Annotated in this window: 53 protein-coding genes (2 of these 53 only partly in view); 20 read left to right on the top strand and 33 right to left on the bottom strand. The window is 61.1% G+C overall.

Annotated elements, in window-relative coordinates; all coding sequences use genetic code 11:
* The 9 genes from FFM53_RS24975 to FFM53_RS25015 all read right to left on the bottom strand — a co-directional run.
* A protein-coding gene (locus FFM53_RS24975; RefSeq protein WP_138390388.1) for a dihydrodipicolinate synthase family protein crosses the window boundary here: on the bottom strand, positions 1-879 show its 5' portion. 57 nt of this gene lie to the left of the window's left edge; 879 of the gene's 936 nt are visible here — the first part of the coding sequence; it begins with the start codon at positions 877-879; the stop codon falls past the left edge of the window.
* Between the two features lie 25 nt (positions 880-904).
* Positions 905-1,858 carry an ABC transporter ATP-binding protein gene (locus tag FFM53_RS24980; protein ID WP_138390386.1) on the bottom strand — a complete coding sequence of 318 codons (954 nt, stop codon included), beginning with the start codon at positions 1,856-1,858 and terminating at the stop codon, positions 905-907.
* Positions 1,859-2,875: an ABC transporter ATP-binding protein gene (locus FFM53_RS24985; RefSeq protein ID WP_138390384.1), complete on the bottom strand. Its 1,017-nt coding sequence runs from the start codon at positions 2,873-2,875 to the stop codon at positions 1,859-1,861.
* Between the two features lie 8 nt (positions 2,876-2,883).
* On the bottom strand, positions 2,884-3,801 hold the full coding sequence (locus FFM53_RS24990; protein ID WP_138390382.1) for a dihydrodipicolinate synthase family protein: 918 nt from the start codon (positions 3,799-3,801) through the stop codon (positions 2,884-2,886).
* A gap of 18 nt (positions 3,802-3,819) precedes the next feature.
* Complete coding sequence (locus FFM53_RS24995; RefSeq protein ID WP_003550548.1) at positions 3,820-4,698, bottom strand: ABC transporter permease; 879 nt, start codon at positions 4,696-4,698, stop codon at positions 3,820-3,822.
* 2 nt (positions 4,699-4,700) lie between these two features.
* A complete protein-coding gene (locus FFM53_RS25000) occupies positions 4,701-5,660 on the bottom strand; it encodes an ABC transporter permease (protein ID WP_138390380.1) in 960 nt (319 codons plus the stop codon).
* Positions 5,661-5,731: 71 nt separating this feature from the next.
* Positions 5,732-7,330: an ABC transporter substrate-binding protein gene (locus FFM53_RS25005; protein ID WP_138390378.1), complete on the bottom strand. Its 1,599-nt coding sequence runs from the start codon at positions 7,328-7,330 to the stop codon at positions 5,732-5,734.
* Positions 7,314-8,057, bottom strand: coding sequence for a FadR/GntR family transcriptional regulator (locus FFM53_RS25010; RefSeq protein ID WP_003550551.1), 744 nt, complete (start codon positions 8,055-8,057; stop codon positions 7,314-7,316). Before FFM53_RS25010 ends, FFM53_RS25005 begins: the two co-directional genes overlap by 17 nt.
* Before the next feature lie 174 nt (positions 8,058-8,231).
* Entirely contained in the window at positions 8,232-9,518 is a 1,287-nt protein-coding gene (locus tag FFM53_RS25015) for a GGDEF domain-containing protein (protein WP_138390376.1), read from the bottom strand.
* Positions 9,519-9,932: 414 nt separating this feature from the next.
* On the opposite strand from FFM53_RS25015, the gene FFM53_RS25020 reads away from it, so the two are divergent.
* Both FFM53_RS25020 and fhuF read left to right on the top strand, forming a co-directional pair.
* Entirely contained in the window at positions 9,933-12,104 is a 2,172-nt protein-coding gene (locus FFM53_RS25020) for a TonB-dependent siderophore receptor (RefSeq protein WP_138390374.1), read from the top strand.
* Between the two features lie 9 nt (positions 12,105-12,113).
* A complete protein-coding gene (gene fhuF / locus FFM53_RS25025; protein ID WP_138390372.1) occupies positions 12,114-12,896 on the top strand; it encodes a siderophore-iron reductase FhuF in 783 nt (260 codons plus the stop codon).
* Positions 12,897-12,979: 83 nt separating this feature from the next.
* Here fhuF and FFM53_RS25030 read toward each other — a convergent pair whose 3' ends face one another.
* Positions 12,980-13,471 (bottom strand): GNAT family N-acetyltransferase, encoded by a 492-nt coding sequence (locus tag FFM53_RS25030; RefSeq protein ID WP_138390370.1) that lies wholly within the window; start codon positions 13,469-13,471, stop codon positions 12,980-12,982.
* Positions 13,472-13,634: 163 nt separating this feature from the next.
* Between FFM53_RS25030 and FFM53_RS25035 the strand changes: the two genes are divergently transcribed.
* Positions 13,635-14,294 carry a sigma-70 family RNA polymerase sigma factor gene (locus tag FFM53_RS25035; RefSeq protein ID WP_138390368.1) on the top strand — a complete coding sequence of 220 codons (660 nt, stop codon included), beginning with the start codon at positions 13,635-13,637 and terminating at the stop codon, positions 14,292-14,294.
* On the opposite strand, the gene FFM53_RS25040 is transcribed toward FFM53_RS25035, so the two are convergent.
* Genes FFM53_RS25040 through FFM53_RS25050 form a run of 3 tightly spaced genes read right to left on the bottom strand, consistent with a single transcriptional unit; the run spans position 14,185 to position 17,790 of the window.
* The gene (locus FFM53_RS25040) at positions 14,185-15,372 is read right to left on the bottom strand and encodes a PLP-dependent transferase (RefSeq protein WP_138390366.1); all 1,188 of its coding nucleotides are present in this window, start codon (positions 15,370-15,372) and stop codon (positions 14,185-14,187) included. The genes FFM53_RS25035 and FFM53_RS25040 overlap by 110 nt on opposite strands.
* 10 nt (positions 15,373-15,382) lie before the next feature.
* Positions 15,383-16,804 (bottom strand): MATE family efflux transporter, encoded by a 1,422-nt coding sequence (locus FFM53_RS25045; protein WP_138390363.1) that lies wholly within the window; start codon positions 16,802-16,804, stop codon positions 15,383-15,385.
* Positions 16,801-17,790 (bottom strand): GNAT family N-acetyltransferase, encoded by a 990-nt coding sequence (locus FFM53_RS25050; protein WP_138390361.1) that lies wholly within the window; start codon positions 17,788-17,790, stop codon positions 16,801-16,803. Before FFM53_RS25050 ends, FFM53_RS25045 begins: the two co-directional genes overlap by 4 nt.
* 216 nt (positions 17,791-18,006) lie before the next feature.
* On the opposite strand from FFM53_RS25050, the gene FFM53_RS25055 reads away from it, so the two are divergent.
* Genes FFM53_RS25055 through FFM53_RS25065 form a run of 3 tightly spaced genes read left to right on the top strand, consistent with a single transcriptional unit; the run spans position 18,007 to position 23,586 of the window.
* The gene (locus FFM53_RS25055; protein ID WP_138390359.1) at positions 18,007-18,225 is read left to right on the top strand and encodes an MbtH family protein; all 219 of its coding nucleotides are present in this window, start codon (positions 18,007-18,009) and stop codon (positions 18,223-18,225) included.
* Positions 18,226-18,244: 19 nt separating this feature from the next.
* A complete protein-coding gene (locus FFM53_RS25060; protein ID WP_138390357.1) occupies positions 18,245-22,237 on the top strand; it encodes a non-ribosomal peptide synthetase in 3,993 nt (1,330 codons plus the stop codon).
* Positions 22,234-23,586 carry a lysine N(6)-hydroxylase/L-ornithine N(5)-oxygenase family protein gene (locus tag FFM53_RS25065; protein WP_138390355.1) on the top strand — a complete coding sequence of 451 codons (1,353 nt, stop codon included), beginning with the start codon at positions 22,234-22,236 and terminating at the stop codon, positions 23,584-23,586. The genes FFM53_RS25060 and FFM53_RS25065 overlap by 4 nt, the downstream gene beginning before the upstream one ends.
* Here FFM53_RS25065 and FFM53_RS25070 read toward each other — a convergent pair.
* Complete coding sequence (locus FFM53_RS25070; RefSeq protein WP_138390353.1) at positions 23,559-24,275, bottom strand: 4'-phosphopantetheinyl transferase family protein; 717 nt, start codon at positions 24,273-24,275, stop codon at positions 23,559-23,561. The two genes, FFM53_RS25065 and FFM53_RS25070, sit on opposite strands and share 28 nt — an antisense overlap.
* A 77-nt stretch (positions 24,276-24,352) precedes the next feature.
* Here FFM53_RS25070 and FFM53_RS25075 point away from each other — a divergent pair, with 77 nt between their 5' ends.
* Positions 24,353-24,574, top strand: coding sequence for a hypothetical protein (locus FFM53_RS25075; protein ID WP_138390351.1), 222 nt, complete (start codon positions 24,353-24,355; stop codon positions 24,572-24,574).
* Between the two features lie 163 nt (positions 24,575-24,737).
* Positions 24,738-26,615 (top strand): HAMP domain-containing methyl-accepting chemotaxis protein, encoded by a 1,878-nt coding sequence (locus tag FFM53_RS25080; RefSeq protein ID WP_138330736.1) that lies wholly within the window; start codon positions 24,738-24,740, stop codon positions 26,613-26,615.
* 89 nt (positions 26,616-26,704) lie between these two features.
* On the opposite strand, the gene FFM53_RS25085 is transcribed toward FFM53_RS25080, so the two are convergent.
* From FFM53_RS25085 to FFM53_RS25100, 4 genes are all read right to left on the bottom strand, one after another.
* Complete coding sequence (locus FFM53_RS25085; protein WP_138390349.1) at positions 26,705-27,253, bottom strand: nuclear transport factor 2 family protein; 549 nt, start codon at positions 27,251-27,253, stop codon at positions 26,705-26,707.
* Between the two features lie 81 nt (positions 27,254-27,334).
* Complete coding sequence (locus FFM53_RS25090) at positions 27,335-28,138, bottom strand: SDR family oxidoreductase (RefSeq protein WP_138390347.1); 804 nt, start codon at positions 28,136-28,138, stop codon at positions 27,335-27,337.
* A 55-nt stretch (positions 28,139-28,193) separates the two neighbouring features.
* A complete protein-coding gene (locus FFM53_RS25095; RefSeq protein WP_138390346.1) occupies positions 28,194-28,592 on the bottom strand; it encodes a GlcG/HbpS family heme-binding protein in 399 nt (132 codons plus the stop codon).
* 145 nt (positions 28,593-28,737) lie between these two features.
* Positions 28,738-29,625, bottom strand: a complete 888-nt coding sequence (locus FFM53_RS25100; protein WP_138390514.1) for an AraC family transcriptional regulator — start codon at positions 29,623-29,625, stop codon at positions 28,738-28,740.
* Positions 29,626-29,963: 338 nt separating this feature from the next.
* On the opposite strand from FFM53_RS25100, the gene FFM53_RS25105 reads away from it, so the two are divergent.
* Positions 29,964-30,353: a RidA family protein gene (locus tag FFM53_RS25105; protein WP_129417380.1), complete on the top strand. Its 390-nt coding sequence runs from the start codon at positions 29,964-29,966 to the stop codon at positions 30,351-30,353.
* Here the strand turns inward: FFM53_RS25105 and FFM53_RS25110 are convergent.
* The 6 genes from FFM53_RS25110 to FFM53_RS25135 form a co-directional block, all read right to left on the bottom strand.
* A complete protein-coding gene (locus tag FFM53_RS25110) occupies positions 30,350-30,931 on the bottom strand; it encodes an NAD(P)H-dependent oxidoreductase (protein WP_138390344.1) in 582 nt (193 codons plus the stop codon). The genes FFM53_RS25105 and FFM53_RS25110 overlap by 4 nt on opposite strands.
* A complete protein-coding gene (locus tag FFM53_RS25115; RefSeq protein ID WP_138390342.1) occupies positions 30,928-32,337 on the bottom strand; it encodes an FAD-binding oxidoreductase in 1,410 nt (469 codons plus the stop codon). The genes FFM53_RS25110 and FFM53_RS25115 overlap by 4 nt, the downstream gene beginning before the upstream one ends.
* A 1-nt stretch (position 32,338) precedes the next feature.
* Positions 32,339-33,652, bottom strand: a complete 1,314-nt coding sequence (locus FFM53_RS25120) for a cytosine deaminase (RefSeq protein WP_138390340.1) — start codon at positions 33,650-33,652, stop codon at positions 32,339-32,341.
* On the bottom strand, positions 33,652-34,506 hold the full coding sequence (locus FFM53_RS25125) for an ABC transporter permease (protein ID WP_129417384.1): 855 nt from the start codon (positions 34,504-34,506) through the stop codon (positions 33,652-33,654). Before FFM53_RS25125 ends, FFM53_RS25120 begins: the two co-directional genes overlap by 1 nt.
* Positions 34,506-35,330, bottom strand: coding sequence for an ABC transporter ATP-binding protein (locus FFM53_RS25130; RefSeq protein ID WP_138330729.1), 825 nt, complete (start codon positions 35,328-35,330; stop codon positions 34,506-34,508). Before FFM53_RS25130 ends, FFM53_RS25125 begins: the two co-directional genes overlap by 1 nt.
* A 68-nt stretch (positions 35,331-35,398) precedes the next feature.
* Complete coding sequence (locus tag FFM53_RS25135) at positions 35,399-36,415, bottom strand: ABC transporter substrate-binding protein (RefSeq protein ID WP_138390338.1); 1,017 nt, start codon at positions 36,413-36,415, stop codon at positions 35,399-35,401.
* Positions 36,416-36,598: 183 nt separating this feature from the next.
* Here FFM53_RS25135 and FFM53_RS25140 point away from each other — a divergent pair, with 183 nt between their 5' ends.
* Positions 36,599-37,588, top strand: coding sequence for a LysR family transcriptional regulator (locus tag FFM53_RS25140; RefSeq protein WP_138390336.1), 990 nt, complete (start codon positions 36,599-36,601; stop codon positions 37,586-37,588).
* Here FFM53_RS25140 and FFM53_RS25145 read toward each other — a convergent pair.
* The gene (locus FFM53_RS25145; RefSeq protein WP_171597873.1) at positions 37,551-38,417 is read right to left on the bottom strand and encodes a creatininase family protein; all 867 of its coding nucleotides are present in this window, start codon (positions 38,415-38,417) and stop codon (positions 37,551-37,553) included. The genes FFM53_RS25140 and FFM53_RS25145 overlap by 38 nt on opposite strands.
* Before the next feature lie 234 nt (positions 38,418-38,651).
* Between FFM53_RS25145 and paoA the strand changes: the two genes are divergently transcribed.
* The 5 genes from paoA to FFM53_RS25170 are packed head-to-tail and all read left to right on the top strand — an operon-like array spanning position 38,652 to position 44,029.
* Complete coding sequence (paoA, locus tag FFM53_RS25150; protein ID WP_173883652.1) at positions 38,652-39,299, top strand: aldehyde dehydrogenase iron-sulfur subunit PaoA; 648 nt, start codon at positions 38,652-38,654, stop codon at positions 39,297-39,299.
* Entirely contained in the window at positions 39,296-40,246 is a 951-nt protein-coding gene (locus FFM53_RS25155) for an FAD binding domain-containing protein (protein WP_138390330.1), read from the top strand. The genes paoA and FFM53_RS25155 overlap by 4 nt, the downstream gene beginning before the upstream one ends.
* Before the next feature lie 3 nt (positions 40,247-40,249).
* Positions 40,250-42,448, top strand: a complete 2,199-nt coding sequence (paoC, locus tag FFM53_RS25160; protein ID WP_173883653.1) for an aldehyde oxidoreductase molybdenum-binding subunit PaoC — start codon at positions 40,250-40,252, stop codon at positions 42,446-42,448.
* A gap of 56 nt (positions 42,449-42,504) precedes the next feature.
* Positions 42,505-43,425, top strand: a complete 921-nt coding sequence (locus tag FFM53_RS25165) for an XdhC family protein (RefSeq protein ID WP_138390326.1) — start codon at positions 42,505-42,507, stop codon at positions 43,423-43,425.
* Positions 43,418-44,029: a nucleotidyltransferase family protein gene (locus FFM53_RS25170; RefSeq protein ID WP_138390324.1), complete on the top strand. Its 612-nt coding sequence runs from the start codon at positions 43,418-43,420 to the stop codon at positions 44,027-44,029. The genes FFM53_RS25165 and FFM53_RS25170 overlap by 8 nt, the downstream gene beginning before the upstream one ends.
* A 123-nt stretch (positions 44,030-44,152) precedes the next feature.
* Here FFM53_RS25170 and FFM53_RS25175 read toward each other — a convergent pair whose 3' ends face one another.
* Positions 44,153-45,490 carry an epoxide hydrolase family protein gene (locus FFM53_RS25175; protein ID WP_138390323.1) on the bottom strand — a complete coding sequence of 446 codons (1,338 nt, stop codon included), beginning with the start codon at positions 45,488-45,490 and terminating at the stop codon, positions 44,153-44,155.
* A gap of 194 nt (positions 45,491-45,684) precedes the next feature.
* On the bottom strand, positions 45,685-46,275 hold the full coding sequence (locus FFM53_RS25180; RefSeq protein ID WP_138330720.1) for a TetR/AcrR family transcriptional regulator: 591 nt from the start codon (positions 46,273-46,275) through the stop codon (positions 45,685-45,687).
* 118 nt (positions 46,276-46,393) lie between these two features.
* Here FFM53_RS25180 and FFM53_RS25185 point away from each other — a divergent pair, with 118 nt between their 5' ends.
* Positions 46,394-47,620: an MFS transporter gene (locus tag FFM53_RS25185; protein WP_138390321.1), complete on the top strand. Its 1,227-nt coding sequence runs from the start codon at positions 46,394-46,396 to the stop codon at positions 47,618-47,620.
* Positions 47,621-47,700: 80 nt separating this feature from the next.
* Here FFM53_RS25185 and FFM53_RS25190 read toward each other — a convergent pair whose 3' ends face one another.
* Entirely contained in the window at positions 47,701-48,603 is a 903-nt protein-coding gene (locus FFM53_RS25190; protein ID WP_171597882.1) for a LysR family transcriptional regulator, read from the bottom strand.
* 96 nt (positions 48,604-48,699) lie between these two features.
* Here FFM53_RS25190 and FFM53_RS25195 point away from each other — a divergent pair, with 96 nt between their 5' ends.
* The gene (locus FFM53_RS25195) at positions 48,700-49,020 is read left to right on the top strand and encodes a nuclear transport factor 2 family protein (protein ID WP_011649067.1); all 321 of its coding nucleotides are present in this window, start codon (positions 48,700-48,702) and stop codon (positions 49,018-49,020) included.
* Positions 49,020-49,799 carry an SDR family oxidoreductase gene (locus FFM53_RS25200; protein ID WP_131643476.1) on the top strand — a complete coding sequence of 260 codons (780 nt, stop codon included), beginning with the start codon at positions 49,020-49,022 and terminating at the stop codon, positions 49,797-49,799. The genes FFM53_RS25195 and FFM53_RS25200 overlap by 1 nt, the downstream gene beginning before the upstream one ends.
* Positions 49,800-49,819: 20 nt before the next feature.
* Here FFM53_RS25200 and FFM53_RS25205 read toward each other — a convergent pair whose 3' ends face one another.
* On the bottom strand, positions 49,820-50,287 hold the full coding sequence (locus FFM53_RS25205) for a MarR family winged helix-turn-helix transcriptional regulator (RefSeq protein ID WP_011649065.1): 468 nt from the start codon (positions 50,285-50,287) through the stop codon (positions 49,820-49,822).
* A gap of 141 nt (positions 50,288-50,428) precedes the next feature.
* Here FFM53_RS25205 and FFM53_RS25210 point away from each other — a divergent pair, with 141 nt between their 5' ends.
* Positions 50,429-51,226 (top strand): alpha/beta fold hydrolase, encoded by a 798-nt coding sequence (locus tag FFM53_RS25210; protein WP_138390319.1) that lies wholly within the window; start codon positions 50,429-50,431, stop codon positions 51,224-51,226.
* A 194-nt stretch (positions 51,227-51,420) separates the two neighbouring features.
* Positions 51,421-53,052: a GMC family oxidoreductase gene (locus FFM53_RS25215; RefSeq protein WP_138390317.1), complete on the top strand. Its 1,632-nt coding sequence runs from the start codon at positions 51,421-51,423 to the stop codon at positions 53,050-53,052.
* A gap of 91 nt (positions 53,053-53,143) precedes the next feature.
* On the opposite strand, the gene FFM53_RS25220 is transcribed toward FFM53_RS25215, so the two are convergent.
* The 4 genes in view from FFM53_RS25220 to FFM53_RS25235 are tightly spaced (at most 14 nt apart) and all read right to left on the bottom strand, a layout consistent with a single transcriptional unit that may run on beyond the window.
* Positions 53,144-54,058, bottom strand: a complete 915-nt coding sequence (locus FFM53_RS25220; RefSeq protein WP_138330714.1) for an SMP-30/gluconolactonase/LRE family protein — start codon at positions 54,056-54,058, stop codon at positions 53,144-53,146.
* Positions 54,059-54,072: 14 nt separating this feature from the next.
* Positions 54,073-55,023 (bottom strand): ABC transporter permease, encoded by a 951-nt coding sequence (locus tag FFM53_RS25225; RefSeq protein ID WP_138330713.1) that lies wholly within the window; start codon positions 55,021-55,023, stop codon positions 54,073-54,075.
* Positions 55,020-55,967: an ABC transporter permease gene (locus tag FFM53_RS25230; protein WP_138330712.1), complete on the bottom strand. Its 948-nt coding sequence runs from the start codon at positions 55,965-55,967 to the stop codon at positions 55,020-55,022. Before FFM53_RS25230 ends, FFM53_RS25225 begins: the two co-directional genes overlap by 4 nt.
* Positions 55,964-56,442: the end of a sugar ABC transporter ATP-binding protein gene (locus FFM53_RS25235; RefSeq protein WP_138390315.1), read on the bottom strand. 973 nt of this gene lie beyond the right edge of the window; only the last 479 of its 1,452 coding nucleotides appear in the window; the start codon falls outside the window, past its right edge; the stop codon is at positions 55,964-55,966. Before FFM53_RS25235 ends, FFM53_RS25230 begins: the two co-directional genes overlap by 4 nt.

Raw genomic sequence — 56,442 nt, forward strand, 5'->3', positions numbered from 1 at the left:
TGCCATGTCTATCGAGCGGTAGGGAAACCGCAAACGGGTGCCCGCGGGTCCCCAATTGCCGATCGCACTCAAAAGCTTGTCGAGAGCGGCGTTCGAATAGCCGAATTCCTGGCGAAACGGGACGATATGCGCGTCCATAAACGTGCAGATGCGTCGCTCCAGATCGAGTGCGGCGTCGATATCGTTTCGCATCGAGACCGTCCAGGTCTGAGCACCGCGGGGACTGAGGCAGGCCACGTTGGAAAAGGAGCCTGCTGCCACACCTTCCTTGGTGCCGGTTGCGAGATGATGGCCTGGGACGAAGAGCGAAAGCCCGGACAGATGCCGGCGTGCCTCGGCATACCAGGAGGCGTCGCCATCGGCGAGCTTGATGCCGATCACCTCAGGCACTGCCGCGCAGACCATGCCGAGTTCCCTTGGTGCCAGCGCGCGTTTTGCATGCGGCGGATTGTAGAGGATGAGCGGAATTCCGTCGGCAACCTCGGCCACTCGTTTCAGGTAGTCGACCGCTTCGGCATCGTTGAGCGGCCACCAGTCCGGCAATATGACCTGAATCGCGCGGGGATCGAGCGCGGCGGCGCGGCGGACGCGATTGAGCATGATCAGCGGGTCGGGCTGGCAGGCGCCGATCACGAATGGCGTTGAAGATGCCTTGCAGCGTTCGGCCAGCATTGCCTGGATCCTGGCGAACTCCGCCTCCGTCTGATTGTGGAATTCGCCGGCAGTGCCGTTCGAATAGATACCATCGACGCCGGCATCGATGAGGATGTCGATCTCTTCGCCGAGCTTGTCGAATTCGATGCTGTCATCGGCCGCGATCGGTAGAAGCAGGCTCGCCCAATTTCCGCTGATGGCGGGATGCGGCGTCTTCGCAGTCATCTGTTTTTCTCCGATGGATGACGGATCAGTTGAGGTCGTCGCGAATGCAGGCCTTGAAGTGGCCGGGCGCGGTTTCCCGCAGTTGCGGAACGGCGCCAGCGCAGGCCTCGAGCGCGCTCGGACAGCGCGTGCGAAAGACGCATCCGCTCGGCGGATTGGCCGGACTTGGAATATCGCCTTTCAGGATCTGCCTGTTGCGGCGGGCATCCGGATCGGGCGATGGAATCGCCGACAGCAGCGCGCGCGTATAGGGATGCTGCGGTCTCGCATAGAGATCGGCACTCGGCGCGATTTCCATGATGCGGCCGAGATAGAGCACGATCACCCGATCGCAGATATATTCGACGACGGCCAGGTCATGCGAGATGAACAGCATGGTCAGGCCAAGCCGCTGCTGCAGTTCGCGCAGCAGGTTGATCACCTGCGCCTGGATCGACACGTCGAGCGCCGAGACCGGCTCATCGGCGACGATGAATTCGGGCGACAAGGTCAACGCACGGGCAATCCCGATGCGTTGGCGCTGGCCACCGGAAAATTCATGCGCGTACCGATTGATCGCATCGGCGGGCAAGTCGACCTGGGCCAACGCCGACTGCGCCCGTTCGAGCCTGTCGCGGGCGGTTCCGATCCCTTGGATCTTCAGACCTTCCGTCAGGATCTCGCCGATCGTCATGCGCGGCGACAGGCTGGCGAAGGGGTCCTGGAAAATATACTGCATGCGCGGCCGTTGCCGTCTGAGCGCGGAGGCGGAAAGTGCCGTGAGTTCCGTCCCGTCGAAACGGACGCTGCCTGACGACGGCTCGACGAGGCGAAGGACAGAACGCCCGATCGTGGTCTTTCCGCTGCCGGATTCGCCGACAAGCCCGACGACTTCACCCTTGCCGATATCGAAGGAGATGCCCTCAAGAATGTTCAGCCGCGTGCCACGGGAGGTATAATGTTTCGAAAGGTCGCGGACGGACAGCAGCGGTGCGCTCATCTAGATCTCCTGCCATCGGATGCAGCGGCTGCGGTGCTGCGGATTGACCTGTTCGAGCGCGGGAACGGCAGCGCGACAGGCTTCGATCGCGAATTTGCAGCGCGGGGAAAAGGCGCAGCCGCTAGGCATGTTCATCAGGCTCGGGACCATGCCGGGAATGGCCGCGAGCTTTTCGCCGGCCAGCTTCATCCGCGCCGCATCGCCAAGGCGCGGCATGGAGGCGAGGAGGCCCATCGTGTAGGGATGCTTCGGATTGCGAAACACTTCGCCGACCGGCCCTTCTTCGACGATCCGGCCGGCATACATCACAGCCACGCGATGGGCGATTTCGGCGACGACGCCGAGATTGTGGGTGACGAAGAGCATGGCCATGCCGCGCTCGCGCTGCAGCTTGAGCAGCAGGTCGAGAATCTGCGCCTGGATCGTCACGTCGAGCGCGGTTGTCGGCTCGTCGGCGATTAGCAGCGCCGGATCACAGGCGAGCGCCATGGCGATCGTCGCGCGCTGGCGCATGCCGCCCGACAGTTCGTGCGGATATTGGCCGGCGCGGCGTCGGGCGTCCGGTATGCCGACGCTTTCAAGCAACGCGACGGCTGCGTTCATCGCCGCCTTGCGGTCGGCACCGCGATGGATGCGGATTGGCTCGGCGATCTGATCGCCGATGGTGAAGACGGGATTGAGGCTCGACATCGGCTCCTGGAATATCATGCCGATGTCGTCGCCCCTGATCCTGCGCATGCTCTCTTCGTCGAGGGAGACGAGATCTCTGACCACGCCGTCGCTGGTCGCGAGGCGGATGCTGCCTGCGGCGATCACGCCGATGTTGCGGGTCAGCAGCCGCATGACCGACAGGCTGGTGACCGACTTGCCGGAGCCGGATTCGCCGACGAGCGCAAGCGTCTCGCCGGCGGCAACAGTCATGTCGATACTGTTGACCGCCGTGATCTCGCCGCCGCGGATGCGGAAGATCGTTCGCAATCCCCTGATGTCGAGTACGGGTTCGGCGGTCTGTCCCATCGGTCGGCTCAGTTCAGCAGGCCGGTAACACGCAGGATCTCGTCGATCCGCGCCGTTTCGGCATCGTTGAGGGATGCACGCGGCCGCGGCATGACAGCGGAATCAATGATGCCGAGGCTGCGCATGGCGGTCTTGAAGGCGCCGATGCCGGCTGCGCCGCCGCTGACCCGGCCCTGCGCGACCCAGACGATTTCGAACAGGCGGCAGAGGCGCTCCTGCTCCTTCCTCGCGGCGACCCAGTCGCCGCGCTGGGCAGCATCCCAAAGGCGGATATAGCCATGCGGATCGACATTGGCGATACCAGGGACAACACCATGGGCGCCCATCAGCAAGGCAGTGTCGACGACGATCTCGGAGCCCGTCATCAGGAAGACGTCTTTTTGTTCGGCAAGATCGAGGAGCGCATAGCGGAAGTTGCCGTCGTCGCCGCTGGAATCCTTGAGGCCGATAATGGCGCCTTCCCTGGCAAGCGTGACCACGGTCTGGCGCTGCAGCTTGACGTGAACGCAGACGGGAATGTCATAGGCGATCAGCGGAATGTCCACCGCGTCTCTGACATAACGGAAGTGGTCGAGGATCTCCGACTGGCTGGTGACCGTATAGAATGGCGCCGTCACCACGACCGCATCGGCGCCGGCGGCCTTTGCGACCTTCGCATGGGCGATGACGCGATCGGTGGTCGGATCGATGACGCCGACGATCAGCGGCACCCGACCATTCACCACCTTGGCGGAATGTTCGATGATTTCCCGCCGAGTCCTTTCGTCATGGAAGATCACCTCGCTGGTCGAGCCGAGCACGAATACGCCATGGCAGCCGGCATCGATCAGATGCTCGAGCACGCGTGTATAGGATGGATAGTCGACGGTGAGATCCGGATTGAGCGGTGTTACGACGGGGGGGACGACACCCTTGAATTTGGTCATTTTCGCTTCTTTCGATTGTCAGTTCAGTTCGGCACGCGGGTCGAAGGCATCTCTGAGGCCATCGCCAATGAAATTGATTGCCAGGACGGCAAGGATGAGCGCGGCGCCGGGGAAGAGCCATTGCCACGGATATTGTTCGAGCACCGCGGTCGAGCGGGCCGCGTTCAGCATGTTGCCCCAGCTTGCCGCCGGCGGGGCGATGCCGAGACCGAGAAAGGATAGCCCCGCCTCGAGCAGGATGGCATTGGCGATCTGAAGCGTTGCATAGACCACGAGGATATCGATCGAGTTCGGCAGGCCGTGGCGAAAGAGCAGATGTCCGATGCCGGCGCCCATGCCGCGGGCGGCCATGACGAAGTCGCGTTCGCGCAATTCCAGCAGCCGCGAGCGGATCATGCGCGCAAGCAGCGGCCAGGAGAGCAGCGAGATGACCAGCACCGTCGGCCAGATGCCGGTGCCGGCAATCGAAGCGAGCACAAGCAGGAAGATGACGGGCGGCAGGGTCATCACCAGATCGACGAAGCGCATCGAGACGGCGTCCGTCCAGCGTCCTGCAAGCGCCGAGATTGCCCCGAAGAGAAAACCGATGACTGCCGAAAGCGCGGTCGATGCGACAGCGACCAGCAGCGAAATCCGGCCGCCCTCGAGCACGCGCGCGAAGACGTCGCGGCCGACGCCGTCGGCTCCGAACCAGTGCGTTGCCGTCGGGCCGCTATTCATGGCCAGAAGATCGATGTCGTTCGGCCGGAAAGCCCACCATAGCGGATAGGAAAGGATCAGCAGCAGCATCGGAATGGCAATGCAGACGCCGGCAACGGCTGCGCGATTGAGCAGAAACCGACTGAAGGCGCGGGCAAGTGGTCCGGGGCTGCGGCGTTCGGAAGAGCGTGCCAGCATGATCAGCCCACCTTGATGCGCGGGTCGACGACCGCATAGGTGATATCGGTCAGAAGATTGACGACGATAACGCAGGCGCCGATGACGAGCGTCGCGCCCATGATGACGGGGTAGTCGCGGGTCTGCACGGCATCGACGAGCAACAGACCCATGCCCGGCCAGTTGAAGACGCTCTCGATGAAGATGGCGCCGCCGATTGCAAGCCCGATGGTGGAGCCGATCAGCGTCACGATCGGAAGAAGCGCATTGCGCAAGGCATGCTTGGTGATGACCCAGAACTCGCGAACGCCCTTGGCGCGGGCCGTGCGCACGTAATCCTGGTTCAGGACTTCGAGCAGCGAAGCGCGCATGTAACGCATGATCAATGCGGCTTGCGCGACAGACAGAAGTGCCGCTGGCAGGATCAGATGGTGGAGGAGGTCGCCGAGCGAGAATTCCTCGCCCGGCGTCAGCATGCCGCCTGATGGCATCCAGTGCAGACGAACGGAGAAAATATAAAGGCCGATCAGCGCGCTGAGGAAGGCCGGGCTGGAAATGCCGGCAAGCGCAATCACCGACAAGGAGAGATCGGCCAGCGAATTGCGGCGGACGGCGCCGATCACCCCGAAGGTGATGCCTGCGACGATGGCAAAGGCAAGTGCGGTGCCCATCAAGAGCACTGTCGGGCCGATCCGTGACAGCACTAAACCCAGAACCGGCTGATCGAGACGCTTGATCGAATAGCCGAGATTGCCCGTCAACGCCTGTTGCAACCAGCCCAGATACTGCGCGGGCAAGGGCTGATCGAGCCCGAGGCTTCTGCGCAGATCGGCAAGGTCTGACGGCGACATCGGCAGGTTCGGATCGATATAGGCATCGATCGGATCGCCGGGTGTCAGGCGCAGCAGCAGGAAGATCAGCATGCTCAGGGCGACGAGCATGCCCATTCCTATGATCAGGCGTCTGAGACTGTATTGGAGCATCGGCAATCCGTCTTATCGAGCCGTCTTGTCAGGGTGGCCGAAGCCACCCTCAAAGCTTTCGCGGAAAACGCCTATTCGGCGATCGACCATTTCTGTGGGTTGGCCTGGTAGGGGCCGCCGCCAGGCGCCGGCGTCCAGACGAAATCCTTCACCTTGGTCGAGACGATGCCGTAGCGGTTTGCCACCCAGAGGGTCGCCCAGGGCAGGTTGGTGTTCATCACCTTGCAGACGTCCTGGTAGGCGGCATCCCGCTTGGTGCTGTCAGGCTCGGCCAGCGCGGTATCGAGCGCCTTGGTGAGGTCAGGCATGCGAACCCTGGCGACATTCGGTCCGGCCGGAGGGATCTGCTTCTCGTTAAGGCCGACATTGATGCTTCCGGCATCCGGCCCGTTCTGCAGCCCGGCATAAACCAACTGGAACTGGGCAATGTCCGGCGTCGCATTGAGCACGATACTGTTATAGGTCGGGGCATCGACGGCGCGCGGGACGATGTTGATGCCGACCTGGGCAAGCATCGCCTGGACTGCGGCAAGCACGTTGGTGGCCAGCGGCGTGGTGTAATAGGTCAGAAGGGTGATCGGCTTGCCGCCATTGATCTGGTCCCAGCCGGCTTCCGTCAGCAGTTGCTTGGCCTCCTCGGGATCATAGGCATAGCTGTCTATGCCCTGGGGTATCAGCTGGTCGGCGACATAGGCGCAATTGGCTGGCTTGGCCGCACCGCCATAGAGGCTCTGGATGATGGCATCGCGATTGATCGCGTACATCACCGCCTGGCGGACGCGCACATCCTTCCAGAGCGGGGATTCGTGGTTGAAGCCGAGATAGTTGACGACGAAAGAGTTGCCTTCGATGACCTGGAAGTCCTTGTTGTCCTTGAAGGTCGGCACGTCGTTGGAATCGACATAGGTGAACTGGATTTCGCCGGATCTCAGCGCAGCGATTGCTGCGGCCGGGTTGGCGAAATAACGATTGATGACACGTTCCAGTGCAGGTTTGCCACCGCGATAATCGGTGTTTGCGGCAAGTTCGACATATTGATCCGAGACGTATTTGGTGAATTTGAACGGACCGGTGCCGATCGGAGCGGTGGACCACCAGGTATTCTTCGCTAATTGGTCGGCCGGAATCGAGGAGAGCGCATGCTCGGGCAGCATCATCACCTTGGTCATCGTGTCGGGAAAACTGCTGCTCGGCGCGCTGAGCTTGATGACAACAGTGTGCTCATCCGGCGTCTCGACCGACGATATGCCCTTCAGCCGGGCAGCGAGCACCGAGCCGGTTTTCGCATCCATAGCAAGGCCCATGGTGAACTTCGCGTCCTTGGCGGTGAACGGTTTGCCGTCATGCCATTTGGCGTCCGTCAGCTTGAACGTGTAGGTCATCTGGTCGGAGCTGACCTCGTAGGAGCTTGCCAGCGCGCCGATAACCTTCTGCAGCTTCTCGTCATAGGCGATCAGCGGTTCGTAGTAGACGCTGAGCCAGGTGAAGCCGGCGGTCGCGGCGAGCGGATTGAAGTTGCCCTGGAAGCCTCCGGGGCCGACATCGAAGCCACCCGACAGCGTGGCTGCCTGAGCCTCAGCTGCTGCGCCCGAAACGACAAGAGCCGGAACGGCAGCCGTCGACAGCAGAGCGCCAAGCGCAATAACGGATAATCTAGACAGTCTTTTCATGTGTTCCTCCCACGTTTGAACTTGTCTTGTTGTTGGCAATCACCCGGGCGATGCCCTCGTAGTGACGATCCAGGCGCCTGCGCGCCTCCTCCAGATCTTTTGCCTCAATCGCATCGACGATCGCGGCATGGTCGCGCCACGTCGCCATCGGATCGGCATTTTCAAGATTGACGAAATCCGATGCCTTGTAGAAGGCGAGCCAGAAGACATCGATCAGCCGCACGAGCGTTTCATTGTCCTGGCAGCGAAACAGCAGTCGGTGGAACAGCTGGTCGTCTTCCGCAAAGGTTTCGCCCCGCTCGGCATGGGCGCGCATCCGATTGACCGTGGCGCGCAGCTCGGCGATGTCCTCCTCGCCGATCACGTCGATCGTTTTGCCGATCAATCCCACTTCCAGCGTACGCCGGATTTCGAGGACCTCCTCGATCTGCCGCAGGGCGCCGCCGAGGCCGTAAGCGAGGTTGTCGAGAAGCGGCTCGAAGGAAAAGGCCTTCACGAAGATGCCGACGCCGCGCCGCGTCTCCAGCACGCCGAGCGATTCCAACGCCTTGATGCCTTCCCTCAGCGAATTGCGGCTGACACCGAGCTGGGTGGCAAGCTCTCCTTCCGCCGGAAGCAGGGTTCCCGGCGCAAGGCCATTGTCGTCGATATAGGCGCGCAGACTTTCCTGCACGGAGACATGCAACAGCGGGGCGCGCGTCAGCGGCTTCATCGATTTCAATGTCATGCCCCGGTCACTTTCCCGCATCGTCGATAAGATGGATGTTACATATCGACTTGTAGGATATCTGTCAAATGGGCAAGCTCGGACGGTCGACACCAAACCGGCTCGAAGCCGTTTAAGGTGTCGTTTTTGGGCACCAGAAGGACAACAGGAACAGCGTACTTTTGCTGGAATTATTCATTGGAGGCTTTGATCGACCTCTGGAGAATGGACCACGACCCGGTTGCGGCCGGTCTTTTTGGCAAGGTAGAGGGCCGCATCCGCTTGGCGCTGCATGTGCTCTGCTGACACGAGTTCACCGTTTTGCATCAATATCGCTATGCCGATGCTGACAGTGACCCAGGGACCGACGCGGGAGGTAGGATTTGGAAGAGACGCGGCTTCCACTCGGCTGCGAATTCTCTCAGCGACCAACCCGGCCTCTTGTTCATCGGAGCTTGGGAGAAAGACGAGAAATTCTTCGCCTCCGTACCGGGCGACCTGGTCCCGCTCGTCTCTCATGCTGCTCTGAATGATGCCGGCAACTTTCACCAGGCAACGGTCGCCTTCGGCATGTCCGAGATTATCGTTGAGATGTTTGAAGTCGTCGACATCGCACATCAGCATCGCCGCGCCGCTCGTTCGTTTAAGGTCCTCGTTCCAGAAATGATTTAGCGTTTCCATCATCGAACGCCGGTTGGCGACACCCGTCAGCGGGTCGGTCCGCGCCAGCAATTCCAGCTGCGAGTTGGCGTCGGTAAGCGCCGCGAGCCGGCTTCGATCTCGTAACTCGAGCAAGAAAGTCTTCTGAGCGAAGATGGTGGCGGTGCGTCGGGCAACGATGGTTGCCGCCACCCCGCTGGCGAAAAACAGCGTCCCGGCCAGAGCACTTCCCACTTCGATGCCCGGATTGCGCAGCTGAAACACAAGGTAGATACCAAGGGCGGCAGCACCGATCGCCATCGCCCAACCGAGTGGAACGGGAAATATGATAATGGCAGTGACGGCCACAAAAAGCATGATGGTCAAATGCCGCTCATAAAACTCGCCACCGGTATTGACGCCCACCAAGGCGACCGACAGGAGAATGAGAAAAACAGCAGAGAGGAGGAAAACTCCCTGCACCCACAAAGCGTGCGGCCGCAGGAAGGCTATCGCGGCGACAAGAGCCGCGGGGGGAAGGATAGACGCTGGCCAAAGCATCGACATGACCGTTTCAGCCGGAAGCAAGATCGCGTTGAGGCCCAACGTCAGGACGTCGAGCACGATAACCCAAACCATCCACGCGCGGATGATCTTGGCAGTCCGCGGCCAGGAGCGTTCGCCAAAAAGCTGAGTCAGCTCGCCATTGAGGCGGATATCACGCGTGCGTCCACCAAGCAGGCGCTCGACTTGCTCTACAATGGCCGGGCTCAACCTCTGAAGAGGTTTCCGCGAAGACGCCCTTACCGATTTGATAGGAGCTGTGGTTCGCTCGGTATCCATGTGTCGGATCTAGGGAGCAGACGGTCGGAGACAAGACGAGCCGCGAATTCCGCCCCGAAAGACGATATGCTTGCCCTAATGATTTTGGACCACTTCACGACAGTATGTTGTTAAGTGTGTCACATCGGTTCAAAGTCTCACCTGTGCCGGGCCAAATTTACGGTTCGCCCCATCAAAACCTGCAGATTAACAGTCGTCTCGGTCCGCACGTGATCTCTCGCACGACAGAATCGCCTGCGTTGGCAATTTACCCGCACAGAACGTTACGGGCCTCGATGCTGAGTGCAACCCCTTCGGGAGTGTTGGGGGCGCAGATTTTATCGATTAAAAGGTGACTAAAATAATCATCTTATGTTGACAAGGCCAATTTCGCTCCATAGGTTCCGCCCGCATCCGTGGCGTAGGGACCAAGCAATGGCGCGTGTTTTTTTGAATGTTTCTAATAATGTATCGCGAATTTATAGAGATAGCCTGTTTCTCACGACAGCGATCGTCCTGATCGGAAGTGCAGCATCGCCGGCTTCAGCCCAGAGCGTATCCGGAGATGCTGGCGCCACAACGCTGGAACCGATCGTCATTCAAGGCGCATCCTCTGATAGCAAGACCGACCGGACGTCCGTTGCCGCCAAGAACAGTTCGGCTGCGACCAAGATCAACACGCCGCTCGTCGAGACGCCGCGTTCGGTCTCGGTGACCACCGAGAAGGAAATCGAGCAGCGTGGCGCCCAGAGCATCATCGAGGCCGTGCGCTATTCGGCCGGCGTGACGACCGGGCCGAACGGCTTCGATCCGCGCTTCGACCAGATCTACATTCGCGGCTACAACGCCACGACGGTCGGTGACTATCGTGACGGCTTGCGCCAGCCCTACATCAACTACGGCACGTTCCGCACCGATCCCTATCAACTGCAGCGCATCGAGGTGATCAAGGGGCCGGTATCCGTTCTCTACGGCTCGGGATCGCCGGGCGGCCTCGTCAACAAGATATCGAAGCTTCCGACCGAAGAGCCGATCCGTGAAGTGGGTGTTTCCTACAGCACCAAGGATCGGGCTCAAGCGATGTTCGATTTCGGTGGGCCGATCAGCGAAGATAACGACGATTTCCTCTATCGCATCGTCGGCCTTGCCCGCCGCGGCGACACCAATTTCGATATTGCCGACGACCGCTACTTCCTGGCGCCGTCCTTCACCTGGAAACCGGACGAGGGCACCTCCTTCACGGTGTACGGCCTAGCGCAGGCCGACGAGACCGACTCGAATGTCGGCGCGATCACGACCTCGGACGGGAGGATCCTCGACATCAGGGCGAGCGATCCCGACTATGACTACCAGAAGGTCAAGCAGCAGCAGGTCGGCTATCAGTTCGAGCATGAATTCGACAATGGCCTGACATTCCGGCAGAACCTGCGTTATTCGCAGCTCGATCTCAAGGCTCGCTACCTCGGCGTCTTGAGCTGGACGGACACTGTTGCGCATCGGTACCCGAATTCGATCCGCGACGAGATGAACGTCTTCCAGGTCGACAACCAGCTCGAGGCGAAGTTCGATACCGGCCCGCTTGCCCACACGATGCTGTTTGGGCTCGACTACACCAATCTCCAGTCGAGTTTTGGCTATGGCCTCGGAGCCGCCGATCCGGCATTCGACTTCGATATCGCCAATCCGACCTATGGAGTCTCGGGCGCTACCCCGGACTATAATTTCTTGGCTTCCGATGCCGATATGCGGCAGGTCGGCATCTACGCCATGGACCAGATCGAGGTCGGAAACTGGCGTTTCAACCTCGGCGGCCGGCAGACCTGGGTGAACCAGACGCGAGATGCGACTTTGCCCTCGGTCAGCTCGGAGGAGGTCGACAAGAATGCCTTCTCCGTACAGGCAGGCGCGCTTTATCTCTTCGACAACGGCATCGCGCCGTTCGTTTCCTACGCCACCTCCTTTGATCCGGTCACCAACCGGTCGAGAACCAACACAATTCTTCCGCCGACGAAGGGTGAGCAATACGAGCTCGGCGTGAAATACCAGCCTCCCGGCTCCGACATCCTGCTGTCGGCCGTCGCCTATCACATCGTCGAGCAGAACAAGCCGAGGCTCGCCGATCCGCTGACCTTTGCCTACGACTCCCAGGGCGAGGTGACCGGAAAGGGCATCGAGCTTGAAGCCCGCGCGGCAATCGCCGACGGTCTCGATATCATTGCGGCCTACACCTACAACGACTCCGAAGTGACCGGGGGCAACAACGTCGGAAATACTCCGGCCATCACCCCGACCCATATTGCCAGCCTTTGGGCAAACTACACTTTCCAGGAAATCAATCCCTTCAACGGTCTGTCGGTTGGCGCGGGCGTGCGCTACATCGGTGAGACTTGGACGGATGTGGCCAATACCTCGAAGAACCCTGCGACTTTCTATGTCGATGCATCCGCCTCCTATGATTTCGGCGCAGTCGACAAGAAATACGAGGGCCTGACGGCAGCCTTTGCCATCCGCAACATCGCCGATGAGCGCGAAACAGTTTGCGAAGAGGGCTTTTGCTATCTCGGCCAGGGCCGCAACATGACCGGCACCCTGAAATACCGGTGGTAAGGCACGGCAATGGAGACAACCGGGGCGTTTCAGCGCCCGACCTTGATCGCTGACCATCCTGTCGCCCATCAGGCCGTCGACCTCGACGGTCTGGTGGGCGACAGCCCGTTCGCCTATTGCCGCGGCAAGCTGCTCAGGGCTCTCCCGCAGACGGGCATCGTTGTTTCCTGCAGGGATCTTTGCGACCGAGCGATCTTCGACGAGATCATTGGCCGATATGCGCAAAAATTTCCGGGCAGCGACCGTCGTGCGATCGTCTCGATGTGGACGCTCTATTATTTCAGCATGCTGACGATTGCTCCGAGCGTCCATATGTTCGTGAACAGGATCGGGCTGTCGTTGGAGATCGACCGGCTTTTGCTCGTCTGCAACGAGCATACGGGCGAGCCGGAAGCATTCGTGATGTCCGGCAGGCCGGACGTGACGACTGACCCGGCCGGCGAGCTTCACCGGCTGATGCTCGGTCACGCCGAGCCCATCATCGCGGCGATCGCCGCCAACGCCGGCGTCGCACCGAAGCTTCTCTGGAACAATGTCGCGGCCTATCTCTCCTGGATTCTGAAGGAGATCGCTCATCGCCATGAGCCCGTCCTCGTTGAAGGCGGCTTGGCGCTGCTGGAAGAAGCTCAATGGCCGGGCGGCGGGCGCAACCCGATGTTCGGCATGATCCGCATTGCGCGCCAGCAATGCGGGCTCGAATTCGTGCGCAGGAAAGTCTGCTGCCTGCGCTATAACCTGCCGGGCGTCGGCGGCTGCGGCGAAGCCTGCCCGCTGCCGGAGGGGCGCCACTAGCTCCTATCGTCCACCGCGCGTAGAGACGGGTGCCCTGCGCGCCAGTTATTGCCAATGCGCGCCAAGCAGAAAGTCCCGTCGTCTCAAAGCGCAGTCTCACCTGCCTGGACGCCGGCGAGTGGCTTGACCATGAACAGGCATGGATGGTCCTCGTGCCAGAGCTTTGCAAAGACCTCCGCCCGCACAAAGCCGTTCCGGTCATAGAAGCGCCGCGTCGCCTCGAACTGCGGTTCGTCGAGGCCGCGCGGGGCGAGCGTCTTGACCGTCAGCAGCCGCGCACCCGATTCATGGCCGAAACGCTCGGCCGCATCGATGAGATGGCGTCCGGCGCCGCGACCGTGATGTTCGGGTCGTGTCGCGATCAGCGCGATCTCGACGGCGCCGGGCGGGTGCGGCTTCAAAGCCATCAACGCGGTCACGACATCCGCTTCGACATAACCGAACACCGGCAGGTCTTCGATCGCCTGGGCACCCGCTTCGATAACCTCGGGTTCTGAAAACCAGTCGGGCAAAGCCCCCATGATCGATCGGCAGAGCTCTGCCTTGCCGGTCAGGATCTCAATTGTTTTTCCCATTTTTCTCGCCTCCGATCGGTCGATTTAAACTTGACTCCTGTTATCACCTTAAAATAGACACTGCAATCAAATCGTGTACTTTCCTCCAAAAAAGGAAGGCTAAGACCGAACCAGCCAGCAACGACAGAGCCTGATTTTCCATTTGTAAAAAGGGTACAGGACAATGCACACATTGCATCGTGATGTGAACGGAAATGCCGTGGTCAATGCCATGATCGAAAACAAGGATAAGCTCCTTAAAACGATTGAAAGCGTTGTCAAATCAAAGTCATATTCCGAGGATATCTTTCAAGATGGAGTCATTAAAGCCTATGGTGTCAAGACCGACGACATTCGTTGCCCGATCGGCTACGCCTTCCGGATGGTCTACAATCTGGCACTCGATGAGAGCCGCCGGCGACGCCAGAAGATGAACAACCATAGGTCGATAGACCAGATTCAGGAGATTACGGCTCCCATCCCCACCGTGCTCGACCAGCTCGTCGCTGCCGAGACCCTGCGCAATGTGCTTGCCTCGCTCGAGGCGCTGCCGAAGCGAACCAACGATGCCTTCATTCGCCATCGCCTCAACGGCGTGCCGCAGAAGGATATTGCAGCCGAACTCGGCGTCTCAAGGACCCTCGTCAACTTCATGATCAAGGCGGCAGAGGAACATTGCCATCTGGCGATCGCCGAACCTGCTTCCCGCCCCGATCATGCGCACCGGCAGGAGCCTACCGTTTCGCTGCGTGCAGCGCCTGCTGCAAATCGCTCCACAGCAGTTCCGGCTCTTCCAGGCCAACGGCGAAACGAACCGTCTGCTCGCTCACGCCGAACCGGATGAAGGAAGTCATCCGGTCGGGGATCTGCAACGCGACCTTGGCGGGGACCACCAGCGTTTCTGGTCCCCCCCAGCTGACACCGAGGCGGATGTCGCGAAGGCTATTCACAAAACGTGCGACATCGATATCGGGATTGAGGTCGAAGGCAAACAGCCCGGCATAACCCGTCAGCGTCGCCCTTCCGGGATGTTCCTGGAATGCCGGGTGACGAACGCGTCCGATCGCAGAATGCTCCTTCAGCCGCCCGGCCAGCAAAAGCCCGCTGCGCTCATGCTCCTTGAGACGGACACGCAGCGTGCGCATGCCGCGCAGCAGCAGCCAGGCCTCGAACGGTGACAGTTTGGCACCGACATAGGGGTAAGACGTTGAATTGATCCTGGCGATGGCCTCTTTCGAGCCGACGACGACGCCGGCGACCGTATCGCTGTGACCGCCGAGATATTTCGAGGCGGCGTGAATGACGATATCGACGCCATGCTGGATCGGTTTCTGAAAGAGCGGCGTTGCCCAGGAATTGTCGATGATGGTGGTGACGCCGGCCTCCTTTGCCATGGCCGACAGCGCCGCAATGTCTTGAAGCTCGAAGACAAAGGATGTGGGGTTTTCAAGGTAGAGCAGCTTGGCACCCGACAGCGCCTTGCGGACCTCGTCGTGGTCGGCGGGATCGACGAAATCCACCGCGACACCGAGCCTGGCAAGCAGCTTCACCAGAAGGCGGTAGACATCGTTATAGAGATGGCGCACCGCAACGACCCGGTCGCCTGCCTCAACAAGGCTGAGAATTGTCGATGTAATGGCGGCCGTTCCGCTGGAGAAAGCCCGTCCATCCTCTGCGCCCTCGAGGCGGGCGACCAGCAGTTCGAATTCGCGAACCGTCGGATTGTCGCCGCGCGAATAGATGTAGTTACGCGTGCGTCCGGCAAAGACATCCTCCATCGCCTCGTAACTGTCGTAGGTGAAGAGCGACGTTTGGAAGATCGGCGGAGACACGGCGTTGAATGCCGCCGGATCGACAGGCGTAAAGAGATCGTCAGCGACCGCATGGGCGCCAAGGTCGTGCGGGTTGATCGACTGGTTCATGGTCATCCTCTCATGGACAAAAGCTGGGATATGGACGGATGGAGGTCAGATGATCGGCAGAGCGCTGCCGGAGCGCGCTGAGCGTCCTCGCCAGGCAGACGGCCGACAGCAGGCCGGACAGGGCAGAGGCCAGGAATATTGCCGCCAGCAAGCCTGAAAAGCCGAAGAACGGCGGCAGAAGAGCAAGCAGCGGAAAGAGAAGATAGCCATTCTGCGCCAGGCCGATGGCAACCGCCGCTTTCGGTCTGCCCTGAGCCTGGAAGAGGATCAACACCGTTTGCCGCAGGCCGAAAAACAGAAGGGGAAGATGGGTCGCGATGATCGCCTGCCCTGCGATCCCGATCACCACCGCATCGTCGGTGAAGAACGAGGCAAGCTCCTCGGAGAAAACGAGCGCCCCCAACCCGTATGCGCCGCTCACCGCACTTGTGACCACTGTCAGGATGCGGACTGTCGACAGCACTCGGGCCGTATCGCCTCGACCCCAGGCAAAGCTCAGGATCGACTGGGCCCCGAGTGAAATGCCGATGACGGGGAGGGTTCCGACCGCCAGCAGCCGCAAGGCAATCCCGACGCCGGCGATGCCGGCTTCTCGGTGATAGGTGCCGGCAAGCGACACCATTGCCGCAATCGCGCCAGCGGTTGCGAGACTGGTCAGCGTCGTCGGCGCGCCCACAGCAAGGACAGGCCTGAGATAACCGATATCTCGCCACCGCCAGCCAAACGTCAGCCGGACCGTCCCAAGTCGCCTGGCGTGGTAGGCAGCATAGATGCAAAGCGCGACGAGCTGCGACAGGATGGTTGCGATTGCAACGCCCTGCAGGCCGAAGCCGAAGCCAAAGATCATGATCGGATCGAGGATCATGTTCAGCGCAAAGCAGGCGACCAGCGTCCACATGCTGAAGCGGGCATTGCCCTCTGCGATCGCCAGGAAATCGAGAATGATCTGCGCCATCGTCAGCGGCACCGAGACCGCAATGATCATCAGATAATGTTGCGCGAGCGGCTGAAGGGCAGGGGTGGCGCCGAACAGCAGCAAATCTGGAAATACGACTATTGCGATGGCACTTGCCGCGCCGAAAACGACGCCGGCAGCAAGACTGATCGAGGCAATGGCGCCGGCCCGGGATCGGTTGCCGGCTCCGAGCGTGCGCCCGACCTCGGTTGCGACACCGACGCCGATCCCCTCGCCGAAGGCGGCGATGAGCATCAGGATCGGCAGGACGATCATGATCGCCGCGATCTGGTCTTCACCGATCATCCCGACGAAGATCATGTTGATCGTGTGATGGGCGGCGTTGATCGACAGGCCGAACATGGCCGGCAGGCCAAGCCGAAGCAGCAGCCTGAAAAGCTCAGGACTGGCAAGGTCTTCCGGTGCGAGACGCTGCCGTTTCCGGAAGCTGCCGCTGACGTCGCTCATATCGTTCATGATGCCGGCACCCACAGACGATCGCCGAAGAAACGCTCGCGGCCGAGCATCACCAGGAGTGCCCGCTTATGCGGAAAATCGAAATGCTTGACCTTGGCAAAACCCGAACGGTCGAGGTTGCGGATCTGCTGTTCGTGACTGGCGCGGGGCTCGCCGACGATGCGCTTCGTGCGCGGATCGTCGAGGAAGATGAAATGCATCAGCGAGGGAAGCCATGCGCTGATCCATTTCTTGCCACGATAGCCGGGCTCGCCGATCGCGACGTGCCATCCTCGATCATAGTCGTCGGCGTCGTAGAAGGGACCGAGCCGGTTCTCTTTCGCCCAATAGACTTCGAAATAGCCGAAGGGAATGTCTGCGAAACTGCCGATCAGCGGCAGGACATGCGGATCTGCGATCCTTTCTTCCAGGATCTCCCGGTGCTTGTCGATCGAACCCGCATCCTCCCAGATCGTGTTGACCTGCTCATCGTTCATCCAGCGATGAAATGCTGCAAGATCGGTCTCCGGATCGGCCACCGTGAAGGTGATTTCCCGTTCCAGCCAGGGGATGAAACGCCTGTAGATCGTGCCCTTCGGCTTTGCGGGTCGACGCGGATGATACCGGCCCGCGGTCATCTCCTGCACGGGCGGCAGCGGATAGGACAGCTGCGGCAGCCAGAGCGAGGGCCACTGCCACAGGATCGCCGAATCAAGCCTTCCGCCTGCATCCGCAATATGCGGTGGAAGGCTTGCCTGATGCCCTTCGAAGACGACTGACGTGATCGAGCGATCTTCTGCCGTCACGGCTTCGGCGGCCGCCATAAGAAGCTCTGCCGATTGCACCGGATCGCCATGGTAGAAGGTCACCGACGCGATGCCGGCCTCGACCTCGAATGCGGCTTCGTGGTGGCCGTAAGCGGTCTTGAGGTGGATGAGATTGGGAGCGAGGCTGACGTAGCTGCGCGACTGCAGAGCGCGCCTTTGTTTGACGGCGTCGAAATCCATGTTGTTCTCCTTGGCCGGTCGGGGGCCGGTCGGGGGCCGGTCGGGCTTTCGGCGCTGCGAGCATGAAGCGTGCTCGTGTGCCGATTTAGTAGAATGACGATCCATCTCTCGCTGGGTTTAGGGGTAAGCGAAGAAAAAAATTCTCATCAATTTTCTAAACTGTAGCCTGCCGGATCCGTCACTTGCGCATGACCATCATCACCGCAGGAGCTGCGAATGGATAATCTTGAACCTCACGACGATCTCTGGATCGCCGTCATCGACACCGAGCATCGCTACTCGGTCTGGCCGCAGGACAAGCGGATTCCCCTGGGCTGGGAGCCGGCGGGTTTTGCCGGTTCGCGCCAGCAATGCCTAGCGTATATCCGTGACGTCTGGGCGGATCCGCGCCCTCTCTCCTTGCGCTCGGCAATCGCCGGCGACGCGCGTCTCTGAAACCGGCGGGATGACACGGATGAACAAACAGATCACAAATTTCGCAGATGCCTACCCGACCGATGTCGCAACGGACGCGGTCTTCGAGAGCTTCCCGCTGACGATCGCGCAGAAGCGTATCTGGTCGCTGGAGCAGATCGGCAATGACACGGTGTTTCCCGACCAGGTCATTTCGCTGCGATTGAGCCCGGCCGTCGACGTCAAGACCATTGCCGGCGCCTGCCGGACGCTCGTGGCGCAACATCCGTCGCTTGCCATCCGCTTCCGCCGGCTGGCAGGCGGTCGCGTCGAGCAATACTGCGGCGCATTGAGCGCCGTACCGATCGAGATTGTCGGCGAAAGCGCTGCTCTTGCAGAGCCGGATGCGTTGGCCGCCCAGAAAGCCTTCCGCGACGGGCGCTTCGATCTCCTTGCTGGTCCACCGACGCGTGTTCAGATTATCTTGCTTGCCGATGGGCAGTCGCTTCTGACGATCGTGCTTCATCCTGTGATCTCGGACGATCGCGAGAAGTCTATTCTCGCCGGCTCCCTGACGCGAATTCTCGACGGCGCACCCTCCGGCGACACGCAGCTGACTGAGATCTTGGCCGGAACGCGGGAGGCTGAATGGCTGCAGACCGAGCAGGCGCAGGAATCCCTCTCCTATTGGCGGAACACGATCGGTCTCGACTACGCGGCCTCGACCTTTCCCACCCGCTTCAACAGCGGCGGGCTGGCAGGTGTCGCGCGCGCTCAGCATCGATTTTCGATCGAGCCGGATCTCTGGGAAAAGCTCGGTCGGCATGCCCAGCATACGGGATATCAGGTCGAGCGCGTGCTTCACGCCGCCTTTTGCGCGCTGCTGGCACGCTACAGCGGCAATTACGCCTTGCTGACCGGGCTCCTCATCGCGCGGCCGCAGAAGGAACACCTTGCGAACCGCGGCCGAGCCGAACAGGTCCTTCCCCTCATTCTGTCGCTGGCATCAAAAAGCTCTCTCGACGATGTCATCACAGCGATCTCATCGGCAACGGAGGAGGGCTTTGCCCGGCTCGTTCCGCTGGAGCGCATCACCCAGGAACTGGTCGTCGACGAAGCGGCGGCCCAGGAAGCCGTGGTCAAGGCCCTGTTCGAATTCCGCGAGCCGCATCCGGTCTCCAGGCACGCAACAAATCTGGAGCCGCCGGGTGCGCGCGCTGACAGCGAGCTTTCCCTGGTGATCGAGGCGGGTCTGGATGGGGCCGCATCCGGGCTGATCGATTATGCACAGGATCTCTATGACAGCGCCCTGATCGCGCGTGTCTCCCGGCATTTCACCCTTGTGCTCGAGCAGATCGTTGCGCGGCCGAATGTGCGGATCAAGGACATCGAACTCGTCGGCAGTGACGAACTCGACCAGTTGTCGGCGCCCTATGAAGACGACGTCGTCAACGATGACAGGCCGGTCCACGAGCTGATATCGGCCCATTCGCGCCAGACGCCGGAGAAGACGGCGATCGTCTACGGCGACGAGGAGTGGAGCCATGGCTGGCTGGAGGCGGGCACCAACCGCCTCGCACATCGGTTGCGGCAGCTGGGTGTTCGCGCCGAGGTGACGGTCGCCATCTTCATCAAGCGCTCGCCGGAGGCAATCGTCGGGATCCTCGCGACGCTGAAGGCGGGCGGCGCCTATATCCCGGTCGAGCCCGACCATCCGCCGGTGCGCAACCATCACATTCTGCGCGATGGCGGCGTCAAGATCGTTCTGACCCATAGCTGGCTTCGCCATCGGCTGCCGGAAGAGCTCGACACGATTATCCTCGAACTCGACAAGATCGACCTCGACGGCGAGCCGGATACGCCCCTTGATATTCCCACTCACAAGGATCAGCTCGCCTATGTCATGTACACGTCAGGATCGACGGGATTGCCGAAGGGTGTCGCCGTCGAGCACGGTCCGCTGACGCACCATCTGCAGAACACCTCGCGTGTCTACGGCATGAGTTCGGCCTCCCGCGAGCTGCCGTTCCTGCCTTTCAGTTCGGATGGCGGGCACGAGCGATGGATGAACCCGCTGATGGAGGGCGGCAGCATCATTCTTCCCGAGCAGCCGCTGTGGACGCCGGAAGAGACATTGACGGCCATGCGCAAGCACGGCGCCAACAATGCCAGCATTCCGACCACCTATCTGCAGCAACTGGCGGAATGGGCCGATATAACCGATGGCGCACCGCCGATGCGGCTTTACTCCTTCGGCGGCGAGGGGCTGGCGCAACCGACCTTCGATCTACTGTCGCGGGCGCTGAAATCGGAATGGCTGATCAACGGCTACGGGCCGACCGAAACCATCATGACGCCGATGGTCTGGAAGGTGAGGGCCGGCACGAAATTTCAGGGGGTCTATGCTCCGCTCGGTCGTGCTGTCGGATTAAGGCGGGTCTATGTGCTCGACCCCGATCTCAATCCTTGCCCGATCGGCGTCACCGGCGAGCTCTATATCGGCGGCGAGGGTATCGCACGCGGCTATCTCGGCAAGCCGGACACGACAGCGGACCGCTTCATCCCCGATCCGTTCTTCACGGAGGGCGGCAGGCTTTATCGCTCCGGCGACCTGACGCGTTGGCGTGATGACGGAACCGTCGAATTCGTCGGTCGTGTCGACCATCAGGTGAAGCTTCGCGGCTACCGGATCGAGGTTGGTGAGATCGAAGCGGCTCTGCTTCAGCAACCCGGCGTCGGCGAAGCTCTGGTCGTCCTGCGCGATGACGATGCCGGCGGTGAAAAGGCGCTCGTTGCCTACGTCGTTCCGAAGAAGGACGAGACGTTGAACGTCGAGACGATCCGCGCCGGTCTCGAACGTAGCCTGCCGTCCTATATGGTGCCGGCTGCCGTGGTCGAACTGGAAAAAATGCCGACCAATCCGAACAGCAAGCTCGATCGCTTCGCGCTGCCGGCGCCGCAGCCGGTCAAGCGTGCCATCGTCGAGCCGACGACCGCGCTTGAAGAAGAGGTGCTGGATGTCTGGCGGCAGGTTCTCAAGCTGGAAGCGATCAGCGTCGAGGACAATTTCTTCGCGATCGGCGGCAATTCGCTGGGCGCGATCCGCATCCTTTCGCAGCTGCGGCAGCGCCGGCCGAAAACCCCGCTCACCGTCGCCGATATCTTCAACAACCCGACCATACGCTCCTTTGCCGGCGTCGTGGAGCAGGGCGACGAGCGGGATATCTCGGAAGTGATCGTGTTGCGTGCTTCCGGCGCCAAGCCGCGGCTCTATTGCTTTCCGGGGCTTCTCGTCAGCACCCGTGAATATGTCAAGCTCGTCGATTATCTCGGAGCCGATCAGCCGGCGACTGGCTTCATTTGCCACTCGCTTTCCGAGAAAAAGGCAGTCGGCGCTCCGGTCGAAGAGATCATCGAGAGCTATGTCGATTACATCAGGATGCATAGCCAGGGAGCGCCCTGCTATTTCCTCGGCTGGTCGTGGGGCGGGCTTCTGGCCTACGAGGCCGCCCGCGCCCTCGGTGATGAGGTCGACGTCAGGATGATGGCAATGGTCGACGTCTGCGATCTCGGATCGGAATTCGCGATCGGCGCAAAGCCGAGGTTCCGGCCGGGCGAGCGCGATGAGCTTCATCGAGACGTAGAGACCTGGCTTGGAAAAACGGCGATGCGCCCCGAATGGGACCGGCTGTTGTCGACGATGGACGCGGATACTTACGATCAGTTCCTGCGCTTTGTCGGCGACGAAAAGGACCCGCTTCCAAACGACGGGCCCGATATCAGCAGTCGCGAGCATACGTTTTGGGTGCTGATCGACAATGCCCTGATCTTCCGCAAGCACCGGCTGGTTCCCCACGATGTGCCGATCTATCCCTGGGCTGCCGACGACAGCCTCAACCGCGGCCTCAATCTGATCGACTGGCGCCGCCTGTCGCCGCGGGCGCGTGCGGCCGAAATCATCACCGGCACCAACCATCTGCACATGATCGGGTCTCCCGCCTTCCACTCAAGGCTTGCCCTGCGTCTCAAGGAAACAGAGAAGGATATCGCATGACCGTCGCTTTTGCCCGCAGGGATGCCGAGCCGCTGGATATTGCCGGCATCGGCATCGGCCCCTCCAATCTGAGCCTCGCCTGCCTGTTCGAGTCGGCACCTGAGATCAGAAGCCGTTTCTTCGAGCGGCGAGAAGCGTTCGACTGGCATCCGGGCATGATGATGCCCGGCGTCGAACTGCAATCGTCCTTTCTGAAAGACCTCGTCTCCCCGGTCCTGCCGACCAGCCGCTGGTCATTCGTCTCCTATCTGGTTGCCCATAAAAGGCTCTACGCTTTCCTGAACGCCAATTATGAGGCCGTTCCCCGGCAGGAGTTTGCACGTTATCTCGCCTGGGTCGCCAACGGCCTGGACGGGTTGCGCTTTGGCACGGAGATCCGCGACGTCGAGCACCGCGACGACCGCTTCTTCCTGCGGTTCGACAACGGGCAGGAAGAAGCGCGAAACCTGGTGATCGGCACGGGATCTTCGCCCTTCGTGCCCGACTGGGCAAAACCGTTTCTGGGTGCTGATTGCTTTCACAACAGCGAGGCCAAATCGCGTCTCAGCGATCTCGGCGCTGCCCGCATCGTCGTGGTCGGCGGCGGTCAAAGCGGCGGCGAGGTCGTCGAAGCCCTGCTTGCCGATCCCGATTCCATGACGGAGCTGACATGGATCAGCCGGCGTCACAATTTCGAGCCGATCAACGACACGCCGTTTTCGAACCAGGTCTTCTCACCGGAATACGTGCAGGCCTATCTGAAGCTCGGCGGCGAGCAGAAGCAGGCCGCTTTCAAGAACTCGATCCTGACCAGCGACGGCTTGTCGATTTCGACGATTCACGCGATCTATCGACGCCTCTATGCGTTGCGCTATCTCGAGCCGAGCACGCTCAACGCATCTCTGGCCCCAAATCGTGATGTGATCCAGATGGAGCGGAACGGCAATGCCTATCGGCTCATCGTCAGGAACCAATTCGACGGTGGGATCGAGGTGCTGCATGCGGATGCGGTGGTTCTGGCAACCGGCTACCGGTTCCGATTGCCCGATGCTCTCGGCTCGCTGGGCGACAGGATAACGCTCGACAGAAACGGCTATCCGCTTCTCAATGACGACTACACGATGCAGTGGACGGGTCCGAGGGCCAACCGGCTGTTTGCGCAGAATGCAGGGCGATACTCGCACGGTATCGCCGACTCTCAGCTCAGCCTCATGGCCTGGCGCAGCGCAACCATCGTCAATGCGCTTCTCGGCCGGCAGCACTTCGATGCGGAACCCGACAATGGGCAACTCGCCTGGGCGACGGAGACCGCTTCCGCCATGCCTCATCAGCTCCGAGCCGGCTATTCGGACGGCATGCTATCGTCCTGAAACAGGCGCGTCGAAATGCCGGGGGACCCGGATTGAGAGCAAGCAGCCAGCGCGACGACGTGCTGGCTGCCGCTTTCGACCAGACGGTGATGCCAGCGCCGATCGCGATCGCCGTCGACCATGACGGGGATGCCATCCTTCCAGGAAAAGGCGACATTGCGGGGATCCTCGTGCAGCCCGACGCCGAGTGCCTTCAGATGGCTCTCCTTCAGGGTCCAAAGTGCAATGGCCGCACGCGTGCGTTCGGACGCAGGCAATTCCATGAGCCAGCGCCGTTCGTCCGCGCTGCAATAGTTATCCACTGCCGCCGCTTCGATCTCGGTATCGACGCGTTCGCAGTCTATTCCCAGGTGGTCACATCCTGAAGCGACAGCGACCGCGACAAGCCCGTCGGTATTTGCGAGGCTGAATTGCGGCCTCTCACGACCTTCAAGCCTCAGCTTGCCGTGCCTGTCCGGAGACAATGGGACCTTGCTCGGCGATATCCCGGTTTGCACGCTCAACAGTTTCCGCAAGAGATACCGGCCGGCAACGAACGAGGCCCGATCCCGTTCGAAGCGGTAGGTCGCGGCGCGCTCCAGCTCATCCGGTGAAAGCGACTGCATCCTGCGGTTCCGATCGCCTTCGTTCTCGGAATACTGCCAGAGAACGATTTCAATGCCGGCAAATTGCTTTTCTAATTGGTGCATGGGTCCAGTATCTGTCCCGTGGACCTATTGGCAAGCATGCAGGTGCTTGCCGACGTCACAGACGGCAGGACAGCTGCGTGAGCGGATCGGCATTTCCCGTCCTGAAGGCGATTGGCGTTTCAACGCTCGTTCTCCATGGCGAAGATGACCAGATCGTGCCGATCTGCTCCCTCTCATCAGGGCTCGATGTCCAAAACCGGGTCAATGTCGACCGATTCATTTCTTGGTATCGAGACCTGATGGCGCTGCCATTTTCGCTCGCCATGGCTGCTATTTCCTTGGATTTCCAGAAACTTTAAGTCGCAGGGCGTTTAATTGATCGCGGAAGTATGGATCTGATCAGAAGATCTCAGGAAAATAGAGCGAGATCATTGTTTAGTTAATACTAAATTATTGAATCTAGCGCGAGATCTTGCATCAGCCGGCATGCCGGTCGTTCCAGATACCTTCGAGGAGACCCGCATGAAGCGCCCGAGCATCAAGCAAGCCCTGATCTTAAAGCTGTCGATCATCAGTCTGTTCATGGTTGGCCTGTCCTATATCTCGCTGAGCACGATTTCGACACTTCGTGCCAATACTGAGCAGATCGGGACCTTCTGGATGCAGCGGCTTGTGACGGCTCGCGAGATCAAGGATGACTTCCTCGACCTGAAATTGGTCCATGCCCATTACCTCCTGGAGGATACAGCGGAGGAGCGGAATGTCGGGCAGCAACGAATCGATGCCGCCGTTGCCACGCTCGAGAAAGTTGTCGCCGAATACGAAAAAGGCGTCCGCACCGAGCGGGGGCGCGAACTGATCAATCAGATCAAGCCGGAACTCGCCAAATATCGCGCGCTGGCAGAGCAGATGATTGCGTTTGAAAATGACGGAAAGACGCCTGAAGCAATCCGCTTCTTCAAGGAAAATATGGAGCCACAAGCCGAGCTGGTGAACAAGGCGGTGGCAGATCTGGCTGCTTTTATTCTCAGCCAGGCCGAAGGCTTTGTGGCCGCGAGCGGTGCTTCCGCACAATCCGCTTTCATGCTGACGGCCGCGATCGCAGCGCTGGCCGTGCTTCTTGCCTTAGCCGGCATCTTGTTTGCGATATCGGGCATCGCCAACCCAATCCGAAGCATCGCCTCCGCCATGAGGCGCTTGTCGGATGGCGATCTTGACAGCGATATTCCCTATGCCGGTCGCGCCGACGAAGTCGGCGAGATGGCCGGCGCGGTTGAAATCTTCCGTCAGAATGCCCTCAACGTCGTCAGGCTGGAGAAGGAAGCCGCCGAATCCCGCAGCGAGAGCGAGGCAGCGCGCGCCGCAGCCCAGCAGCGCGCCGAACGCGAGGCGGAACAGTTGCGCTTCGCGACCACGACATTGGGCGAAGGTCTCCGGCGGCTTGCATCAGGCGACATTTCCTTCCAGCTTTCGGAGCAATTTGCGGCCGAATACGAAGCCTTGCGCGAAGACTTCAACGCTTCGCTCCGGCAATTGGGTGCGACCATCGGCGCCGTGCTCGAGACGGTACACAGCATCGACAACGGAACCGGTGAAATTGCATCTGCCGCGCAGGATCTTTCCAAACGCACCGAACAACAAGCCGCCTCTCTCGAGGAGACGGCTGCAGCCTTGGACGAGATCACCTCGAATGTGACGATGTCGACCAAACGCACCGACGAGGCGCGCAATGTGGCCAAAGAAGCCGATATCAGTGCCCAGCGGTCGGCCACGGTCGTCTCTGAGGCGGAACAGGCCATGCGCCGCATCGAAGACAGCTCACAGCAGATTTCGAACATCATCGGTGCAATCGATGAAATCGCCTTCCAAACGAACCTCTTGGCGCTGAACGCCGGCGTTGAAGCCGCCCGTGCGGGAGAGGCGGGCAAAGGTTTTGCCGTGGTCGCCCAGGAGGTCCGCGAGCTTGCCCAGCGGGCAGCTCAAGCCGCCAAGGAAATCAAAGGCTTTATTCAAAAGTCATCAACTGACGTGGAAAATGGCGTGAAACTGGTTCTCGAAACCGGAACCTCGCTGAAGTCGATCGGTGAGTACGTCGTCCAGATCAACCAACTCATGGATGCGATTGCCACCTCGGCGCGCGAGCAATCGACGGGACTTGCCGAGATCAACACGGCCGTCAATCAGATGGACCAGGCGACCCAGCAAAATGCGGCGATGGTCGAGCAGTCGACGGCTGCCGTTGCCTCGTTGTCCTCCGAGGCAGGCCGCCTGCGGGATCTGGTCAACCAGTTTCAATTGGACGGCGACAAAAGCACGGCGGACGTGCAGCGCAGCGGACGGGCCTTTGAAGGCAACAGGCCAATCCACCTGGTCGCTTCGCGGCGCGTGATACAAAGATGACGCGCGACCGACGGCAGATCAGATGCACGCGATAAATTGAATTGCCGTCCTGACGATTGCTGCATGGATCCAGCACGTGGCCGTCCCGGCTATTCGGCCGGCGTCACGCGGGTCCAGAACGCGTTGAACACGACCGAATCGAAGAAGGCCGAGGCGCGGACGATACGGCCGTCGCGCATGTCGAGAAACCAGGCATAGGTGTTGGCGTAGGGCTCCCCGTCGCGGGCGATGCCGCGGGCGTCGAAAAAGACGATCACAGTGTCGCCGTCGGCATAGACGTTGCGGATCGCGGGCTTCAGCGGCGCCTTCATGCGGGCATTAAACGGGCGGATCACTTCGCGTAAAAACGCCTCGCGACTAGGATAGGTCTTCGACGCCAGCGAATAGCCCTCGATCGTCCAGCGGGCGTCGTCGGCGAGGAGGTCATAAGGGCTGCCTGTGCCGGCCGCCCACGCTTCAAAGCCAGCCTCGACGGTCGTCTTGTTGCGGCGTTCGGTTTCAGTCAGCGTCTGCGGTGCGGCGCGAGCCTCCAGCCCACCCATAGCCAGAATGGTGGCGGCGATGCCGAGGGCAGCGTTGAAGATGCGGTGGACAAAGGATTCCTGGCTGCGGACTGTTGCGGTTGCGGTGGTGGACATGGGTTCCTCCAAGGATCGGGTTGGTGGCGCGACATCCGCTGGCCGGGTGCCGCTTGCAGCGCTCGCCGCCAAAAACGCTGATCAGATCTGGTTTTCCCAGGCTCTCAGCTGATGCTCCTTCAGCATGTCCTCGACTACCTTCGGAACCACGTTGCGGAACCTGCCGGTGTCGGCCGGGACGACGTCGATCATACGGTCGATCATTTCCTTCGGGTCCATCTTACCTTCGGGGGTGGCGAAGAAATCGTCGAAGCCCTTGCGCAGATCTGCGCGCTTGGTGAAGTTCTTGCTGTCGTCCAGCCAGCGGAACGGATTGTCGGCCATCGTCTCGTTGTAGCCGGTGTAGTAGGCGCCCGGATTGATCGTCTGGATCTTGATGCCATAAGGGGCGAGTTCCTGCTGCAGCGCTTCGGCGATCGCTTCCAAAGCGTGCTTGGTGGAGACGTAGGTGCCCCAGTTGGCCGGAGTGAAGAGGCCGCCCATCGAGGACGTGAAGACCACCTTGCCCCTCTTGCGTTCGCGCACCCATTTCTGGACGACGCCCTGGGTCAGCACCAGCGGCAGGAAGACGTTGACTTCGTAGTTCTTGCGGACGAGCTCGATCGGGATTTCCCAGACCGGGCCGGCTTCGCCCATGCCGGCATTGTTCCAGAGGACGTCAAAGTCCCAGCCCTGCGCCTGCTTGATGTCGTAGGGATCGGTGAGATCGAGACGCTCGACGCGGAAGTCCTTGAGTCCGAGGGCGGCGATTTCCTCACGCAGCGGCGTGACCTGTGACGAAACCTGCGTGGTCGCGATGATGCTGTGGCCGTTCTTAGCCATGCCGATGGCGGCAGCCTTGCCGAAGCCAGAGCCTGCACCAGTGATCAAAATGGTCTTGGTCATGCGACATTCCTTTCGATACTTTGGGGTTGGTCAAAATCAAGGATCGGCACAAGCATCACACGACGGCTGCAGCCGCTGCCTGCGCGATTTCGAGATCCTGCGGCACCGCTCCGCCGGAAACGCCAACGGCGCCGATCACTGTGCCGTCGCGGGCAAAAAGCGAGATGCCACCGGGAAAGGGAGCCAAGCCGCCGTTGGATAATTCGAGGGCATGGGCGGGAGCGCCGGGCTTGCAATATTCCCAGACGGCCTCGCTTGTGGTTTGAAACAATACGGCCGTCCGGGCTTTGCCCATAGCAAGGTCGATCGAACCGAGCACTGCGCCGTCCATTCGGCTGAACGCCTTGAGATGGGCTCCGGCGTCCAGGACCGTGATATTGACCGGCACGCCGATTTCTTGAGCCCGCGACTCGCCTGCGGCGATGATCCTGCGAGCTTGGTCGGTGGTAATCATCTGCCTGCCTCCTCTTTTCGTTTGGGGAGTGCTCCCCGTTCGATGAGACAGGTGTAGGCCGAAAAGGGTTTTGCAGTATTTTCAGCTCTTGCTGCGCTATGCGCAAATCTTGCGCTCCGGTGTGCGCTCCGGCAGGCGGCTACCATTAATCGGTGATGAGCGTGCGGTACTGGCCGGGCGTCAAGCCAGTCATCTTGCGAAAGACGCGGGTGAAATTCGCCTGCGAGCCGAAGCCGGTATCGAGCGCGATCTCCACGAGCGAGGATCGCGCAAGCCGCAGCTTTTCCTTGGCCGCCTCGATCCGTCGCTCGGTGACGTAGCGATGCGGGGTCAGGCCGGTGGCTTTGCGAAACATACGGGCAAAATGAAAGGGGCTAAGGCAGGCCTCGGCAGCAAGGTCATTCAGCGAGATCTGTGCGGCGATGCGGGCTTCGATGAAATCGAAGACGCGTTGCAGCCTTTTTGGATCGATGGCCGGCGCCCGCGCGGCAGGTCGCCACCGGCCAGATGAATAGGTGCCGAGCAGGTGCGCCACCAGCGCCATCTGAATCCCGTCGAGGAAGAGCCGATCGGTCGGCTCCAGGCTTCTGTTCAACAAACCGCGAAAGAGCTGGCCGATCTGCCGCACCATGGGATCGGGGACGCCGCCGGCATAGGCGAGCTGCACCCTGGCCGGGTCGATGTCAAAGTTCGAAAGAGCGCTCTCACCGACGAGCGACGGCGGCAGGAAGATGTGCAGGGACTCGGGCATGGTGCCGATGATTTCTACATCGCTCTCATGGACACCAGCCGGACATATCCAAGCGACACCGGGCCGAGCGATAGCCTCCTGCCTGTGACCGTCACCAGTCCACCTGATCTTCGACTGACCCGAGAGCAGAACGGCTATTTCCGTGCATTCGAGTGTAAGGTCGACCTGCCAGCCCGGATCGAAACGCCGCAGCTCCACCTGCAGCGACGAGCACTCAACGAGCCCGCCCACTCTCTCGCTGGTCCGATACTTTCTGTCCCCTTGCGATTCTACGAAAGTCATGTCGCATCCGCGCCGTGAAGCTAGATCTAAACTCGAATTGTTCAGTCTCGGCTGGCCGATTTCCGCCGCCACGCTGCCATCAATCTGCAATCATCTTTGATTTATTAAAGGAATATTTTTCAGGCACGCCGCCCTGCTGTCAGGGGCCCGCGTATTACCATCAGGATTTTGGCTGAAATTCAGGCGAGCGCAAGTCCAATAGCCCGAAGTGATGCTGCCACGGTCTTCCTGCCTCTTTTGTCGCAAGACATCGTGGAAGACGGCGATATTCTCATATCCCGCCGCATCCTGTAGGGTCGCGGGATCTGCGGACCTATGGGAATATTTCAGAGAGATCGATGAAGAAGACCTTCAATCCGGCCTCGGTGCGCCGGCCTTTTGGAAATTACAATCACGGCCTGCTGGTGCCGCCCGGCGCATCGCTTCTGGTCACGTCGGGTCAGCTTGGTATCGGTCTCGACAATACTGTTCCGAGCGATATCAGTGCTCAGGCTGAACTCTGCTTCGAGGCGATCAAGGCGATCCTCGAAGAGGCGGAAATGAGTTTTGCCGACGTCATCCGCATTTCGGGCTTCGTCACCCGCCGTGAGGATTTCCCGGCCTATATGGCCGTGCGAGATCGCTATACGCTCGATCCGAAGCCGGTTTCCACCTTGCTCGTCATCGGCGGCTTTACGCGCCCCGAGTTCCTGGTCGAAGTCGAGGTTACGGCCGCGAAAATCTTCTAAAAGCGCTCCATCGCGCCTCCGACACGGGCGAGGAATTTTGCCCGCGTCTCCGGCGTGCAATTGTTCATGTCGTAATGGGCGAGGAAAGTTGCCGGCCTCACCGGATTGATCTGCGCCCTCAACACCCTCTTGACGATCTTCTTCGGCGGATTGCCGGCTGCAAAGGCGCGGAAGGGCGTTGCTCCGTAGGTCAGGACGGCTGCAAGCTTGCGGATGTGGTGCAGCCGCGATTCCACCTTGCCGTTGACCAGCTCGAAGGACACGCCCGGCAGCCATACACGGTCGAAATATCCCTTGAGGATCGCCGGAAAGCCGAAGTTCCAGATCGGGGTGCAGATCACCAACCCCTCGGCCGCCTTCAACCTTTCGACATGCGATTCCACCAGCTTCAGATTTTCCGGATAGTCGTGATAGGCGAGTCGGTCGTGGCGCGAGAGCACCGGATCGAACTGCTCTTCATAGAGGTCGCAGCCATCCACCATATGCCCGGCCTTCTCAAGGCTCTCGACGGTTTGCCGGTAAAGCGCCTTGCCGTAACTTTCCTCGACCGGGTGAGAGTGGAGGACGAGAACCCTCATGAGGCCTCCATCAGGTCCGCCAGGCCGGGGAAGAGATAGTTCTTGCCGGCATTGAAATCGAAATCGGGATTTTCCCACGCAATCATCTTGCCGGGATTGAGCAGGCCCTTCGGATCGGTTTCCTGCTTGAAGGCGAGCTGCACCGCGTCGGTGCGCTTCATGCCGCCTTCTTCGAGCGTATAGCGGTGCGGGTTGAAGATCGGGCATCCATTGTCCTGGTGGATCTTGATAATCTCCTCCAGCCGCTCCTCGGTGGTATAACGCACCAGCGGCAGGCCGGAGCACTGGATCTGGCCGTCGAATTTGATGAATTCGAGATGACCCGGCACTTCGTCACCGAAGATCTCCATCATCTTCCGGACCTTGGCGACATGATCGGGTCCCGGATATTGAACCTGCAGATAGGTGAAGCTCGGATCGACCTTCAGGGCACGCAATGTCGTGTGGTTCCAGGCGAGCTCATAGGCATGCGGGATGCCGCGCATGCTTTCCACCTTGTCGGAGCGGAACATGATCTCGCCCTTCTGCGCCGCCGTGAAAGCCAGAAAGGCATCCATGGAATGTGGCGCGATCATCAATACGACGATCGACTGGCCCTGACGGATATAGGGCTTGTGGCGGGTGAAATAGTCGTAAGGGATGGGAGCTGCGATCGGCGCGATCTCCTTGACGAGAATGCCATTGCATTTCGCCAGCGCGTCGGAGAAGCGCACCGCCTCCATGAAATCGTCATAGCCGACGAGCACATCGACCCAGTCATAGGCGGGTGCAAGCGGCATCTCGATCTCGGTGATGATGCCGTTCGTGCCGTAGGCGTGGCTCACCTTCTGGAGATCCCAGCCGGTGAGATCGAGCACGCGCGGTTCGGCTTCCATGGTGACGACGCGCAGGCGCAGGATATTTCCGAGGTCGCGCAAGCCGCCCCAGGTGATCGAGCCGACGCCGCCGGAACCGCCGGCGATGAAGCCGCCGACCGTCGCCGTCTGCGCGGTGGAGGGGTGGAAGCGCAGCTCCTGGCCGGAATGGGCCTTGGTCTGCTTGTCGAGTTGGGCAAGTACGATGCCCGGTTCGCAGACGACACGGCCGGGATGGATCTCCTTGATCTTGTCCATCGCCGCAAGGTTCAGCACGATACCGCCGGAAAGCGGCATGGCCTGGCCGTAATTGCCGGTGCCGGCGCCGCGCGGCGTGACCGGCACGCCATGCGCATAGGCGACCTTCAGCGTCCGGATGACCTCGTCCTCGGTCTTCGGCGTGACAACGAGATCGGCGGAAACATTGTCGAGCTGCGCCTTCAGGATCGGCGAGTACCAATAGAAATCCCGGCTCTTCTGGCGCACCAGCGCTGGATTGTCCTCAACAGCGATGCCCTCGAGTTCTTTTTTGATCTTCTGATAATCGGCCATGTCAGGCTCCAACGACGTTATCGAGTTCACGGTAATCCGGCAGGCTGCGGTCGATCACCTTGCCGCGGCGAAGCACGACGCGGTCAGACTGCGGACGGGACAGGAATTCACTCCAGCGCCGCGCGCTGAAGAGCACGAGATCGGCCGGATCGCCGGCGGCGATGCGGCCCTTGTCCGGCCGTCCGACGATGGCGGCGGGCGAGGTGGTGACGACACGGGCGGCGGTATCGAGCGGATGGTCGAGATGCAGGATCCGGACGGCCTCACGGAAGACCTCGACCGGATCGAGATCACCATAAGCATAGAAGGGGTCACGAGTATTGTCGGATGCGACCGCAGTCGCGACGCCGGCGGCGGCCAATTCCTTGAACAGGGTGACGCCGCGCCAGCGCGGGGTGCGGTCGGGATGGCGGTCCTGCAGATACATGTTGCACATCGGCAGCGCGATGACCGCGATCCCTGCCTTGGCGACCAATTCGACGGTGCGCGCGGCGGTGTCTTCGTCCTGGCGGGCGAGCGAGCAGCAATGGCCGGCGGTCACCTTGCCCCCGAACCCGTTGCGCAGCACGGCCTCGGCAATTGCCTTCAGCGTCTCGGCGCCGCGGTCATCCGTCTCGTCGACATGCAGATCGATATTTAGGCCATGCTCCGCGGCAGTCCTGAAGAGCGTGTCGAGCTGCCAGACAAGCTCCGGCCCCATCCGTGTGACGCCGCCAAGCAGGCCGCCGCTCTGCCGGATTGTTGTGACGAGATCGGTAAAGAAGGCGCTGTCTGCCATGGCATCCAGCGGGAAGAGGGCGACCGCCTGCAGTGCGATCCTGTCTTTCCAGGCATCCCGGATTTCGGCAAAGACCTCGAAGGAGATGCGATGCTGGGGCGCAAGCGAATCCAGGTGCGTGCGGATCAGGCTGGTGCCATGGGCATAGGCGGAGCGGAGCGAGAATTCCATCCGCCGCTTGACGTCCGCGGCCGACCAGTTGGCTTCACGGTCGGCCCTGACGGCATCGAGCGCGCCCATGAAGCTGCCGTCGGGATTGGCCTGGCGCGGCCAGATATGGCCCTTGTCGAGATGGGTATGGATATCGGCAAAACACGGCCAGACCATGCCGTCCTTGAGATCGATCCTGGCATAATCGGCGGGTGCGGCGCCGGCCGGCCGGATGGCGGCAATCATGCCGTCGCTGATGACGATATCGACCGTGGCCAGTCCTTCCGTGACCGGCACGCCGACATGTTCGACGGTGATGGCGGGCACTGTCGCATTGCTCAGCACGAAGCGGGCCGCATTCGGCGGGGATATGAAGGAATAGGTCATCAGTTTTCCCGTTTGATGCTGCTTTCATGCCAGCGGTGAAGGCTCAGCCAGGCAATGAGGGTGGTGAGGCCGAAGATCGCTACGCCAAGCATGGAGAGCATCAACAGCGCCGCGAAGAGCCGCGGGATGTTCATCCGGTACTGCGCTTCCAGCAGGCGGAAGGCGAGGCCGGAGCCGGCACCGGCGGAGCCCGCGGCAAATTCAGCGACGACGGCGGCGATCAGCGCAAGCCCGCCACCGATGCGAAGACCGGTCATGAAATAGGGCTGGGCGGCCGGGATCTTCAGATGGATCAGCGTCTGCCAGCGCGAGGCACCATAGAGTTCGAAGAGGTTGATGAGGTTATGGTCGACGCTCTTCAGGCCCTGCACCATGTTCGAAAGGATCGGGAAGAATGCGACGAGGAAGGCGCAGATGAGCAGCGCGACCTGCGTGGAGGGAGCGTAGATCAGGATCAGCGGCGAGATCGCCACGATCGGCGTCACCTGCAGGATAACGGCGAGCGGATAGAAGGCGATCTCGATCCAGCGCGATTGCACCAGGAAGATTGCAAACCCCACGCCGCCAATCAGCGCCAGCATCAGCGAGATGAAGGTGATCTTGGTCGTGACCCAGAGGGCCGGCGCAAGCGTGCCCCAATCATTGACGAAGGCAGCGGCCACCGCGCCGGGACCGGGCAGAATGTATGGCGGAACGCCCGAGAGCACCACGTAAAGCTCCCAAGCGATGATGAGCACGGTGATGACCAGGAAAGGCACGGCGATGCGCAGCGCCAGCTCACGCCGCCGGGCGTTCGCCGGTTGGGAGGCGGGCGGGGATACGGCTTCGGCGGCTTCGATGCTTTCGACGCTCATCAGTGCTCCTCCGATCCGCCCATCGCCTCGATCAGCGAACGGGACGCCTTTTCGCAGGCCTGCCGATATTGTTCCGAGGTTCGATAATGCGAATCCCGCTCGAGGCTGGTGGTCAGCGGAAAATCGGCATGCACGCGGCCGGGTCTCGCCTTCATCACCACGATCCGGTTCGAGAGATAAGCAGATTCGAAGACCGAATGCGTCACGAAGATCACCGTAATCCCGGTCGTCTTCCACAGCCGCAGTACGTCGTCGTTGAGCTTCTGGCGGGTGATCTCGTCGAGCGCGGCAAAAGGCTCGTCCATCAGCAGCAGCTTCGGCTTTGTCACCAGCGCGCGGGCGATCGACACGCGCATCTTCATGCCCCCGGAGAGTTCGCGCGGATAGGCATCGGCGAAATCCTGAAGATTGACGGTCGCCAGCGCTTCGGTGATCCGGTCGCGGGCTTCCGCCTTGGAGATCCCGCGCAGTTTCAGCGGCAGGTAGACGTTGCCGAAAACGGTCTTCCACGGCATCAGCGTCGGCTCCTGGAAGACGAAGCCGATATCGCCTTCAGGCAGGCCCTTCGAATTGATGCGTGAACTTGGCCAGTCGATCTTGCCCGCGGTGATGTCGCCAAGGCCTGCGATGATGCGCAGCGCCGTGGACTTGCCGCAGCCGGAGGGGCCAAGCAGGCTGATGAATTCGCCGCTTTCGACCGTCAGCGACATGCCCGAAAGCGCTGTCGTGCCGCTGGAAAAGACCTTCGACACTGACTGCATGACGACCAGCGGCCGCTTTCTCGCTTCCTTCGAAGGCGCCGCCTTGGTTTCGGCTAGGGACATTTTCTCGCTCATTTGTCGAAGGGGATGCGGTCCGCCGCCAGATAAGCGGCGGACCTGGCCTGGGAGGCTTATTTCTTCAGCGCCATTCCGGCGCCCTTGCAGACGAACTTCGTCGTGAAGGCCTTGGTATAGTCGGTGTCGGTCTTGAAGACCTTGATGGCAGTCATCTCGTCGAAGAACTTCTTGTAATGGGCGTCGGTGATGCAGCCGATGCCCTTGTCGAGGCTGTCACCGGATTCGATGATGCCGTATTCCTTCATCTTGGTGATCGAATAGGCGATCTGGCCGTCCGTTATTTCAGGATTGTCCTTCTTGATCAGCGCGTTCGCCTTGGCGTTGTCGCCGTAGAGGTAATTGTACCAGCCCTCGATCGAGGCATCGACAAAGCGCTGCACGACATCGGGCTTGCCATCGATCATCGCCTGCGTTGTCGTGATCATCGTCGAATAGGGTGAGTAGCCGTTGTCGGCGAGCAGGAAGACCTTTGGCTCGAAGCCTGCCTGCTTCTGGATCTCGTAGGGTTCGGAGGTCAGGTATCCCTGCTGGGCAGACTGCTTGTCTGCGAGGAAGGGGGCGGGACTGAAGTTATAGGGCTTGTACTGCTCGTCCTTGAAGCCTTTGAAGTTGGCTTTCATCCATTCGAAATAGGTGAGGTAGCCATCCTTGCTGAGGAACAGCGTTTTCAGCTTGGCGAGGTCCTCGAACTTGTCGACGCCGTTATCCGGATGGGCGATCAGTACTTGCGGATCCTTTTGGAAGATCGCGGCGACATCGACCAGCGGAATGCCCTGCTCGACAGCGGATATCTCTCCCTGCGGACCACCCATGTAGAAATCGAGCTTGCCGGAGATCAGCAGCGCGCTGTTTGCAGCATTCGGGCCGCCTTGGACGATGGTGACGTCGAGGCCGTATTTTGCATAGGTGCCGTCGGCGACGGCTTGGTAGAAGCCGCCATGTTCCGCTTGGGAAAGCCAGTTCGTCCCGTAGCTCACCTTGTCGAGGGCAAGCGCCGGCGAGGCGGCGGCAAGCATCGAGGCGAGGCCGAGGCAGCTCAGGAATTGCGTCTTCGTCTGTGCTTTCAACATGGTCGGCAGTTCCCCTTTTTGACCGAGGGAGACCTTGCTCGGCCTCCTTTTGAGGGAATTTGAGCCATTGCCATGCGCTTTGAAAAGCATCAAAATTCGTGCGCATTGATGCCTTTTCGGCATCTGTCGGAAAGCTGAAGATAATTTGTGCGCCCTGCGCAAAATTTATGCATCGGAGAGACCATGCTGCACTCCAGACGCCTTCTCTACATCAACGAGATTGCTCGTTGCGGTTCGATCCGCAAGGCGGCCGCGCGCCTCAATGTGGCGTCGTCGGCAGTCAACAGGCAGATTTTGGCGCTGGAGGAGGAGATCGGAGCGCCGCTTTTCGAACGGCTCCCGCGTGGCCTGCGGCTGACGGCTGCCGGCGAACTCTGCATCGAGCATATCCGGGACGTGCTGAAGAATTACGAGCGCCTGGAAGGGCGCATCCGCAGCCTCAAGATGCAGCAGGCAGGCAAGGTGCGCATGGTGACGACCGTTGGGCTTGCCGCCGGGCCGCTGCCCGAAATCATCGCGCGCTTTCTTTCAGAGCATCCGCGCGTCTTCGTCCAACTGCGCAACGACACCGGCGGCACGACGGCCAGCCCCGTTGTATCAGGCGAGGTGGATATCGGTCTCGGGTTCAACATCCCCGCCACGCCTGGCATCCGCACGCTCGGAAATTTCGATATCCCGATCGGTGTCGTGCTGCCGCCAGGGCATCACCTGATCGGCCCCGGGCCAATCAACCTGGCCGATGTCACCCAGGAAAAACTGGTTCTGGCGCAGCCGGGCACCAGCCTGCGCGAGGTGATCAACCTTGCTTTTGCGCGCCTGCCAATCTCGGTCGAGCCGGTGCTGGAAACCAATGCATCGGAGATGCTGAAGCAGCTGGTCAAATGCGGCACGGGGCTGACGCTGCTCAATCCGCTCGATGTCATCACCGAATGCCGGCGCGGTGAACTCGTTTTCCGCCCGATCGCCGAGCCGCATACGCGTTATCAGCAGATGAAGCTGTTTGCCCGTGCCCGCGCGCCCCTCGACGCAGCGACCAGCCTTTTCGTCGAATATCTTCTCGCCGAACTGCTCGGCCTGGTGCAGGAATTGCAGGCCAAGGGTCATATCCCACCGGATGTGAAACCCGCGGCTGAACCTATTTCACATAGAGATTCGAAAGCGGATAGGCCTTGAGATCCCGGAGCAGCTCGACAAACCCCTTGACCTGATGGCTGCAGATCGCCTCGCCCTTTTCGGCCGTGGCGATCGAGGCATCGCCGACCACGCCGAGGGGATTGAGGTCATGCGCGATCCAGGCCAGCGAATGCGGTGGTAGAGGCTGAAGATATTTGGATTGCTGCCGCATCCCTTCGGCCTTCGAGGCAAAGTTCTGCGCCTTGTCCATGCGCACCAGCTCGGGGCGGAAATGCAGCATCAACGACGTCTCGACATCGCCGCCGTGGATGCCGTATCTGCTCTCATGATCGCTGACCATGCCTTCCGGATGACCGAAACGGCCCCATTGCGTGGAGACCACCGCCATTTGATGGCGCACGCGCAGTTCGCGCGCGACGATGCTCATGATGTCGACATTGCCGCCGTGGGAATTGACGATCACCATCTTCCGCAGCCCGGCTTCGGCAACCTTGGCACCAATCGCCGTCCAGACGGGGATGAGCAGCTCTGCACTGAGCGACAGCGTGCCGGGGCCGTGGATGTGTTCGTTGGCCTTGCCGATCTCCTGTGTCGGAAGGACCAGGATGTCCAGATCCTCCGGCCGCTGCCTCTTCAGCTCCGCCAGCATGCCGGTCGCGATGGCGACATCCGTTGCGATCGGCAGATGCGGGCCGTGCTGTTCCGTCGAGGCGATGGGCAGAACGGCAATCGTGGTCTCGGGAGAGAGGTCGGCAAAATCATATGTATTGAGCTCGTTCCAGTAAAACGGCGTGGGCATGCGGTCATCCCTTTTCGTCACCTGCTTCGATAGGGAGTAGGGAATAAAGATAAGCCGGAAAAGCATCATTTTTTGCGCATGGCGCTGCTTTTTTTCGCGCGCATCGGCGGGTGTTACTCCGCCGGCGCTTCCGCATCCAAGCCAACTTCATTGAAGATGTGGTTCGCGGCATCTTATGACCGCGGCTCGGGGAATTCATGAGCCAGATCGATAACCGTATGCAACGGAAAGGGCCTAATCAGAAGGCGGAGTTGCACTACCTCAGCAGACGGCGTTGACGCGCGCCTATGTCCAACGAGCAAAGTGGAACAGTTCATGCCAAGCCGGATACAACTGGAACTTTCCCGCCGAGATCTACTTATCTCGTCGGCCGCAACGATTGCGGTCACCGGAGCCGTGGCGCCCGCGGCGGCACAGTCCCCAGGAAATGACATGGCCTATACATCGAAAGTTTCTTTCGCGGTTAACGGCGAGAACCGCGATCTGGAGGTCGACAATAGAACGTCGCTGCTCGACGCACTGCGCGAGCACCTGCATCTCACAGGTACGAAGAAGGGATGCGACCACGGCCAATGCGGCGCATGCACCGTCATAGTCGACGGCCACCGCATCAACTCCTGCCTGACACTGGCGGTCATGCACGAAGGCGATCAAATCACCACGATCGAGGGCCTCGGCCAGCCTGAAAACCTTCATCCGATGCAGGCGGCCTTCGTCAAGCATGACGGCTTCCAGTGCGGCTACTGCACGCCGGGACAGATTTGTTCCTCCGTGGCGGTGCTCGAGGAGATCAAGGCGAACATACCGAGCCACGTCACCGGCGATCTTACGGCTGAGGCGGCTGTCACTGCGGCCGAGATCCGCGAACGCATGAGCGGCAATATCTGTCGATGCGGCGCCTATTCCAACATTATCGATGCCATTGCGGAAGTCGCGGGGATTAAAGCATGAGAGCCTTCACCTACGAACGCGCCTTGTCCGTCGAGGCCGCGGCAAAGGCCGCCGCCTCCAATCCTGAAACCAAGTTCATCGCCGGCGGCACCAATCTCCTCGACCTGATGAAGCTCGAGATCGAGACGCCGGCGCATCTGATCGACGTCAACGGTCTCGGCCTCGACAAGATCGAGCCCACGCCGGAGGGCGGGCTGCGCATCGGCGCTTTGGTCCGCAACACCGCTCTTGCAGCTCACGAAACTGTTCGCCGCGACTACGGCCTGCTTTCCAGGGCGCTTGTCGCGGGCGCCTCCGGGCAACTGCGCAACAAGGCGACGACGGCCGGAAACCTCCTGCAGCGCACGCGCTGTCCCTATTTCTATGACCCGAACCAGCCGTGTAACAAGCGGCAGCCTGGCAGCGGCTGTTCCGCCATCGGCGGCTTCAGCCGCCAGCATGCCGTCGTCGGCACCAGCGAAGCTTGCATCGCCACGCATCCGAGTGACATGGCGATCGCTATGCGGGCGCTCGATGCTGTTGTGGAAACGGTCAAGGCCGACGGAAGTCGCCGCGCGATTGCGATCGCCGACTTTCATCGGTTGCCCGGCGACACGCCTGATATCGAAACAGTTCTTGAGCGCGGCGAGTTCATCACGGCGGTCCTGCTGCCGCCCCCGATCGGCGGCAAGCACATCTATCGCAAGGTGCGAGACCGCGCCTCCTATGCCTTTGCGCTGGTCTCGGTCGGAGCCGTGATCCAGCCGGACGGCACAGGACGGGTCGCAGTCGGCGGCGTCGCCCACAAACCGTGGCGCATCGAGGCAGCCGAAGCCGAGCTGCCGAAAGGCGCGCGGGCGGTGGCAGGCGTGCTTCTTGCCGGCGCCCGCCCGACCGAACAGAACCGTTTCAAGGTGGACCTGCTCGAGCGCACGCTCGGCGCGGTCATTGCTGAAGCAAGGGGTTGAGCCATGCAGTTCGATACGCCAGCAACAACCAACCCGATCGACAATCTGAAGGTCGTCGGCCAGCCGATCCACCGCATCGATGGTCAGCTCAAGACGACCGGCCGGGCGATGTACGCCTATGAGTGGCACGATCCGAATTTGTCCTACGCCTACGGCTATCCCGTCGGTGCGGCCATCGCCAAGGGCCGCATCACGTCCATGGACGTTTCCGCCGCCAAAAAGGCTCCGGGTGTGCTTGCCGTGGTGACGACGCTCGACATCGGCGAGCGGAAGAAGGGCAGGTTCAACACCGCCAAGCTTTTCGGCGGCGACGAGGTTCAGCACTATCACCAGGCAATCGCGGTCGTCGTCGCCGAGACCTTCGAGCAGGCACGCGCCGCAGCCTCCCTGGTCAAGGTCGACTATGCCGAAGAAAAGGGTGTGTTCGATCTCGGCAAGGCAAAGGATTCAGCCGTCAAGCCGGATGAATCGCAGCAGCCCGATACCGCGGTCGGCGACTTCGAGGCTGCCTTCAGGTCAGCTCCCGTCACTGTTGACGCATCTTATACGACGCCCGACCAGTCGCATGCGATGATGGAGCCGCACGCATCGATCGCGGCCTGGAACGGCGACGAGGTGACCGTCTGGACCTCCAGCCAGATGATCGACTGGTGGCGCTCCGACCTTGCAACGACGCTCGACATCGACAAGGAGAAGATCCACCTCATGTCGCCGTTCATCGGCGGCGGCTTCGGCGGTAAGCTATTTCTGCGGGCCGACGCCGTGCTGGCCGTTGTCGGGGCCCGAGCGGTCAAGCGGCCCGTCAAGGTCGCCTTGCCCCGACCCCTCCTGATAAACAACACCACCCACCGGCCGGCGACGATCCAGCGGATCCGCATTGGAACCGAGCGTGACGGCAAGATAACCGCCATTGCCCACGAAAGCTGGTCTGGCGACCTTCCGGGCGGCGGACTGGAGACCGCCGTCAACCAGACGCGGCTCCTCTATGCGGGTGCAAACCGGATGACCGCGATGCGGCTGGCGACGCTCAACCTCCCGGAGGGCAATGCCATGCGCGCTCCGGGCGAAGCCCCCGGACTGATGGCGCTCGAAATCGCCATCGACGAGATTGCCGAAAAAGTTGGGATCGATCCTGTGCAGTTTCGGATCGTCAACGACACGCAGGTCGATCCGGAAAAGCCGCAGCGGCCTTTTTCCCAGCGCAATCTCATCGGTTGCCTCACGCTCGGTGCGGAGCGGTTTGGCTGGAGTAACCGGGGGAAACCCGGTTCCAGGCGTGACGGCAACTGGCTGGTCGGCATGGGCGTTGCCGCCGCCTTTCGCAACAACCTCGTCCTTCCCTCCGGAGCAAGGGTAAAGCTCGACCGGGAAGGCGTCGTGACTGTGGAAACCGACATGACCGACATCGGGACCGGCAGCTACACGATCATCGCCCAGACCGCCGCCGAGATGATGGGGGTCACGATCGACAAGGTCGCCGTCCAACTAGGCGACTCGCGTTTTCCGGTTTCGGCGGGTTCCGGCGGACAGTTCGGTGCCAACTCTTCGACATCCGGCGTCTACGCAGCCTGTGTCAAGCTGCGTGAGGCCATAGCCAAGAAGCTCGGCTTCAACTCCGAAGACGTTATCTTCGAGAATGGCGCGGTCCGCTCGGGCAATCGTTCGGTGCCTCTTGCCGAGGCCGCCGGTCCGAATGGTCTTGTCGGCGAGGATACGATCAAGTGGGGCGAGCTTACCGAGACGCATCAGCAATCGACATTCGGCGCGCACTTCGTGGAGGTCGCTGTCGACATCGCCACGGGAGAAAGCCGCATTCGCAGGATGCTCGCAGTCTGCGCGGCAGGTCGGATCCTCAACCCGATCACGGCCCGCAGCCAGGTCATCGGCGCGATGACGATGGGGGCCGGCGGCGCGCTGTCCGAGGAATTGGCGGTCGACACCCGCCGCGGCTTCTTCGTCAACCACGATCTCGCCAGCTACGAAGTGGCGGTGCATGCCGACATTCCGCACCAGGAGGTGATCTTCATGGACGAGACCGATCCGATGTCGTCGCCGATGAAAGCCAAGGGCGTCGGCGAGCTCGGCCTTTGCGGCGTCGCCGCCGCGATTGCCAACGCCGTCTACAACGCAACCGGCGTCAGGGTTCGGCACTATCCGCTGACCCTTGACAAACTGATCGGCGGTTTGCCGGACGTGGCCTGATTGTTTTGGCGGCGGTCTCGAAACCGGACCGCCGTCGCTTTCCTGTAGGATTTCCAATGGATCAGACACTTGCGCCCATCACGGCGCCCATTCCCGTCAGGGCCTCGTCCACCGACGATCCTGCGGAACTGCTTCGCTTCGCGATAGACGCCCATGGTCTTGGCGCGGCGGCACTTGCCACCCTCGTCGAAATCCGGGGCGGGGCCGCGCGCGCGCTTGGCGCTCATATGGCGGTTGCCGCAGACGGGCGGTTCTGCGGGTATGTCTCCGGCGGATGCGTCGAGGCCGCCGTCGCTTCCGAAGCGCTGCTGGCAATGGCGGAAGGACGGGACCGCACGGTCAAGTTCGGCGACGGCTCTCCCTTCTTCGACATTGTCCTTCCCTGCGGCGGCGGAATCTCCGTCGCAATCCACGTCCTGAAAGATGTCGGAGCTTTGCGGCATGTTCTGGAACTTCTCGAATGGCGGCAGGCAGCCGGCCTTGCATATTCGCCGGAGCGGCAGACGCTCGAACCGGTAGAACCACCGCCACGGGCGTGCTGGCTCGAGCGAGATTTTCTGAGCGTCTACCGTCCCCGCACCCGCGTCGTCCTTTCCGGGCAGACGATCGAAGCGCAGGCCGTCGCACGACTGGCCGAGGCTTCGGGCTATGACGTGATCATCAATGGGCACGACGAGGATGCCGCCGACACTATCGATCCCTTCACAGCCGTCGTGCTCCTGCATCATGACCTCGACGCCGAAGCCGCTATTCTCGAGACCGCGCTTATGTCGCCCGGGTTCTACATCGGCGCGCTCGGCAGCACCCGGACGCATCGTCGACGTGTCGAGCGGTTGACAGTCATGGGTTTCAGACGCGACGACATCGGTCGTATCAAGGCGCCCATCGGGATGTTCGGCCCGACGCGGGATGCGACCTCGCTCGCCCTGTCGGTTCTGGCTGATATCGCCGCGGCAAGACTGGTGGCCTATGCGTAAGGCGTCAGTCGCGATCGTCATTCTCGCTGCCGGCAAGGCAAGCCGGATGGGTGAGGGTGGGAAGCACAAGCTGCTGGCCGAGTTCGACGGCGTACCGCTCGTGCGGCGGTCAGCATTGACCGCGCTCGGTGCGGATGCAGCGTCCGTTATTGTCGTCACGGGCCATCGCAGGAGCGAGATCGAGGCCGCGCTCGATGGGCTTACTCTGACTTTCATCGATAATCCCGATTACGCCAGCGGCATGGCGAGCTCGCTCATCGCAGGATTCTCATCGATGGACGCTGACAGCGCCGACGGCATTCTCGTCATGCTCGCCGATATGCCCGGCATTTCCACGACGCATCTCGATGCCCTGATTTCCGCATTTCGCAACGTGGACGGCAAGGCCGTCGTGCGCGCCGTCTCACGCGGCAAGCCCGGCAATCCCGTTATCCTGCCACGTTCTCTCAATCACGCAGTCCTCAGACTTAAAGGCGATGTCGGCGCGCGCGATATCATTGCGACGTCAGGCCTGCCCGTGGTCGATGTGGATGTTGGCGACGCGGCCTTGCTCGACGTCGACACGCCGGACGAGGTATTGGCAGCCGGTGGCGCATTGAACTGACCCGCGGAAAATACCGGGAGATGAGGATGATCTGATGAAACGGTTCGAGCTGGATTCTCCGCGGCTTTGAATTCGCCACTCTCAGCCGCGGATATGCCAAACCGTCATTCTGCAGCCGATGTATCAACGCACCGACCTGAATGCCTCTCGCAGCTCCTCAGCGAAAAGCTGGGGCTGTTCCCAGGCGGCGAAGTGACCGCCCATATCGACACGGTGGTAATAATGCAGCGTGGGATAGGCCTCCTTGCTCCAACTCTCCGGCGCCTGGTAGATCTCCTTCGGGAATACGCTGATTGCCACCGGGATCTTGATCTCTTTGGTCTTCTGGGCGTCTGCGCTGAAGTTGTTGTTGTTGTTTTCCCAATAGAACCGCGACGATGATGCCCCGGTGTTGGTCAGCCAGTACAACGTGATGTCATTCAGCATTTCGTCCTTGGAAAAAACACGCTCGGGATTGCCGTCGCTGTCGCTCCATTGAGCAAATTTTTCGTAGATCCAGGCAGCCAGACCCGACGGCGAGTCGGAAAGCGAGTAGCCGATCGTCTGCGGACGGGTCACCATCACGGCCCCATAGGCGGCATTCCGGCCGAAGAAGGCGCTCAACGATTCATAGGCATCCCGCTCGGGCGCCGACAATCCCGCAGGAGCCGGGTCTCCACTGTTGATCGCCTTGGTGAGATTGCCCGGAACGGTCGCCGGCATGTTGAGATGGATACCAAGCAAGCCCTTCGGTGCCTGGCGCGCCAGCGCATCGGAGATAACGGAACCATGGTCGCCACCCTGGGAAACATAGTGCGCGTAGCCGAGCCGCTTCATCAGGATGTCCCATGCTCGCGCTACGCGGTCAGGCCCCCAGCCAAGATCCGTCGGCTTACCCGAGAAGCCGTAGCCGGGGATGGAAGGGATGACCACGTCAAAAGCGTCCTCCGCTTTACCACCATAAGCTGTCGGATCTGTAAGAGGGCCGATCGCCTTGATGAACTCGAAGGTCGAACCCGGCCAACCATGGGTCAGAATGACCGGCAGGGCGTTGGGATGACGCGATCGCACATGGATGAACTGGATATCGACCCCGTCGATCGTCGTGATGAATTCCGGAAGTGCATTGAGCTCAGCCTCGGCCTTGCGCCAGTCGTAATCAGTGCCCCAGTAACGGACCAGATCCTGAACACGCGAAAGCTGGATGCCTTGCGAGGTGTCGCTCACGGTTTCCTTGTCTGGCCAACGCGTTTCGGCAATGCGCTTGCGCAGATCGTCAAGCTGTGACTGCGGAACGTGGATCTGGAACGGGCGGATCGTTTCGTCGGCTTCGATCGGCGTCGCCGGCCCGTCCGATGTGAGGTCGGCGGCACTCGCTGGCACGAGGTAACCGGCTGGGAACAGCAACATCGGTCCAACCGCCATCAGCATTGCTCCGCGGGAAAGCCGGCGCCAGGCGCGAATATTGTCAAACTGCTTCATTTGGCACTCCATGTTCTTGTCGCCCAGGGCGACATTTCGTGACGGAGTGATGTCTGACGGGTCCGCGTATCTGGTATGTTTCAAGAAGTGCCAAAAACGTATCAGAGTGTGGAGTGGCGGCTACACAGGGGCGGGAACGCGATCGTCGAGGACCGACCTAGGCCCTATGGTGCCTGAATAGAAAATCAAGTACCTCATTGCTGTCTGCGGAGGCTGCCCAGCATAGCCTTGAATCCCGCGACCGCCCGCTTCGAAACAGCCTCCGGATTCTCCGCATTGGCTATCCAAAGCGCCATATGGCTGCTGGCGCCATTGATGAGGCGAGCGGCGGTTTCGGTGTCGATGTCGATGATCTCGCCATCGGCCTTGAGACGGTCGAGGCTGCGGGAGAGGGCGGCGATACAGCCGGGGGTGTTCTGCCATTGCGAGATGTCGCCGAGTACAGCCGGGCCATCGCGAAACATGATACGCTGGATTTCGGGCTCAAGCGCCATTTCGATATAAGCGGAGCACTCGTCGACAAAACCCTGCCAGCGCGTGGAAGCGGCGGCCGAAACTTCGTTCAGCCGTTCAGTCATTTCCGCGTCGATTTCCATGATGACGGCTTGGAGCAGGCCCCTCTTGTCGCCGAAGTGGTGATAGAGGGCGCCGCGCGTCAATCCCGCTTCGCCGGTGAAATCGTCCATCGACGCTTCCGCGTAGCCGATCGTGCCAAAGGCGCGCCGGCCGGCTGCGATAAGTTTGCCGCGGGTCTCTGCGATCATCTCCTGGCGCGGTTTGCGCATTGCTTCTCCATTGGCATACGCCGCGTATCTTTTTCATTGACATACGGGCCGTATGCGTTATCTAAACACATACGCTCCGTATATAAGTGCTCTCTCCGATAACTGGAAGGATCGTCCCATGTCAAATCCGTATAAACAGATATTCGCGGCACCTGGGGCCAAGGGCTTCTCCGCAGCCGGCTTTTTCGCACGGCTTCCCATCGCCATGGCGCCGATCGGCATCGTCGCCATGCTCTCCCAGGCACATGGCGAATATTGGCTGGCGGGCGCCGTGTCGGCGACTTATGCGCTCACCAATGCGGTGATCTCGCCGCAGATTTCGCGAGCGGTCGACCGACTGGGCCAGACAGCAGTCGTCGTTCCCACAACCATCGTATCCGTGCTGGCGTTTATCGCGCTGATCACCGCGACCAACCAGAACTGGCCGGTGTGGACGCTCTTCGCCTCAGCCTTCCTCGCAGCAGCCATGCCGAGCATTCCGGCGCTGATGCGGGCGCGCTGGACGGAACTCTTTCGCAACCGGCCCGAGCTCAACACGGCCTTCGCGTTCGAAAGTGCCGCGGACGAACTGGTCTATATCGCCGGCGCCTCGCTGTCGGTCGGGCTGGCCGTCGCCCTATTCCCCGAAGCCGGTATGATGGTGAGCACAGCTTTTCTGGCGCTCGGGACGGCCGCCTTCATCGTGCAGCGCGGCACCGAGCCGAGGGTGCGTCATGTCGCCGGCGCGGCTTCGGTTGGCTCCGCGATCCGCCAGCGTCCAGTGCAGATCATCACACTCGCGCTGATCTTCGTCGGCGCGACCTTCGCAACCGCTGAAGTGAGTGTTGTCGCCATCACCAAAGAGCTCGGTCAGCCGAATGCCGCAAGCCTGGTGATCGGTGTCTATGCCCTCGGTTCCTTCCTAGTGGGTTTGACCCTCGGCGCGCTTAATCTGCGCATCCCCCTGCATCGTCAGTTGCTGATCGCTGTTGCGATCCTCGCACTGACCTCGCTGCCGCTTCTCATCGCCGGCAGCTCGGTAGCCCTGCTTGCTATCGCCGTCTTCGTCAGCGGCATCGCGATCTCGCCGACCTTTATAACGGCCTTCGGACTGATTGAGCGTCGTGTACCGGAATCGGTGCTGACGGAGGGCGTCACCTGGGTGATGACCGGCATCGGCATCGGTATGGCGCTTGGCGCCTTCGTCTCGGGCTGGGTCGTCGACAGCTACGGTCCCCAGAGCGGATTCTGGGTGTCTGCAGCCGCCGGGGCCGCGACCGTCCTTATCATTGCGCTCGGTCAGCGTACCCTCTCTGGAGAGTGCACCGGAGGGGAAGATTGCGCGATGCTGGAACCGGCGCAATAGCAGGGCGGGCGATAGACAGGAGCGACGCAGGAGGGTTCACCGGCCAACGGTTCGAAACCGTTCAAGGTGAAGGCAGTGGGTCAAGCCGCTTTTCGGGAGAACTCACGAGCTAAGTCGAGGAATGCTCGGACGCCAGCCGATAGATTTCGACGTCCAGGATAGTATAGGCATAGCCCTGGATACGGCAGCGTCCAATCTTCTAAAACACGAACAACGCGCCCCGCCTCTATGTCCGAGAGAATGTCCTGTTCAAAGAGGTAGCCCACGCCGGCGCTTTCGATCACAGCGGTCCGCGTAAGGCTGGCCTCATCGAGTGCGATTGGCCCCCGCACGTCTATCTGCACCGGCTCGCCGTCTTTTTCGAACCGCCATCGAAACAAGGAGCCGTCTGGCAGGCGAACACGAATGCACCTGTGATTGAGAAGATCCGGAGGCACCATGGGCTTACCATGTTTCTCGAAATACTCGGGAGACCCAACCACTGCGTGTCGCTGAGGCCGGCCGAGCGAAACGGCAATCATGTCGCTGGGAACGAGGCCTTCAACCCTGACGCCCAGATCGAACCCGTCCTTGACGATATCGACCATTTTACCCTCGGTAACGATATCGACAGTCATGTCGGGATAGCGGCGCAGGAACTCCAGCACGAGCGGTGAGATGATGGCGCGCGCCGCAAACGGCGCTGCGTTGATCCGTAGTGTTCCGGAAGGAGTCTCGCGGTGGGAGCGCACCAGATCCAGAGCAGCATGGAGATCCTGAAGCGTGGGCCCTACCTGCTGCACAAACAGCCTGCCGGCATCAGTCAGCGACACGCTGCGTGTGGTGCGGTTGAACAGTCGCACGCCGAGCCCGGCCTCAAGCCTGCCTATGGTGTGGCTGAGCGCGGTGGTCGACATGCCGAGATCGATGGCTGCTGCGCGGAATGTCCCGCGCCGGGCAATCGCAATGGCCGCTTCGAGTTCCTTCAAGCTGGCATGTTCCATTGTCCCGATCCGTTCAATACCGCATTCCGGTTTATCCCACTTATCTATGCAATGGTCGAGCGCTAACTATCGGAGCAGATCATGAGGAGAAACAGGATGGATTTGCCCCATATCGTGAACATGTATTTTGACGCCGACAGTCGCAATGATGCCGATGCGCTGGTGAAGACCCTCGCGGTCGATGCCGTGGTCGAAGATGAGAACGCTCGCCATCAGGGCGCCGTCGCAATCCGCGACTGGTGGGTGGCTGCGAAGAAGGCGACCCAATACCGTGCCGAACCCGTGGAATCCGCGGTTGACGGCGACAAGGCACTCGTCCGGGCGAGGGTGAGCGGCCAGTTTCCCGGTAGCCCGGTGATGCTCACCCACGCCTTCACCATCAAGGACGACAGAATCGTCAGGCTGGAGATATTATAATGGCCGACTTTCTCAACCTGAGAGGCAAACGGGCCCTCATTACGGCTGGAACCAAAGGTACTGGTGCCGCGACCGTCAGACTGTTTCGGGAGCTCGGCGCGCAGGTGCTGACAGCCGCTCGGGCCCGTCCGGACAGCCTGTCGGAAGATCTGTTCGTCGAGGCGGACCTGACCACCGAAGAGGGATGTGCAATCGTCGCAGAGGCCACACGGCGGCGCCTTGGCGGCGTCGACGTCATCGTCCATATGCTGGGTGGCTCTTCAGCGGCCGGAGGTGGATTTTCTGCACTGTCGGAAGACGACTGGCATAAGGAGCTGTCGCTCAACCTTTTTCCAGCCGTTCGCCTGGATCGGCAACTGGTTCCGGACATGGTCGCTCAAGGAAACGGTGTGGTGGTGCATGTGACATCCATCCAGAGAGTCCTGCCGCTTCCGGAATCGACGACGGCCTATGCTGCGGCGAAGGCAGCGCTTTCCACTTACAGCAAGGCGATGTCGAAGGAAGTTTCGCCCAAAGGTGTTCGTGTCGTTCGGGTGTCGCCAGGCTGGATCGAAACGGAAGCTTCGGTCCACCTTGCAGAGCGCCTGGCGAAGCAGGCCGGAACAGACCTCGAGGGTGGCAAAAAGATCATCATGGACGGGCTGGGCGGCATTCCGCTGGGGCGTCCGGCAAAGCCGGAAGAGGTCGCAAACCTGATTGCCTTCCTCGCCTCGGACCGGGCTGCATCGATCACCGGTACCGAATATACAATCGATGGGGGGACAGTGCCAACAGCTTAGGCGCCGACATACACGGCAAATCAGGCGGGCGCGTCCCAGCCGCCGATCTGGGAATAGATCGCGTTGCGGAGATGGCGGACGTCGCGGTTCAAAGCGCCCAATTCCTGTGGCGTCTGGGTCGAAGCTGCAAGCAAGGTGTCGCTGAGACAACCAGCCTTGTGCTGTAACGCCCTGCCTTCGTCGGTCAACGCAATCAACACCTGGCGCTCGTTGCTCAGGTTTCTGGTCCTACGCAGCAGGCCGGATACCTCAAGGCGCTTTAGAAGCGGCGTCAGCGTGCTGGATTCCAGGGCAAGGGCATTGGCAATGGCGCCCACCGTCTGCCCATCCTCGCCCCACAGCACGTTGAGCACGAGGTACTGCGGGTACGTCAGGCCCAACTCATCGAGAAGGGGCTTGTAAGCACGCTGGATGGCAATACCAGCAGTGTAAATTGCGTAGCACAATTGGTCGTGCAGAGGGGGCGGGTCGTTATGGCGTGCGGTCATTGTGAGCTCCTGTAGACTCCATATAGCCCATCCTAGAGAGAAATTAAATATCGCGATAAGAATTATCTTGACGCGAAACCCAAAGTCTGCGAGCTTACATATATCGCGATAACAGTTATCGCAGTTAACGAGGAGATAGCCATGACACGCAAGACCATGACCACCGTAGCCGCAATTGCTGCTGCAGCCTCACTGTCCGCCGCCGCATTGCCGGCGAACGCAGCGGACACCATCTCTCAAGACCAGCCGGTCAGAAACGTTGTGCTTGTCCACGGCGCCTTTGCGGACGGTTCTGGCTGGAAGGGTGTTTACGACAATCTCACCAAGCGCGGCTATCGCGTTACGATCGTCCAGAACCCGCTGACCTCCCTCGAAGACGACGTTGCCGCCACCAAACGTGCGCTGGAACGGCAGGATGGTCCGGTCATTCTCGTTGGACATTCCTGGGGCGGCACGGTCATCACGGAAGCGGGCATCGACGCAAAGGTTGCTGGCCTCGTCTATGTTTCCGCTCTGTCCCCCGATGCCGGCGAGACAACGGCACAGCAATACCAAGGATTTGCTCCTGCATCGGAATTCGTCATTGAGACCACGAAAGATGGCTTTGGATATGTCAGCCCGGAAAAGTTCAAGGCTGGCTTTGCTCATGACGTCAGTGATGCGGATGTTGCATTCATGAGGGATGCGCAGGTCCCGATCAACATGTCGGCGTTCGGCACGAAGTTGGAAAATGCTGCATGGCGCACTAAGCCGAGCTGGGCCGTCATCGCTACCGAAGACAAGGCATTCGATCAGGCGATGCTGATCCACATGGCAGAGCGCATCAAGGCGAAGATCACCAAGGTTTCGGCAAGCCACGCCCTGTTCATGACGCAGCCGAAGGTGGTCGCCGATACCATTGATCAGGCCGCTAAGGCCGTCTCGGCGAAGAAGCGATGACAGACGTAGCCTCATCGGGACAGTCCGCACTGTCCCGATGGCGACGAGCAGGGGCTGTCGAACCGAGCGAGGTCGGGCCGAAGCGAGCACATGGAAGGCCGCACGATCTCGGACTGGGATCCATTGCCCGCATTCGCCCCCGGGATCCCCAGCAAATTCGCTATTGTTTTGAATCCATTCACGGAGGTAGTCACGTGAAGCTGAATAGTCATGACCAAAATGCACCCGAAAATCCGCCCATTCCTCAGAACGAGGTCGGTGGTGTTTTCGACTTCATCGTCTGCGGCGCCGGGTCCAGCGGCTCCGTCGTTGCCGCGCGACTGGCAGAGGATGGAAATGCAAGCGTCCTACTGCTCGAGGCAGGCGGTGACGATGCGGCCGAGACCGTTACAAACCCTGCGCAGTGGCCGCTCAATCTCGGCTCGATCCGGGACTGGGGTTTTGTCGGACAACCGGCACCTGGCCTGGACGGCCGACGTCTTCCTCTCAGCATGGGCAAGGGGCTCGGCGGCGGTTCGAGCATCAATGTCATGGTGTGGGCCAGGGGGCACAAGGGAGATTGGGACCACTTTGCCGCTGAAGCCGGCGATGACGCGTGGGGCTATCAGTCTATCCTCGGCTACTATCGCCGGATCGAAGATTGGCAGGGCGCTCCGGACCCAACGCGTCGAGGCATGGGCGGACCGGCCTACGTAGCGCAGCCGCAGGCGCCCCAACCGATCGCAGAGGCCTTGTTGAGTGCGGCATCCACTATCGGTATTCCCGTCTACGATAGCCCGAATGGTGAAATGATGGAGGCCCCGGGCGGCGCATCTATCGCTGAACTGCGGATCCGGGATGGCAAGCGGGAGTCTGTCTTTGGATCCTATGTCAGCCCGCTCATGTCGCGCCCAAACCTGACTGTGCTGACCGACGCACTGGTCACGCGCCTCATCTTCGATGGCAAGCGTGTGACGGGGGTCGAGGTTCTCGTCGATGATCAGTTGCGTCAATTCACTGCGCGTTGCGAAACGGTACTGTCGCTAGGCGCGATCAACACTCCGAAAGTGTTGATGCAGTCGGGCATAGGTCCAGAAGATGAGCTGCAAGCCCACGGCATTCCCGTGGTTCAACACTTACCGGGCGTTGGGCGCAATCATCAGGATCATCTCGCATTCGGGTGCACCTGGGCATATCGAAAACCAGAAGCCGTCGGTGGTAGCGGCTGCGAAGCAAAACTCTACTGGAAAAGCAACTCGCGTCTTGCGCAGCCGGACATTCTTCAGTGCCAGTTGGAGTTCGCTGTGCCGTCACCGATCGAGACGGGCCTCGAAACGCCGCAACATGGGTGGACGATGTTTAACGGTCTCGCCCAGCCGAAAAGCCGTGGTTGGCTTCGGCTCTCCGGCCCCAACGCAAGTGACCCTATCCTCATCGAACCCAATTCGTTGAGCGAACCAGAAGACATGGCTGCTGCCCTGGCCGCGGTGGAGCTATGCCGGGGATTGGGAAATAGCCACGCTTTCAAGCCGTTGGTAACGGCCGAGACTGCTCCGGGCGCGCGCAACCGATCAGGGATGATCGACTTTATCCGGCGTTCGGCGGTCACCTACTGGCATCAATCCTGCACAGCCAAGATGGGACGCGACAGCATGTCGGTGGTCGATAACGAGCTCAAAGTGTACGGTATCGCTGGCCTTCGCATCGCAGACTCCTCGATCATGCCTCGCATCACCACCGGCAACACGATGGCGCCTTGTGTTGTCATCGGAGAGCGGGCGGCCGATCTGATCCGGGAAATGCATGGTCTTACGGACTCGAGCGGAGGGTTCAATCAGCCTATATGATGAAGAGATTTATGTGGAGCTCGGCGGCCAGCATACGTGGGCCGCCGAGCATTTTGTAGCAACGGTTTGTATTGGTTCAAGGCGACCAACCTCACGGCACCTGAGCCCCACTCACCGCGACATAGACCGAATAAACCGACCGCGTCGCCGCAATAAACAGCCGGTTGCGTTGGGGGCCGCCGAAGGTGAGGTTGGCGACGGTCTGCGGTACGCGGATCTTGCCGATCAGCTTGCCCGTCGGGTCGAAGCAATGCACGCCGTCGGCGGCACTTGACCAGAGGTTCCCGTTGACGTCGGTGCGGATGCCGTCCGGGATGCCGTTGTCGATCAGGCAGAAGACGCGGCTGTTTGCCAGCCTGATGCCGTCGATCACGTCGAAAGCGCGGATGTGACGCGGCAGGCTCTCGTCGTGGCTTGCGGCCGAATCCGCCACATAGAGGATTGTCTCGTCGGGCGAGAAGGCGAGGCCGTTCGGCTGGATGAAATCCGTGACGACGGCCGCAAGCGCGCCGGTCGTCGGATCGAGCCGGTAGACGTTGCGGGTCTGCTGCTCCGGCTCGGCGCGAAAACCTTCGTAGTCCGACATGATGCCGTAGGTGGGATCGGTGAACCAGATCGTGCCGTCTGATTTCACCACCACGTCGTTCGGCGAATTGAGCCTGGCGCCTTCGAAACGGTCGGCGAGCACGATGATCGAGCCGTCGACCTCGGTGCGGGTGACGCTGCGCGTTCCATGTTCGCAGGAGATCAGCCGTCCCTGCCGGTCGCGCGTATGGCCATTGGTGAAGTTGGACGGTTGCCGATAGACGGAGACGCCGCTCTCGGGCGTCCAACGCAGCATGCGCTGGTTGGGAATGTCGCTCCAGAGCAGTTGGTTCGCGTCGTTGAACCAGACGGGACCCTCCGCCCAGCGGCAGCCGGAATAGAGTTCGTCGAGGCCGGCGCTCGTTACGATCATCTGCCGGAAGCGCGGATCATGGATTTCGTAGATGCTGGCCTCGGCCATGGCGGTCTTCCCAATTATCGCATGCCGGCCCGGCGACCGCCGGCGAGCATGATGACGCTGATGATGATGAGGCCGGTCATGATCAGGCGGATGCCCGCGCCGACCCCGTAGGTGTTGAGCATCGAGACGACAAGGAACATGAAGAGCGATGCGCCCCAGATGCCCGGCACGTTGGAATCGCCGCCGGCGACTGCCGTGCCGCCGATCACGACGACGGCGATCGACATCAGCAGATATTCCGAGCCCATGTTGAGCGCCGCACCGCCCGAGAAGCAGGCGAGCAGATAGCCTGCGACCGATGCGAGAACGGCGCAGAAGAGGTAGGTGACGAAACGCGTGCCGTCGACCGGTATGCCGGCCATGCGGGCTGCCGGCATGCTCTGGCCGATCGCCGAGATCCAGCGCCCGTAGATCGTCTTCTCGAGCAGGAACCAGGCGAGGAGCGAGACGAGGAGTGCTGCGATCGCCACATTCGGCACGCCGAGCGTGTTCGACGTGGTGAATTCCGCCAGCACGCTCGGCGGCTTGATGCGCAAGCCCCGGTTCGTCCAGATCGCCGCGGACTGCACGATGAAGCTCATGGACAGCGTGGCGATGATCGGCGGAATGCGCAGCGCCTTGATGAGCGCATAATTGCCGAGGCCGACGACAAGGCCGATGACGATGGCAACGAGAAGGCCGGGCAGGATCATGCCGTTTTCGACATTCATCAGCTTCAGCGCCACCGTGCCGGCAAGCGTCATGGTGGCGGGAACCGAGAGATCGATGTTGCCGGGGCCGAGCGTGATGACGAACATCTGGCCGATGCCGACGATGACCGAAAAGGCTGCGAAGGTGAGGGCTGCCTGCGACAGGCCAAGCGTGCTGGCGCCGAGCGTCACCATGATCGTCAGGAACCAGACGATAAAGGCGGCAAGCCACGACCAGATCCAGGGTTTGCCGAATAGGCGAAGGAGCGGGGTCATCGGCGTTTCTCCCGCTTCTCCATGCGGTTCAGCATCAGGCGGAGTGCGAGCACGATGATCAGGATTGCGCCCTGAGCCCCGATCTGCCAGTCCGGCGAGATCCGCAGGAAGGACAGGAACGAACCGGCGAGCGTCAGCGTCAGCGCGCCGATGACGGCGCCGATCGGGGAGACGCGGCCGCCGATGAACTCGCCGCCGCCAAGGATCACGCCGGCGATTGACAGCAGCGTGTAGCGTAGCGCGATATTGGCATCGGCCGAGGTTGTCAGGCCGACGAGGGCAATGCCGGCGAGCACCGCGAAGAGGCCGGCAAGACCATAGGCGGCAGCGCGCGCGCCGACAATCGACCAGCCGGCACGCTCGACCGAGCGCTGGTTACCGCCGATGCCGCGCATCAGCACGCCGAGCGACGACCGCATGACGAGAAGATGGGCGACCAAGGCGATGACGATGCTGGCGACAATCGCCATCGGCGCCAGCGGCGGCTTGACGGTCATCAGCCAGCGCACCCAGTCCGGCGCCTGCCCACCCGGTGCCGGCAGCAGCAGCACGGCAAGGCCGCCCCAGACGAAGCTCATGCCGAGGGTCACGACAATGGACGGCAGGTTACGCAGATAGATGACGACGCCGAGCGCCGCATAGGTTGCGATCGCGCCGGCAAGGATCAGGACGCCGGTCACCGGGGCATCACGCAGAAAGGTCGCGGTGACGCAGGCGACGAAGCTGACGAAGGCCCCCATCGAGAGATCGAGATCGTTCACCGCCATCACGATCATCTGGGCGATCGTCGCAAGCGCGATCGGCACAGCCAAGTTGAACAACAGGTTGAGGCCGACATAGCTCATGGCGCGCGGCTGCAGCCAGAAGACGGCGGCGAGCAGCAACGTCAGCGACAGGGCAGGAATGGCAAGACGCATGGCGTCGGACGACAGCCGGAACGTCATGCGGCGACCCCTTCGAAGGAGGCGGCAATGATATTCGTCTCGTTGACGGCATTACCGACGAGTTCGGTCGTGATACGGCCTTCGCGAAAGACGTAGACGCGGTCGCAAAGGCGGACCTCGTCCATCTCCGTCGAGTACCAGATGAAGGTGCGGCCGCGCGCCGCCTCCTCGCGAATGATCGTATAGACCTCCTGCTTGGTGCCGACGTCAACGCCGCGCATCGGGTCGTCCATCAGCACGATCGGCGCGCGCGTCGCAAGCGCCCGGGCAAAGAGCACCTTCTGCTGGTTGCCGCCGGAAAGCGACAGGATGCGGTTGTCCATATCGGGCGTGCGGATCTCGATCCGCCGCTTCCAGTCGGCGCCCTTCGTCTCCTCTGCCCCTGCGAGGATCAGCCCGCGCCGGGAGAGGTCACCGAGCGAGGCGATGGAGAAGTTGCGCAGGATGCTCCACAGCTCGAAGACACCGTTGAGGC

It is taken from the genome of Rhizobium indicum (genome assembly GCF_005862305.2).
In the GTDB taxonomy this organism is placed as follows: domain Bacteria; phylum Pseudomonadota; class Alphaproteobacteria; order Rhizobiales; family Rhizobiaceae; genus Rhizobium; species Rhizobium indicum.

Coding starts and splice junctions, on each gene's coding strand:
- fhuF (WP_138390372.1), top strand. CDS start 12,114: ATGGAGACAACCGGGGCGTTTCAGCGCCCGACCTTGATCGCTGACCAT.
- FFM53_RS25040 (WP_138390366.1), bottom strand. CDS start 15,372: ATGAACCAGTCGATCAACCCGCACGACCTTGGCGCCCATGCGGTCGCT.
- FFM53_RS25135 (WP_138390338.1), bottom strand. CDS start 36,415: ATGTTGAAAGCACAGACGAAGACGCAATTCCTGAGCTGCCTCGGCCTC.
- FFM53_RS25120 (WP_138390340.1), bottom strand. CDS start 33,652: ATGACCTATTCCTTCATATCCCCGCCGAATGCGGCCCGCTTCGTGCTG.
- FFM53_RS25085 (WP_138390349.1), bottom strand. CDS start 27,253: ATGTCCACCACCGCAACCGCAACAGTCCGCAGCCAGGAATCCTTTGTC.
- FFM53_RS25140 (WP_138390336.1), top strand. CDS start 36,599: ATGCTGCACTCCAGACGCCTTCTCTACATCAACGAGATTGCTCGTTGC.
- FFM53_RS25070 (WP_138390353.1), bottom strand. CDS start 24,275: ATGCACCAATTAGAAAAGCAATTTGCCGGCATTGAAATCGTTCTCTGG.
- FFM53_RS25000 (WP_138390380.1), bottom strand. CDS start 5,660: ATGCTCCAATACAGTCTCAGACGCCTGATCATAGGAATGGGCATGCTC.
- FFM53_RS25200 (WP_131643476.1), top strand. CDS start 49,020: ATGGCCGACTTTCTCAACCTGAGAGGCAAACGGGCCCTCATTACGGCT.
- FFM53_RS25230 (WP_138330712.1), bottom strand. CDS start 55,967: ATGACGTTCCGGCTGTCGTCCGACGCCATGCGTCTTGCCATTCCTGCC.
- FFM53_RS24980 (WP_138390386.1), bottom strand. CDS start 1,858: ATGAGCGCACCGCTGCTGTCCGTCCGCGACCTTTCGAAACATTATACC.
- FFM53_RS25115 (WP_138390342.1), bottom strand. CDS start 32,337: ATGGCCGATTATCAGAAGATCAAAAAAGAACTCGAGGGCATCGCTGTT.
- FFM53_RS25145 (WP_171597873.1), bottom strand. CDS start 38,417: ATGATGCTTTTCCGGCTTATCTTTATTCCCTACTCCCTATCGAAGCAG.
- FFM53_RS25060 (WP_138390357.1), top strand. CDS start 18,245: ATGAACAAACAGATCACAAATTTCGCAGATGCCTACCCGACCGATGTC.
- FFM53_RS25030 (WP_138390370.1), bottom strand. CDS start 13,471: ATGGGAAAAACAATTGAGATCCTGACCGGCAAGGCAGAGCTCTGCCGA.
- FFM53_RS25045 (WP_138390363.1), bottom strand. CDS start 16,804: ATGAACGATATGAGCGACGTCAGCGGCAGCTTCCGGAAACGGCAGCGT.
- FFM53_RS25110 (WP_138390344.1), bottom strand. CDS start 30,931: ATGAGGGTTCTCGTCCTCCACTCTCACCCGGTCGAGGAAAGTTACGGC.
- FFM53_RS25080 (WP_138330736.1), top strand. CDS start 24,738: ATGAAGCGCCCGAGCATCAAGCAAGCCCTGATCTTAAAGCTGTCGATC.
- FFM53_RS24985 (WP_138390384.1), bottom strand. CDS start 2,875: ATGGGACAGACCGCCGAACCCGTACTCGACATCAGGGGATTGCGAACG.
- FFM53_RS25010 (WP_003550551.1), bottom strand. CDS start 8,057: ATGACATTGAAATCGATGAAGCCGCTGACGCGCGCCCCGCTGTTGCAT.
- FFM53_RS25105 (WP_129417380.1), top strand. CDS start 29,964: ATGAAGAAGACCTTCAATCCGGCCTCGGTGCGCCGGCCTTTTGGAAAT.
- FFM53_RS25020 (WP_138390374.1), top strand. CDS start 9,933: ATGGCGCGTGTTTTTTTGAATGTTTCTAATAATGTATCGCGAATTTAT.
- FFM53_RS24995 (WP_003550548.1), bottom strand. CDS start 4,698: ATGCTGGCACGCTCTTCCGAACGCCGCAGCCCCGGACCACTTGCCCGC.
- FFM53_RS25035 (WP_138390368.1), top strand. CDS start 13,635: ATGCACACATTGCATCGTGATGTGAACGGAAATGCCGTGGTCAATGCC.
- FFM53_RS25155 (WP_138390330.1), top strand. CDS start 39,296: ATGAGAGCCTTCACCTACGAACGCGCCTTGTCCGTCGAGGCCGCGGCA.
- FFM53_RS25195 (WP_011649067.1), top strand. CDS start 48,700: ATGGATTTGCCCCATATCGTGAACATGTATTTTGACGCCGACAGTCGC.
- FFM53_RS25190 (WP_171597882.1), bottom strand. CDS start 48,603: ATGGAACATGCCAGCTTGAAGGAACTCGAAGCGGCCATTGCGATTGCC.
- FFM53_RS25095 (WP_138390346.1), bottom strand. CDS start 28,592: ATGATTACCACCGACCAAGCTCGCAGGATCATCGCCGCAGGCGAGTCG.
- FFM53_RS25185 (WP_138390321.1), top strand. CDS start 46,394: ATGTCAAATCCGTATAAACAGATATTCGCGGCACCTGGGGCCAAGGGC.
- FFM53_RS25205 (WP_011649065.1), bottom strand. CDS start 50,287: ATGACCGCACGCCATAACGACCCGCCCCCTCTGCACGACCAATTGTGC.
- FFM53_RS25170 (WP_138390324.1), top strand. CDS start 43,418: ATGCGTAAGGCGTCAGTCGCGATCGTCATTCTCGCTGCCGGCAAGGCA.
- FFM53_RS25125 (WP_129417384.1), bottom strand. CDS start 34,506: ATGAGCGTCGAAAGCATCGAAGCCGCCGAAGCCGTATCCCCGCCCGCC.
- FFM53_RS25130 (WP_138330729.1), bottom strand. CDS start 35,330: ATGTCCCTAGCCGAAACCAAGGCGGCGCCTTCGAAGGAAGCGAGAAAG.
- FFM53_RS25050 (WP_138390361.1), bottom strand. CDS start 17,790: ATGGATTTCGACGCCGTCAAACAAAGGCGCGCTCTGCAGTCGCGCAGC.
- FFM53_RS25065 (WP_138390355.1), top strand. CDS start 22,234: ATGACCGTCGCTTTTGCCCGCAGGGATGCCGAGCCGCTGGATATTGCC.
- FFM53_RS24990 (WP_138390382.1), bottom strand. CDS start 3,801: ATGACCAAATTCAAGGGTGTCGTCCCCCCCGTCGTAACACCGCTCAAT.
- FFM53_RS25225 (WP_138330713.1), bottom strand. CDS start 55,023: ATGACCCCGCTCCTTCGCCTATTCGGCAAACCCTGGATCTGGTCGTGG.
- FFM53_RS25165 (WP_138390326.1), top strand. CDS start 42,505: ATGGATCAGACACTTGCGCCCATCACGGCGCCCATTCCCGTCAGGGCC.
- FFM53_RS25055 (WP_138390359.1), top strand. CDS start 18,007: ATGGATAATCTTGAACCTCACGACGATCTCTGGATCGCCGTCATCGAC.
- FFM53_RS25015 (WP_138390376.1), bottom strand. CDS start 9,518: ATGGATACCGAGCGAACCACAGCTCCTATCAAATCGGTAAGGGCGTCT.
- FFM53_RS25005 (WP_138390378.1), bottom strand. CDS start 7,330: ATGAAAAGACTGTCTAGATTATCCGTTATTGCGCTTGGCGCTCTGCTG.
- FFM53_RS25100 (WP_138390514.1), bottom strand. CDS start 29,625: ATGACTTTCGTAGAATCGCAAGGGGACAGAAAGTATCGGACCAGCGAG.
- FFM53_RS25220 (WP_138330714.1), bottom strand. CDS start 54,058: ATGGCCGAGGCCAGCATCTACGAAATCCATGATCCGCGCTTCCGGCAG.
- FFM53_RS25180 (WP_138330720.1), bottom strand. CDS start 46,275: ATGCGCAAACCGCGCCAGGAGATGATCGCAGAGACCCGCGGCAAACTT.
- FFM53_RS25175 (WP_138390323.1), bottom strand. CDS start 45,490: ATGAAGCAGTTTGACAATATTCGCGCCTGGCGCCGGCTTTCCCGCGGA.
- FFM53_RS25090 (WP_138390347.1), bottom strand. CDS start 28,138: ATGACCAAGACCATTTTGATCACTGGTGCAGGCTCTGGCTTCGGCAAG.
- FFM53_RS25210 (WP_138390319.1), top strand. CDS start 50,429: ATGACACGCAAGACCATGACCACCGTAGCCGCAATTGCTGCTGCAGCC.
- paoC (WP_173883653.1), top strand. CDS start 40,250: ATGCAGTTCGATACGCCAGCAACAACCAACCCGATCGACAATCTGAAG.